This is a genomic window from Pseudomonas putida NBRC 14164, assembly GCF_000412675.1.
Taxonomy (GTDB): domain Bacteria; phylum Pseudomonadota; class Gammaproteobacteria; order Pseudomonadales; family Pseudomonadaceae; genus Aquipseudomonas; species Aquipseudomonas putida.
This window is the reverse complement of sequence record NC_021505.1, coordinates 4,222,022-4,278,752: the sequence shown is the minus strand read 5'-3', so window position 1 is coordinate 4,278,752 and position 56,731 is coordinate 4,222,022. Positions and strand designations below refer to the sequence as shown.

Here is a 56,731-nt window from a genome sequence, read left to right as displayed (position 1 = left end):
ACCGTTGGTCTGGCGGTAGCCCTGGCAATGGGCCTTGGCAGCCGCGAAATTGCCGGGCAGATTCTGGCCGGCATTTACGTGCGTGAACTCTACCAGGTCGGCCAGCAGGTGCGAATTGGAGAGGTCGAAGGGCATATCGAGGAAATCGGCACGGTCAAGACAACGCTGCTGACCGATGATGGCGAACTGGTGTCGCTGGCCAATCGCGAGCTGCTTGAGCAGCGCGTCAATAGCCGCTAACCGCACAAAAGCTGTTAATGTATGCCGCCGCGAAATTCGACCCATGGGGTCGCGCGGCGACATTGACCTGACTGTCGGCCAGATCCGTTTTGAATAAAGTTCATTCGCCGCCCATGCGTTATGACCCCCGCGAGCTCACCGATGAAGAGTTGGTGGCGCGTTCGCATGAGGAGCTGTACCACGTTACCCGCGCCTATGAGGAGCTCATGCGGCGCTACCAGCGGACCCTGTTCAACGTCTGTGCGCGTTATCTGGGGAACGACCGTGACGCGGACGATGTCTGTCAGGAAGTGATGCTCAAGGTGCTGTACGGGCTGAAGAACTTCGAGGGTAAATCCAAGTTCAAGACCTGGCTGTACAGCATCACCTACAACGAGTGCATCACCCAGTACCGCAAGGAGCGCCGTAAACGCCGGCTGATGGATGCCTTGAGTCTGGACCCTATCGAAGAGGCGTCCGAAGACAAGGCCCCGAAGCCGGAAGAAAAAGGCGGGCTGGACAAGTGGCTGGTGCATGTGAACCCGATTGACCGGGAAATTCTGGTGCTGCGTTTTGTCGCAGAGCTTGAATTTCAGGAAATTGCAGACATCATGCACATGGGCCTGAGCGCAACGAAAATGCGCTACAAGCGTGCGCTAGACAAGCTTCGTGAGAAATTTGCCGGCCTTGATGAAACTTAGTGGCGTGCAAATATCTCTAACGAATCGGCGAGTTCTGCTAGACTTGCCGTCGAGTTGTCCCCCTTGTTTGTGGTGGGACTGCTTAACTATCACCAGATGGGGATTTAACGGATGAAATTGAAAAACACCTTGGGCTTGGCCATTGGTTCGCTCGTAGCCGCCACCTCGATTGGCGCTATGGCACAAGGCACAGGCGCTGTGGAAGTCGAAGGCTTCTACAAGAAAGAATTCTTCGACAGCCAGCGTGACTTCAAGAACGACGGCAATCTGTTCGGCGGCTCGATCGGTTACTTCCTGACCGACGACGTTGAACTGCGCCTGGGTTACGACGAAGTTCACAACGCTCGTGGCGAAGACGGCAAGAACATCAAGGGCTCGAACACCGCCCTGGACGCCGTTTACCACTTCAACAACCCGTATGACGCCATCCGTCCGTACGTTTCCGCTGGTTTCTCGCACCAGTCGCTGGGCCAGACCGGCCGTGGCGGTCGTGACCACTCCACCTTCGCCAACGTTGGCGCTGGCGCCAAGTGGTACATCACCGACATGTTCTACGCCCGTGCCGGCGTAGAAGCTCAGTACAACATCGACCAGGGCGACACCGAGTGGGCCCCAAGCGTTGGTGTTGGTCTGAACTTCGGCGGTAGCCCGAAGCAAGCCGAAGCCGCTCCAGCTCCAGTTGCTGAAGTTTGCTCCGACTCCGACAACGACGGCGTTTGCGACAACGTCGACAAGTGCCCAGACACCCCGGCCAACGTTACCGTTGACGCCGACGGCTGCCCGGCTGTTGCCGAAGTCGTTCGTGTTGAGCTGGACGTCAAGTTCGACTTCGACAAGTCGGTCGTCAAGCCTAACAGCTACGGCGACATCAAGAACCTGGCTGACTTCATGAAGCAGTACCCACAAACCACCACCGTGGTTGAAGGTCACACTGACTCCGTGGGTCCAGACGCTTACAACCAGAAGCTGTCCGAGCGTCGTGCCAACGCTGTCAAGCAAGTCCTGACCCAGCAGTACGGCGTAGAATCTACCCGTGTTGACTCGGTAGGCTACGGCGAAACCCGTCCGGTTGCTGACAACGCCACCGAAGAAGGCCGTGCTGTCAACCGTCGCGTTGAAGCTCAGGTAGAAGCTCAGTCCAAGTAATTGGCCTGATGCTTCATGAAAAACCCGGCCTCGGCCGGGTTTTTCTTTGCCTGGGTTTTAACCGGCCTCACAGCCTGCACAGCGCTTGTAGGAGCAGCCTTGTGCTGCGAAGAGGCCGGTAAGGGCAAAGGTATCCTGTCGCTGTAATGGCCTCTTTGCAGGACGAAGCTGCTCCTGCAGTGACGGGTATTCAGCCCGCGATTGAAACAAGCTCCAGAGCCTGCTGTTCCCCAACCACTTCCCCAATCACCAGAATCGCCGGGCTACGCAAGCCAAACATTCGCGCATCTTCAACCATGCCCAGCACATCGCTCCTGCACTCACGCTGCTGCGGCATCGAGGCATTTTCGATCATCGCCACCGGCAAGCCCGGTGCCATGCCCCCCGCCAGCAAGCCCTGGCGTACCTGCTCCAGCCGCGCCACCCCCATGTAAACCACCAGCGTCGTCCCGCCCTGTGCCAGAGCGGTCCAGTTCAGCTCGCTGTCGTCCTGGGTGTGCGCCGTCACCAGCGTCACCCCGCGGCTGACGCCGCGTGAAGTCAGCGAAATGCCGCATTGCGTGGCGCCTGCCAGGCCCGCCGTGATGCCGTTGACCAGCTCCACCTCGATGCCATGTCCCTGCAGCCATAGCGCCTCCTCACCTCCGCGACCAAAAATACACGGGTCGCCACCCTTGAGCCGTACCACGCAACGCCCTTGTCGAGCATGGCGCAACATCAGGCGCTGGATGAACGCCTGTGGTGTGGAGCGGCAGCCGCCGCGCTTGCCCACTGCGATCACCCGGGCCTGGGGGCAATGTTCCAGTACTGCCGGGTTGACCAGGTCGTCGATCATCACCACGGCGGCTTGCTGCAGGGCACGTACCGCCTTGAGGGTGAGCAGTTCAGGGTCGCCAGGGCCGGCACCCACCAGCCAGACTTTTGCATTCATCGGGGTACTCCTCATCGGCAGGGTGCGCTCAGCCTTTTAGCAGGCTGAGCAGCAAAATCAGGTTGAACAGCAGGGACAGCAGCGCCAGCGTGCGCCACACCTTCAGCGGCTCGCGCTCCAGCAATGGCCTTGGCCGGTTGGGCAGCTCCTGGCGGTCGCCGCGTTCAAGCAGCAGCAGCCAGTGTTCGGCCGTTTCGAAGCGTTGCGCCGGGTCGGTGGCTACCGCCTGTTGCAGGTTGTGCTGCAGCCATTCCGGTAGGTCGGGGCGATAGCGAGCGGCGTTGACTGGCTGGCCGAAACGCGGGCGCTGGAAGGCTTCAACCTCGCCATACGGGTAGTGCCCGGTCAGCAGGTGGTACAGCGTCACGCCCACGGCATACAGGTCTTGGCGTGGGCTGGGCGGTTGGCCGTCCAACGCTTCCGGGGCGAGGTACGAGGGTGTGCCGGGCACGTCGTGCAGCGGGTCTTCGGACAGGCCTGGGCAGTAGGCCAGGCCGAAGTCCAGCAGGCGTAGCTGGCCATCGCTGCCCAGGTGCAGGTTGTCTGGCTTGATATCGCGGTGCAGCAGGTTGCGCCGGTGCAGCACGCCGACCGCCTGCAGCAGTTGCCGGGCCATTTCCAGCCACTGTGGCAAGGGCAGCGGGCCGTGTTCGGCCAGCAGCGTTGCAAGGGTCTGGCCGGGGTATTCGCGCATCACGTAGTACAGGTGTTGCCGCTGGCTGGCTGCATGCAGCTCGGGGAAATGTCGGCCAGCGACCCGGCGCAGGAACCATTCTTCCAGCAACAGCCCTTGCGCCGCCTTCGGCTCCTGCTCGCGTGCGCCAGGCAGGGTCTTGAGCAGCCAGGTTTGACCTTGGCCGTCGCGCACCCGGTACAGCAGCGACTGGCGGCTGTGCGACAGCAGCTGTTCGGTAAGCCAGCCATCGATCACCTGGCCTTCGCGCAGGGGGCCGGGTAACGGCCATTGCTGCAGCTGTGCCAGGGTGTCACCGAGGTTGGCCGTGCCCAGTTGCTCGACCTTCACCAGCAAGGCGCTGGCGTTGTCCTGGCTGCCATTGAGGTGCGCGCTGGCAACCAGCGTGTCGACGGCCAGTTGCAGGTCGGGCTGTTCACGCAGCACCGCCTGGATGTGCTGGTCGCCCAGGCTGGCCCAGACTCCGTCGCTGAGTAGCAAGAAGCACTCACCCGGCTGCAGCTCGCCCTCCAGGTAATCCACCAGCAGATGTTGGTCCAGGCCCAGCGCGCGTTTCAGCACATGCTGCATGCCCGGCTGGTCCCACACATGGTCTTCGCTCAGGCACTGCAGGTGCCCGGCGTGCCAGCGGTAAACACGACAGTCGCCGACATGGGCCAGGGTGAATCGTCGGCCCCGCAGTACCAGTGCGCTGAGGGTGGTCAACAATGGCTGGCCGCTGCCTTGAGCGCGCAGCCAGCGGTTCTGTGCCAGCAGCAGGCGGTCGAGTGCCTGGGCCACGCTCCAGGTGGCGGGGGTGGCGTAGTAGTCCAGGGCCAGCGCCTGCAAACTGGCGCGTGCTGCCAGGCCACCATCGGCGCATTGGCTGACGCCGTCGGCAAGCGCGAACAGGTAGCCCTTGCTGGCGGCCAGCTCTGGCGCTGGGGTCACCAGGCGCAGGGCGTCCTGGTTTTCCGCGCGCGGCCCGGTGGCGCTGGCCTGGGCAAAGCTCAGTTGCAGGCTCATCGGCGTGCCTCAGACCCGCGCTGCAGTGATTGCAGCCGAGCCCCAGGTGGTGCGCCAGCGCTGTTTCACGCCATGCAGGCCGAACCACGCCAGCAGGCCCAGGCTGGCGAACAGCCACAGCCCCAGCTGGTAATCGCCGGTGTGCTGCTTGATGGTGCCGAGCCCTGCCGCCAGCAGGAAGCCCCCAATACCGCCGGCCATGCCGATCAGCCCGGTCATTACGCCGATTTCCTGGCGGAAGCGTTGTGGCACCAGTTGGAATACCGCGCCATTACCAGCGCCCAAGCCCAGCATGGCGCTGATGAACAGTGCCAGTGCGGCGGCGGCAGACGGCAGGTTGAAACCGACTGCGGCAATGCAGATGGCGGCCACGCTGTACATGCCCAGCAGGGTGCGGATGCCGCCGAAGCGGTCGGCCAGGGCGCCGCCGAGTGGGCGCATCAGGCTGCCGGCGAACACGCAGGCAGCGGTGTAGTAGCCGGCAGTGACCGGGTTCAGCCCGTACTGGTCGCTGAAGTAGCCGGGCAGGGCGCTGGCCAGGCCAATGAAGCCGCCGAAGGTGACACTGTAGAAGAACATGAACCACCAGCTGTCACGGTCGCCGAGGGCCTTGAGGTAGTCCGCCATTGCTTTGGGCTTGGGGCGCTCTGGGGCGTTGCGTGCCAGCAGGGCGAACACCACCAGCGCCAGCGTCAACGGAATCAGTGCAAAGCCGAACACATTGTTCCAGCCAAAGCCGGCGGCCAGCGCCGGGGCCAGCAGGGCGGCGAACACCGTGCCGGAATTGCCGGCGCCAGCAATGCCCATGGCCTTGCCCTGGTGTTGTGGCGGGTACCACTGCGATGCCAGCGGCAGCGACACGGCGAACGAAGCGCCGGCAAAGCCGAGGAACAAGCCCAGCAGCAGCACCTGTTCATAGCTGTGTACGCCGAAGTGCCAGGCCGCCGCCAGCGCGACGATGACCACCACCTGGCCGATCAGCCCTGCGGTCTTGGGTGACAGGCGGTCGACCAGCACGCCCATGGCAAAGCGCAGGATCGCCCCGGAGAGGATCGGCATGGCTACCATCAGGCCCCGTTGTTGTGCACTGAGTTGCAAGTCACCGGCAATCTGCACCGCCATCGGGCCCAGCAGGTACCAGACCATGAAGCTCAGGTCGAAGTACAGGAACGCAGCGAACAACGTGGGCACATGCCCGGATTTCCAGAAGCTGGTACTCATCGAACACCTCACTCGGCAATGCAACGGAACGAAAAAGACGCCGCTACCCACTCCAGGAAGGTGGAGGGGAGAGCGACGTCTTTGTCGGGATTTAAGTGGGGCAACCGCCGTTGGCTACCGGTGTAAATACATCAGCAAGAGCCGGGCCAATTCGGAATATCGAGCAGAGCGGACTTTGTGGGAGCGGCCTGCGCTGCTAGCCGAGCATCTCGTGCATGGCAATGATCTGCTCTGCCACCTGGATCAGCTTCTGCTGTCGGCTCATGGCCTGGCGGCGCATCAGGGTGTAGGCCTGTTCTTCGTTGCAGTCTTTCATTTTCATCAGTAAACCTTTGGCCTGCTCGATGCGTTTGCGTTCGGCCAGTTGCTGGTCGCGTGCCACCAACTGCGCCTTCAGTGCCTGGTCGCTTTCGAAACGGGCCATGGCCACATCCAGAATCGGCTGCAGCCGGGCAGCATGGATGCCTTCGACAATGTAGGCACTGACCCCCGCCTGGATCGCCTGGCGCATCACCCCAGGGTCATGCTCGTCAGTGAACAGCACGATGGGGCGCGGCTGGTCACGGCTGACCAACACCACCTGTTCCATCACATCACGGTCAGGTGAGTCGGTGTCGATCAGCACTACATCCGGGCGCACCGTTTCGACGCAGGCGGGCAGGTCGATGGTCAAGCCCGGGGCTTCGGTGACCTCGAAGCCCGCCTCTATCAACGCCGCCTTGAGGCGGCCGAGTTTGTGCTGGGTGTCGTCAATCAGCAGGATGCGCAACATGTTGGTCCCCTCACGCGCCGACACGGGCACCGGGCAATTCGCCCAGTGCATGCAGGCTGAAACTGCGGGCGTATCCGTAGGGGTCGCTGCCGTCCCAGCAGCTGCCGTCAATCAGCAGGCTGCTGCGCATCGGCAGCGAAGGGCACGCTACGCCAAGGCTTTGCGCCGCCTCGCTATACAGTGCCAGTTGTTGTACCTGGCGGGCCACGCCGAGGTATTCGGGGTCTTCGCGCAGCAGGCCCCAGCGGCGGAACTGGGTCATGAACCACATGCCGTCAGACAGATACGGCAGGTTGGCCCGGCCATGGTCGAACAGGCGCAGGGCATGCCGGTCTTGCCAGTGGTTGCCCAGGCCATCCTGGTAGTGGCCGAGCAGGCGTGGCTCGATACTCTCCAGCGGCGTGTCCAGGTAGGCGCTGCCGCTGAGCAGTTGCGCGGTGCTGCGGCGGTTTTCCGGGCTTTGCTCGATGAACCGGCTGGCGGCGAGGATTGCCTTGATCAAGGCGCGGGCGCTGTTGGGGTACTGCTCGGAAAAGGCGCGGGCACAGGCCAGGACTTTTTCCGGGTGGTCCGGCCAGATCGACTGGCTGGTGGCGAGGGTGAAGCCTTGGCCCTTGGCAACCGCATCGGCGGCCCAGGGCTCGCCCACGCAAAAGCCGTCGATGCGCCCGGCCTGGATATGTGCGGCCATTTGTGCCGGCGGCACCACCACGCTGTCGACGTCGCGCAGTGGGTGGATGCCCTGGCTGGCCAGCCAGTAATACAGCCACATAGCGTGGGTGCCGGTGGGGAATGTCTGGGCGAAGGTAAGGCGCGCGCCATGCTGGTGCACCAATCGCGCCAGTGCTTCAGGGTTGGTCACGCCTTTGCGCTGCAGGGCCGGGGACAGGTTGATGGCCTGGGCGTTCTGGTTCAGCCCCATGAGCACCGCCATGTCACTGGCCGGTACGCCGCCAATACCAAGATGCACGGCGTAGACCAGGCCATACAGGCAGTGCGCGGCGTCCAGTTCGCCGCTGACCAGCTTGTCGCGCAGCCCCGCCCAAGAGCCCTGGCGCTTGAGGTTGAGGGTAAGGCCGTGTTGCTGGGCGAAGCCCTGGGTGGCCGCGACCACCACCGAGGCGCAGTCGGTCAGGGCCATGTAGCCGATGTTCAGGCTAGGCTTCTCGGGCGCATCGCTGCCGTTGACCCAGGCCAGGGGCGTTGCTCGGGGTGCAGTGTTCACAAGGTTCCTCGCCTGTACTGGTTAGGCTGTGGGCCAAACCGGTGCAACCGATGTGCCAGGCCTGCAGTGGCCCCATGATTTACTGTCCTGTCAGCGCCACGGTGGCTATAATCGCCCCCTCACTCACCCCGAGTCTTGCCCGCCCATGTATACCCTGGCCCGCCAGCTGCTGTTCAAGCTTTCTCCGGAAACTTCCCACGACCTGTCCCTGGACCTGATCGGTGCCGGTGGCCGCCTTGGCCTCAACGGCATGCTGTGCAAGCAGCCTGCGGCCTTGCCGGTTTCGGTCATGGGCTTGAACTTCGCCAACCCGGTGGGCCTGGCTGCCGGCCTGGACAAGAACGGCGCGGCCATCGACGGTTTTGCCCAGCTGGGCTTCGGCTTTGTCGAGATTGGCACCGTCACCCCGCGCCCGCAGCCGGGCAACCCCAAGCCACGGCTGTTCCGCCTGCCGGAGGCCACGGCCATCATCAACCGCATGGGCTTCAACAACCTGGGTGTCGATAACCTGCTCGACCGGGTACGAGCCTCGCGCTACAGCGGTGTGCTGGGCATCAACATCGGCAAGAACTTCGACACCCCGGTCGAGCGTGCCGTCGATGACTACCTGATCTGCCTGGACAAGGTGTACACCGCCGCCAGCTACATCACCGTCAACGTCAGTTCGCCGAACACCCCGGGCCTGCGCAGCCTGCAGTTTGGTGATTCGCTGAAGCAGCTGCTCGATGCCCTGGCCGTGCGCCGTGAGCAACTGGCCGCTACCCATGGCAAGCGCGTGCCGCTGGCCATCAAGATTGCCCCGGACATGAGCGACGAAGAAACCGCACTGGTCGCAGCCGCGCTGATGGAATCGGGTATGGATGCGGTAATTGCCACCAACACCACGCTGGGTCGTGAAGGTGTCGAGGGGCTGCCGTACGGTGGCGAGGCGGGCGGCCTGTCGGGCGCGCCGGTGCTGGAAAAGAGCACCCACATCGTCAAGGTGCTGGCAGGCGAGCTGGGCGGCAAGCTGCCGATCATTGCTGCCGGTGGCATTACCGAAGGCCGCCACGCTGCCGAGAAAATCGCCGCCGGGGCGAGCCTGGTGCAGATCTACTCGGGCTTCATTTATAAAGGCCCGGCACTGATCCGCGAGGCGGTGGACGCTATCGCGGCAATGCCACGGGTTTGATCGACAGGCAAAAAAAGGGCCCCTTCAAGGGGCCCCTGGGCCTTCGCCCGCCGCCCGGATGGGGCGTGCATGGTAAATCGAATTCAGTGTCCTCGATCAGCCAACGGCGTGATTTTCGTTGAGTCTATGGATGCCAGCGGTGCCAGTCATTCCGTCCCAGTTATCACCGCGACCTTCGCGCCAGCCGTTGATCCAGGCTTGGCGAACAGAAGGAAGATTGAAGGGGCAAAGTTCGCGGGATTTGCCGGTGACCCCGTATTGGTAGCCACGTGAATATGCTCTTTCCAACGGATCACGCTTAAGTCTTCTCATAGGGTGTTGCCCTCACTTGTTGACTGTAATGTCCCGTCGGCCTCTCTGAGGCCGGGCAGAGTCTTTCTGCCGGTTTGCGCTCGCTGCCGGCGTGGCGAGCTGAAAGTGCCGCCTCGTTGCGAAGCGGCCTGAGACCAGTTCTAACGAATGCGAGTCACGGTGTGAATGATCGATTTGTCATAAGCACGTAACCTTTCATAGGGTCAGGGGATAAGTAAATAAATGCGACTTAACCTTATTTGAGGTTTAGCCCGCTATGATCAGGGTTTGCTGATCATTGACGTCATTTCGCCAGCGTTGCTCGCGGGTGACAGAAATAATTTGAAATGCGACGAAGGGTCACACAGGCCCCTCCATCGCCAGAATTTTTTGTACTGCCTGATGATCTAAGCTGTCTTTGCCACTTGGCCGAGCGCAGATCGGTCAGGCGGCCCGGCCCTTCGCGGCACGCTTATGTGCCAGAAACGGCCACCCGCACGCCTGCTGGAAAGGCATGCGGGCAAACATCGCGTGGCGATGCGTCGCCTCGTCAGTCAAATAGCCCAAGGCTCTGGAATACTCATGTCGGACCGTTTCGAACTCTACCTCACCTGCCCCAAAGGCCTCGAAAGCCTGCTTGCCGAAGAGGCCAAGGGCCTTGGCCTTGACGAGGTGCGTGAGCACACCTCGGCCATTCGCGGCGCCGCCGACATGGAAACCGCCTACCGCCTGTGCGTATGGTCGCGCCTGGCCAACCGGGTGCTGCTGGTGCTCAAGCGCTTCTCCATGAAGAACGCCGACGACCTGTATGACGGCGTCAACGCGGTTGACTGGGCCGACCACCTGGCAGCCGACGGCACCCTCGCGGTGGAGTTCAGCGGCCATGGCTCGGGCATCGACAACACCCACTTCGGTGCGCTGAAGGTCAAGGATGCGATCGTCGACAAGCTGCGCAACCGCGAAGGCCTGCGCCCGTCGGTGGAAAAGATCGACCCTGACGTGCGTGTGCACCTGCGCCTGGACCGTGGCGAGGCCATTCTTTCCCTCGACCTGTCCGGCCACAGCCTGCACCAGCGCGGCTATCGCCTGCAGCAAGGTGCTGCGCCGCTGAAGGAAAACCTGGCGGCAGCAGTGCTGATCCGCTCGGGCTGGCCGCGCATTGCCGCCGAAGGTGGCGCACTCGCCGACCCGATGTGTGGTGTGGGTACCTTCCTGGTCGAAGCGGCGATGATCGCTGCCGATATCGCGCCCAACCTCAAGCGTGAACGTTGGGGTTTCAGTGCCTGGCTCGGCCACGTGCCGGCGCTGTGGCGCAAGGTACACGATGAGGCGCAGGCCCGGGCGCAGGCCGGCCTGGCCAAGCCACCGCTGTGGATCCGCGGTTACGAAGCCGACCCGCGGCTGATCCAGCCGGGCCGCAACAACGTCGAGCGCGCCGGTCTGGGCGACTGGGTGAAAATCTATCAGGGCGAGGTCAGTACCTTCGAGCCACGCCCGGACCAGAACCAGAAAGGCCTGGTCATCAGCAACCCGCCCTATGGCGAGCGCCTGGGTGACGAAGCCAGCCTGCTGTACCTCTACCAGAACCTGGGCGAGCGCCTGCGCCAGGCCTGCATGGGCTGGGAGGCGGCGGTGTTCACCGGCGCGCCGCAGCTGGGCAAGCGCATGGGTATTCGCAGCCACAAGCAGTACGCGTTCTGGAACGGCGCCTTGCCGTGCAAGCTGCTGCTGTTCAAGGTGCAGCCCGACCAGTTCGTGACCGGTGAGCGCCGCGAAGCGCAGGCTGACAACGCCGAAATCCGTGAGCAAGCGCCGGTAGCCAGTGAGCCGGCGCGCCTGTCGGAAGGCGCGCAGATGTTTGCCAACCGCCTGCAGAAGAACCTCAAGCAACTGGGCAAGTGGGCCCGCCGCGAGCAGGTTGACTGCTACCGCCTGTACGATGCCGACATGCCCGAGTACGCCCTGGCGGTCGACCTGTACCACGACTGGGTGCATGTGCAGGAGTACGCCGCGCCACGTTCGATCGACCCGGAGAAGGCTCAATCGCGCCTGCTCGATGCCCTGGCAGCCATCCCCCAGGCACTGGGTATTTCGCCGCAGCGTGTAGTGCTCAAGCGCCGCGAGCGGCAGAGCGGCACCCGGCAGTACGAGCGCCAGGCCACCGAGGGCCGCTTCCAGGAGGTGAACGAAGGTGGCGTCAAGCTGCTGGTCAACCTCACCGACTACCTCGACACCGGGCTGTTCCTTGACCACCGCCCGATGCGCATGCGTATCCAGCGCGAGGCTGCCGGCAAGCGCTTCCTCAACCTGTTCTGCTACACCGCCACGGCTTCCGTGCATGCGGCCAAGGGCGGCGCACGCAGCACCACCAGCGTCGATTTGTCGAAAACCTACCTCGACTGGGCGCGGCGCAACCTGGCGCTCAATGGCTTTTCCGAGCGCAACCGCCTGGAGCAGGGTGATGTGATGGCATGGCTGGAAGCTAACCGCGACAGCTACGACCTGATCTTCATCGACCCGCCAACCTTCTCCAACTCCAAGCGCATGGAAGGCGTGTTCGATGTGCAGCGTGACCACGTACAGCTGCTGGACCTGGCCATGGCTCGCCTGGCCCCGGATGGCGTGTTGTATTTCTCCAACAACTTCCGCAAGTTCCAGCTCGACGAACACCTGATGGCGCGCTATGCCGTGGAAGAAATCACTGCCCAGACGCTGGACCCGGACTTTGCCCGAAACAACCGGATCCACCGCGCCTGGCGCCTGCAATTGCGTTGAGCCGACGAGGTACATTGCGCGGCTAATGGCCAATAGCTATAAATGTGAGGAGGGCGAGATAATCCGCAGGACGCTGACGTGACGAGATGGGTGTATGTCAAAGTGTGGCGTGCGTGCGCGGTTATTTGGCCTGTGCACAGAAGCGGTGTCCGCCTGGGCGGTGGCGCTGGTGGCTTTGGTGGCGGGCGGCCTGTTGACGGCCGCCTTGGCGCTTGCCGCGCAGACGTTCTACAAGCAGCAGTTGCGCCAGCGTTTCGAGTTGCTGGCCAGCGAGCGCTTCAGCCGCATTGCCGAGCGTTTTGATGAACAGCAGCAGCGCCTGGACGGCCTGCGGCGGTTCTTCAGCTTTTCCAACGAAGTCACCCCGCTCGAATTTGACGGTTACGCCCGGCCATTGCTGCAGCGCACCCTGGCCTACGCTTGGGCGCCGCGTATCGAAGCCGCGCAACGCACCGAGTTCGAGCGCCATGCCAGTGAGCATTCAGGCACGGGCTATGTGATCCGTGACCAGGACGCGCAAGGCCAATGGCGCCCTGCGCCGCTGCGCGACCATTACTTCCCTGTGCTGTATACCCAATCTGGTGAAATGCCAGGGTTGCCCTATGGGCTGGACCTTGCCGGCCAGGCTGCATCCCAGGCTGCCCTGGCACGGGCACTCGGGCCTGGCAGCATGGCGGTGTCCGAACCCCTGGCCATGTACGAGATCCCATCGTACGCGCGTGGCTTGCTGCTGGTGGCGCCGGTGTTTTCCGACGCTAATCCGCATGGCGCAGCAGTAGGTTATGTGACGGCCTTGCTGAGCATGCGCGAGCTGGTCAGTGATGGGCGGCCAGTGGCGGCGGATGACAACCTGGTGGTGCGCATCGTTGATCCGTCCGGGTTGCAGGGGCCGGAAGTGATGTTCGATTCGCTGAACCAGGTCGCCCCCTTGTCGCTGGCCAGCAATCAGCAGTTGCACCTGGCCGATCACCACTTCCAGTTGAGCATCCTGCCGAGCCTGGCGTTCGTGCAGGCCAATCGTTCGTCGGCAGTGCTGGCGGTGGTCCTGCTGGGTGGGTTGTTGAGCCTGCTGCTCAGTGCCTTGCTCTACAGCCTGTTCAGCCAGCGCCAACGCGCCTTGGCCCTGGTCGAGCAGCGCACCGCCGAACTGCGGGTCAGCGAGCAGTCGCTGCGCGGCACTCACAACCAGCTGCGCAGCGTGCTGGATGCGGCGACCCAGGTGGCAATCATCGCTACCAACCTCAAAGGTGTGGTCGGTACCTTCAATGCCGGCGCAGAGCGTATGTTCGGCTACCCGGCCAGCGAGGCGATCGGCCAGTTGCGCCTTGAGAACCTGGTGCTGCCCGAGGAACTGAGCCAGCGCGGCCATGCCCTGAGCCTGCGCTATGGTCGCCCGATTGCCGGTGGCCAGGCCATGTTCGCCGAAACGGTGCAAGCGCATGGCGCTGAACCCGGAGAATGGACCTTGTTGCGCGCCGATGGCAGCCAGTTGGTGGCCAACATGCTGGTTACCGCCATGCTGGATGAACAGGGTTTGTGGGTTGGCTACCTGGCCATCTGCATTGATGTCACCGAGCGGCGTCGGGTACACGAGGCGCTGGCGGCCCGCGACCGGCTGCTGGAAAAGCTCAGTGCCGAGGTGCCGGGGGGCATTTACCAGTATCGCCTGGATGCCAACGGCCATTCGTGCTTTCCCTATGCCAGCCAAGGCCTGTACGACATCTACGAAGTGGACCTGCAGCAATTGCGCGAGGATGCCACGCTGGTGTTCGAGCGCATCCACCCCGATGACCTGGACCGCGTGCGCCGCTCGGTGCGTTACTCGGCCGAGCACCTGGCGCCGTGGCGCGAGGAATACCGGGTGTGCCTGCCGCGTGCCGGCCTGCGCTGGGTCCGTGGCGAAGCGACGCCAGAGGTGGGGGAGCAAGGCTGCACCCTGTGGCATGGCTACCTGACGGATATCTCCGACCTCAAGGGTGTGGAGGAGGAATTGCGTGCGTTGTCGGTCACCGACTCGCTGACTGGCATCCATAACCGCCGCTACTTCCAGGACCGGCTCAAGGCCGAACTGGAGCGCGCCCAGCGCGACGGCCTGGCGTTGGCCGTGATCATGCTCGACATCGATCACTTCAAATGCATCAACGACCGCTTCGGCCATGCCATGGGTGACCGGGTGTTGCGCAGCTTGTGCCAGCGTATTGGCCAGCGCTTGCGGCGTACTGATGTGTTCTGCCGGCTGGGTGGGGAAGAATTCATGGTGTTGTGCCCGGGCAGCGATGCCGAGCAGGCGCGGCTGCTGGCGCTTGAGTTGTGGCAAGGGGTGCGCACGGTGCCGGTGGACGGCGTGGGCCAGGTGACCGCAAGTTTTGGAGTGGCGGGCTGGCGGCCGGGGGAGGGCGCCGATGCCTTGCTGTTGCGGGCTGATGCGGGTGTCTATACAGCCAAGCAGGCCGGGCGGGACCGGGTGGAAGGGGAATCCGCCTGATAGGTGCCAGTTGTGAGTACTGGCCCTTTCGCGGCTAAAGCCGCTCCCACAGGATCTTCACAGCGCTTGAGGCCTGTGCAGTACCTGTGGGAGCGGCTTTTGCCGCGAAAGGGCCGGTACTGGCTGACCAATCAGTTGGCCGCGGTGCTGCCTGCCAGCTTCGGCTGGCGATACAGGTCGAGCAGCACCTGGTCGAGCACCTGCGAGGCACCCCACGGTTTCGGGTCGTTGAGAATCGCTGCCACCGCCCAGGTATGGCCGTTGCTGTCGCGGCTGAAGCCGGCAATCGCCCGCACGGTGTTCAGCGTGCCGGTCTTGATGTGCCCCTCACCGGTCATGGCGGTGCGCTTCAGGCGCTTGCGCATGGTGCCGTCCATGCCTACCAGCGGCATCGAACTCATGAACTCGGCAGCGTAGGGGCTCTTCCAGGCAGCCTGCAGCATCTGGGCCATTTCCCGGGTGCTGACCCGCTCGGCACGCGACAAGCCAGAGCCGTTCTCCATCACCAGGTGCGGCGCGGTAATGCCCTTTTTCGCCAGCCATTGGCGCACTACGCGCTGGGCGGCGCGGGCATCGTCGCCATCGGCATCGGTGCGGAACTGCGCGCCAAGGCTCAGGAACAGCTGCTGGGCCATGGTGTTGTTACTGTATTTGTTGATGTCGCGGATCACTTCCACCAGGTCTGGCGAGAAGGCGCGGGCCAGCAGGCGAGCACTCTTGGGCACGTTCTCGATGCGGTCGCCACCCTGGATGCTGCCGCCCAGCTCGTTCCAGATCGCGCGCACGGCACCGGCGGCGTAGGTTGCGTGGTCGAGCAGCGACAGGTAGGTCTGCGAGTTGCAGCCGTCACCCAGCTGGCCACTGACGGTTACGCTGATGCCATCGGCCTGGGGTACCGGGTTGTAGCGCACATCGCCAGTGCACTGCTTCGAAGCCACCGCCTTGACCTGGTTGTCGATACGGATGCTGGCAATCGGTGGCTCGACCGCGACGGTGACTTTGCCCCCATCGTTGCGGGCAACGAAGCGCAGGGCCTTGAGGTTGACCAGCAGCGAATCGGGCTTGACCAGGAACGGCTTGTTTTCATCGCCGCCGTCATCATTGAACTGCGGCAGGTTGGGTTGCACGAAGTGGCTGCGGTCCAGCACCAGATCACCGGTGATGGTGCGCACGCCATTGGCGCGCAGGTCACGCATCAGCAGCCACAGCTTTTCCATGTTCAGCTTCGGGTCGCCGCCCCCTTTGAGGTACAGGTTGCCATTGAGCACGCCGTTGCTCAGGGTGCCATCGGTATAGAACTCGGTTTTCCACTGGAAGGTGGGGCCAAGCAGTTCGAGGGCAGCGTAGGTAGTGACCAGTTTCATGGTCGAGGCCGGGTTTACCGAAACATCGGCATTGAACACGGTCGGCGTGCCGGGGCCGTCCAGCGGCAGCATTACCAGCGACAGGGCTGTGTCCTGCAGCTTGTTGGCCTTGAGCGCCTGCTGCACTTTGGCGGGCAGGGTGGTATTGACGGCGGCGGCCTGGCTGGGCAATGCGAGTGGCAACAGCAGGCTTGCAAGAATGAAGGGACGAAGCGTTTTGATCATAATGGATAAATACCCTGCGGCGAGGGAAAAGGGCATTGGGGCTGTAAGGGATGATGGCCCCACGACGAAAGAGTACGCATTATGCCCCAAGCGTAGCGACGATGCGCCACGTTCGACGGAAAAGCACCGCCAATAAAAAAGGCCACCCGCAAGGGCAGCCTTTTCAGCGATCAAGCCAGGCAGGTATCACTCAGCCTTGTTGATCGGCTTTTCCGGGTACCAGGCGTCCAGCAGCGGGCTGACTTCGATCTTGGTCAGTTCGCTACGGCCCTTCAGCCAGGTTTCAACGGCAGCGCGCTGTTCTTCGCTGGCCGAGCCGCGTTTGACCGAGCACACCAGGCCGTAATCGTCACCGCCTACATAGTCCAGGCCGTTGGCGTCCATCGCTTCTTCCAGGAACGCATCGAGGAAAGCATCGATTGCCTGGTCATCCAGATCTTCCTTGAATTCCAGGTTCAGCTCGAAGCCCAATTCCTGAAACTCGTCGACACACAGCTTTTTGCGCAGACGACGGGAGCGGTTTGTGGCCATGAAACAATCCTCTTAGGTAATAACGCCGCGCAGTCTACCAGTTAACACGTCTGGCTGCCTGCCTGAGTGCACGCGCCGGTGGCCAGTTCCTTGGCCAGAGCCCGTTCTACACGGCACATGTGCCGCGCCAGTGCCTGGCGCCGCAGGCGCAACAGGTGCGTGGGCAGGCCGCGGGCCTCCAGCGCCTCGCAGGCCTGCATCAGGTCGGGGGCTTCCAGCATGCGGGCCGCACTCAGCACCTTGTGGGCCTGCTCGGCAATGGCGTCGCTGTCATGCTCCGGATGCAGCGCCATCAAGCTGGCCAGGTCGGCCTGCAGGCTTTGCTGCAAGGCCAGCAGGAAGCGCTGGCGGTCGGCGGGGTCATGCCCGACCACTGCAGCCAGGCCGTCCAGATGGTAAAGCTTGCGCCGGGGCTTTTGCTGGCGGCGTGGACGAATGCCCGCCAGGTGCTGGCTGAGGGTGCCCAGGCTGATCGGCTTGAGCAGGCAGTCGTCCATACCGGCGCTCAGGCACCGGCGGCGCACCTCTGGCTGCGCGTTGGCGGTATAGCCGAGAATGGTGCAGCGCAGCCGCTTGCCATGGCGTTCTTCGGCACGGACGGCGGTCGCCAGTTGGTATCCGTTCATGTGCGGCATGTTGCAGTCGAGCACCAGCACATCGAAGTCGCCTGCGCGCCAGGCCGCCAGGCCTTCGCGGCCATCTCGGGCGCTGGCGTGCGGCAGGCCCAGGTAGCCGAGCTGCTGCGCCATCAGTTGCAGATTGGCCGGGTGGTCGTCGATCACCAGTACGTTCAGCCGCGGGTCAGGCACATCGAGGTGCTCGAGGAGCGGCGCTGGGGGTGGGGCGGCGTCAATCCGCTGCAGCGGCATCTTCAGGCGCACCTGGGTGCCAACATCTTCCAGGCTCTTGATGGTCAGGCTGCCGCCCATCATTTCGCACAGGCTGCGGCAGATGGCCAGGCCTAGCCCGGTACCGGCACGGGCGCCCTGGCTGTGCGGGTTGGCCTGGATGAATGGGTTGAACAGGCGTTGCAGGTCGTCGGCGTGGATGCCGATGCCACTGTCGCGTACTTCCAGTTCCAGCACTGCGGGCGTGGTGTTGCCGTCATCCTGCAGACTGACGCCGATACGGACCTGGCCATGCTCGGTGAACTTGATGGCATTGCTCACCAGGTTGGACAACACCTGTTTGAAACGCAGGGGATCGAGCAGTGCGTGGCAGCGTGCGGCGGGTGCAATCCTTACCTCCAGAGCAAGGCCTTTCTGGCGCGCCTGCCCCTCGAAAATACGCCCTACCGATTCGACCAGTGCTGCAAGGTCGACGACCTCCGGTGCCAGGGACAAGTGGCCAGACTCGATGCGCGCGATGTCCAGAATATCGCCGATCAGGCCCAGCAGGTCCTTGGCTGAATGGTGGGCCAGCTGCAGTGCGCTGCGGTCTACCCGGCCCTGGTCGGCGCGCTTGACTGCCAGTTCGAGCATGCCGATGACGGCATTCATCGGGGTGCGGATTTCATGGCTGATGGTGGCCAGGAAGGTGCTCTTGGCGCGGTTGGCATCGTCGGCCTGCTGCTTGGCCTGACGCAGTTCCATGACCAACTGGCGGCGCTCGCTGATGTCGATCCAGCCGCCGATGATGCCCTGCACCTCTCCCAGCGAGTCGCGGTACGGCAGTATCCAGTGATAGATGGTCATTTCGCGGCCCTTGATCCGCAGTGGCCGGTCCATGATCAACGGCGAGCCTGCGGCCATGACTTTCAGGTAGTCGGCCTGGATCTGCCGGGTTTGCTCTTCGTCGGCAAAGAGGCTGCCGTCCAGCTGTTTGCCGATGACTTCATCGGAGCGGGCCTGCACGGCTTCCAGATAGCTGTAATTGCAGCTTTGCAGGCAGGCCTCGCGGTCACGTACGTACATGGGGTGAGGGGTACCGTTGAGCAGGGCGCGCATGAACGCCAGTTGGTCGTTCAGTGCTCGTTCGGCGCGTTGGCGCTGGCGAATCTGCAGGCGCAGGCGGGCGTTCCAGAGCAAGGCCAGCAACAGCAGCGCGACCATGCCCAGCACCACCTGCAGCGCAAGCTGGCTGTAGCCTTTGCCGTTACCATCGTCGTGCTGGCCGAAGCCGCGCCAGCGGTTGTTGATTACCCCCAGCTCTTCTGGCGAAATGCTCAGCAACGCCTTGTCGAGGATCGACATCATCGCCTGTGACGGAGTGCTGGTGGCCATGGCGAAGTTGGCGGGCTCGCTGCCTACCGTGGTGTGGATGACCAGCCCAGGGTTGTTGGCCAAGGCATGGTTTGCGTCGAGCAACGTGGTAATCACTGCGTCCACCGCCCCGCTGTTGAGCAATGCCATGGAATAGAACCCGCTTTCGGTCTCGACCCAGCCGATTGCCGGATAGTGCCGCGAGAGCTTCGCGTTCATGGCGCTATAGCGGGTAATGGCCACGCGATGCCCCTGCAACTGATCGAGGGTGTTCAGGGCCATATCGTCCTTGCGGCCTACCAGCACGAAGGCGCTCTCCAGGTAGGGCCGACTGACTTGCAGGTCATCGTCGGTCACCGCGCCGGTGGCCAGTGCGGCAATCACATCAGCGCGGCCATCCTTGAGGCGGGCGATCATGTCGGCGATGCCGCTGGTACGCTGCACTTCAAAACGCAAGCCGGTGCGCAAGCTGATGAACTCCAGCAGGTCGGCGGTGATGCCGCGAAAATGCCCCGAGCCATCGAAATACGATAGCGGCGCAGCCGTATCATCGATCGTCACGCGCATCACCGGGTGATCTTGCAGCCATTGTTCCTCGGCGTCGGTCAGTTGCAGCTTGCGCTCGGTCAGCAGCAGGTCGCTGCCGGCGCTCCAGCGCTTGAAGATGCTGGCGCGCAGGGCGGGGGGCTGGCTGTCCAGTGTGGCGTTCACCACCTCCAGCAGCAGCGTGTCCTGCTGGCGCAAGGCAAAGCCGAAGCCGATGGCCTCGTGCTTGCCGAAATTGGCCATGCGCAGACGCGGCAGGTGGCCGCGGTTAAGCAGATAGTGGGTGGAGATGGTATCGCCGATGTATACGTCGGCCTGCCCGAACGCCACGGCGTTCAAGGCCTGGCTGGAGGAGCCAAAGGCCAGCAGCTCGGCCATGGGGTAGGTGCTGCGTACCTCCTGCTTGGGCAGGTAATGGTAAAGCATGCCCAGGCGCAGGCCGGCCAGGTCCATGTCGAGCGCCCGGCTTTCGTCTTCGCGTGTTACCAGCACCGGCTGGTCAACGGCATACGGTTGCGACAGCGCCAGGCCGTCGCTGGCCGCTTCGTAGCCATTGGCGCTGCCAAGCAGGTCGATATCACCATGCCTGAGCGCCTCCACCGCCGCCTGCCGACTGGGGAAGCGCAGCACCCGTATGGGTAACTGCAGGGCTGTGCCGATCAGGCTCGCGTACTCGGCGGTGAGGCCCTGGTAGTCGCGGCCGCCACTGGTGATGTCGAACGGCGGGTAGTCTGGCGCCGACGTGCCCAGTACCAGTTCCTGACGGCCTTCGAGCCATTGCCGTTGTTCGGCCGTGAGCATGGGTTGGGTCGGCTTGGCCGATGACCGAGCCAGTAACGTATAGGACGAGGCCCCTTGATAGGTGGCCTGCGCTACGCCGCTGAACAGGAGCAGGGCGAGCAGCAGGCGAGCAATAGGGTGCGGCATGACCACCCTCAGACCAGCGCGTTGCGTTTGGCTATTTCGATCAGGTCAACCAGTGTACTGACCTGAAGTTTGTGCATGAGGCGCTTCTTGTAGGTGCTGACAGTCTTGCTGCTGAGGAACATGCCCTTGGCAATTTCCTTGTTGCTGCGGCCTTGGGCGAAGAGTTGCAGTACCATCAGTTCGCGGTCATTTACCTGGCGGAAAAGTTGCAGCTCGGTATCGGTTGTCTGGTTGTGTTTTATTGCCTGGCTGGGGAAGTAGTTGTAGCCGGCCAGTACCGCCTTGATAGCACTGAGCAGTTCGCTCAGGTCTTCCTGCTTGCACACATAGCCTGCGGCGCCGGAGTGCATGCAACGCACGGCAAACAATGCCGGAGACTGGGCGGTCAATACCAGAACCTTCAATGGCAGGGCCATGGCCTGGAAGCGGGAAAGTACCTCCAGGCCGTCTAGCTTGGGGATGCTGATGTCGAGGATGACCAGGTCGGGCGCGGCTTCACGAATCATCTGCATGGCGTCCACGCCGTTGTCCGACTCGCCGACGATCTTGTAATTCTGGTTTTCCAGCAACATACGGACGGCCAGGCGGATGACAGGATGATCGTCGACAATAAATATGGAATGCATGTTCAACTTCCCTGCGGGCGATTGAGGGGGACAACCGGCACCTTATCGCAGTTGGAAGTCATCGGGCATGCGGGGGAGGGCGATTCGCTCCTTATGGGAAATGGCTTACAAGATAAAACAAAACGGGCTACGAATTTTTTGTGTTTGACCCAATGTCAAAGCGTCTTTGGTAACTTTTCATGGGCTTTTATTCGTACTGTTTAACTTGCTGCCAGTATATGTAGGAAGTTTCCTGCAATACGCGGTGCAGCACCGGCTGAGGGGCCGTGGCTGCACCGGCGTGATTCAGGTGGGGCTGGAGCGCCCGGTCATTTCGCGGGCCATTTCGCTGGCATAGCTGTCGGTCATCCCGGCGATGAAGTCGATCATGCGCAGGAACGCGCTGTGCAGCGAGGCATGCGGGTCCGGGGCATTGTTGCCGATCAGGTCCAGTACCCGGCGGCTCTTGAACGAGGGGGTGCGCCCGCCGTGCTGTTCGAGCGCTGCGCCACAAAAGGTGTTGAGCAGAATCTCCAGGGTGGTGTAGGCGCCGATTTCGTGCAGGGTCTTGCGCTTGTCCTGGAAGATCTTGTTGCGCGCCATGTCCTTGGCCTGCAGCACGCAGCGCTTGGCCGGGCCGTGCATGTGCTCGACCAGGTCGCCTGCCAGGTGTCCGGCCAGCAATGCCTGCTGCTGCTCGACGAACGCATGGGCGGCGGCGTTGGTCAGGTGCTCGATAGCCTTGCCACGCAGAATCGCCAGCTTGCGCCGGCGGGAATCGCGTGGGCCTAGCTGGCGGTAAGTTTCTGGCAGGTCTTCGCCGACCAGGTCAAGCAGCAGCGTTTCGACTTCGGCGTATTCCAGCAACTCCATTTCCAGGCCGTCTTCCAGGTCGATCAGCGCATAGCAGATGTCATCGGCGGCCTCCATCAGGTACACCAGCGGGTGGCGCGCCCAGCGTTGCTCTTCCAGTTGCGGCATGCCGAGCTTGCGGGCGATCTGCTCAAGCAGGGGCAGCTCGCTCTGGTAGCTGCCGAACTTGTGCTTCTTGTAGCCCAGCGCGTCGGCGTGGCGCGCGCTCCAGGGGTACTTCAGGTAAGTGCCGAGGGTGGCGTAGGTCAGCCGCGTACCGCCGTCGAACTGGTGGTACTCCAGCTGGGTGAGTACGCGAAAGCCTTGGGCATTGCCCTCGAAATTCAGGAAATCAGCCCGCTCGTCGTCGCTCATGTCATCCAGCCACCCACGCCCGGCGGCCTGCTGGAACCAGTGGCGGATGGCGTCCTCGCCGGAGTGGCCGAATGGCGGGTTGCCGATGTCGTGGGCCAGGCAGGCTGACTGCACGATCATCCCCAGGTCGCTGGGGGCGCACCAGTCGGGCAGGTTGTCGCGCAGGGTTTCCCCGACGCGCATGCCGAGCGATCGACCTACGCAGCTGACTTCCAGCGAGTGGGTGAGACGCGTGTGGATATGGTCGTTGCTGGTAACCGGGTGCACCTGGGTCTTGCGCCCGAGGCGGCGAAAGGCGCCGGAGAAGATGATGCGGTCATGGTCTTTGTGGAAAGGGCTGCGCCCGAGTTCATCGGCGCTGTAGAGAGCTTTGCCCAGGCGTTCACGGGTGAGCAGGGTGTGCCAGTCCAAGGCGCATTCTCCTGTGGATCGAAGGAAGCAGCATATCCTGTAGGAGCAGCCTTGTGCTGCGAAGAGGCCCGTTTGATCGATACACGTGTGTTACCGGGCCGGCCTCTTCGCAGCACAAGGCCGCTCCTGCAAAGGAATGTGCAGGGCTCAGGGGCGGCGGTTGCCTTGCAGGTACAGGCGCACCAGCGGCAGCAGGCTGCTGCCCAGGCGCACCAGCCGCGCCAGGTTACCGCTGCGCACGCCCTTGCCGGTGAGGAAACCCAGCGCCACCACGGCGCCAATCCCCCACAAAGGCGCATGCTTGATCCCCAGCCCTTCATGCAGCGAGCTGCCCATGCCGCGCACGCGGCGCAGCGGTTCCATCAGTTGGCCGGACTCATGGCGAATTTCCTGGCGGTGCATCTCCATGCGCAGGCGCAGCAGTGCTTTGCGCAGTTCGCGCGGGTTACGGGTGTTTGGCAGTTGTGGCAGGCTCATGGCAACAGGCGCTCCCGGTCCTTGGCGAGTTCGTCGAGGGTGGCCCCGAAGGGCGACGATTCGTCGAACACCGCAGCCTTCAGGCGCAAGCCGCAGTACAGCGCGGCAAGGCCATAGAACACGCACAGGCCGATGATGCCGGCCAGGCGATAACTGTCCCACAGCAGCACCAGCAACAACCCGGACAGGGCCGTCAGCAGCAACAGGGCAAACACCAGGGCCAGGCCTGCGAACAGCAGCAGGCTCAAGGTGCGGCCCTTTTGCTCCTGCAACTCGATGCCGAACAGTTCGATATGGCTGTGCAGCAGCCCCAGCGCTGCGGCGCCCAGGCGCTTGCCCGAGGCGCTGGCGCCGTTGGCGTCATTCTCCATGGGAACCCCTTAGCGCCGGTTGGCCAGCAGGCCGATCAACAGGCCGACACCGGCCGCGATGCCGATTGCCTGCCACGGGTTTTCCTGCACGTACTGCTCGGCGCTGCCCAGCGCGGCTTGGCCGCGTTCGCGGACAGAGTCCTGGGTCAGTTGCAGGGTTTCGCGAGCCTGGGTCAGGCGGTCGTGAATCTGTTCGCGCAATTCGTCGGCCTGGTCGCCGGCCAGGTTGGCAGTGTCGGCCAGCAGCCGCTCGGTGTCGCGTACCAAAGCCTGGAAGTCAGCCATCAGAATTTCTTGTGCAGTCTTTGCCGATTTGCTGGCCATGGGCCTCTCCCTGTCGATGAGTGATGGTAATTCGAGTAATAGCACGCGCGGAAGGTTCAAGTGCCGGTGCTGGTATGGGCCTTGCTAAGGCATTGCCACGTTGCGGGGCGTCGCTGGCAGCTATTGCGCCGATTCAGGGCGCTAGCGCAGCGGGTACCGATAAACCTTAACCCAATCCTCGACAAACCCAAGAAAAAACCACGCAGGCTCCGACCCGGTCACCGAAACAGGGCAGGGGGCTGGCACCGATTCGGTGCAGGGATGCAGGTTCTTGAACTGTCCTGGTGCCTTTTTCAGCAGGTCTGCCTATTTCATGGAAAACATGCACAGCGCGATGGACTCCCTGGTCCACGGTTCCAATACCCTGTTCATTCTCATGGGCGCCATTCTGGTGCTGGCCATGCATGCCGGCTTCGCGTTCCTCGAAGTGGGCACGGTGCGCCACAAGAACCAGGTCAACGCCTTGTCGAAGATCCTCAGCGACTTTGCCATTTCGGCACTGGTGTATTTCTTCATCGGTTACTGGATAGCCTATGGCGTCAATTTCTTCCAGCCGGCAGCGGCGCTGGCGGTCGACCATGGCTATGCGCTGGTCAAGTGCTTCTTTCTGCTGACCTTCGCTGCGGCGATCCCGGCGATCATCTCCGGGGGCATCGCCGAGCGGGCGCGCTTTGTGCCGCAACTGTGTGCCACGGCGTTGATCGTGGCGTTTGTCTACCCCTTCTTCGAGGGCGTGGTATGGAATGGCAACCTGGGGCTGCAAACCTGGTTGCAGGCCCGTTTCGGCGCGCCTTTCCACGATTTTGCAGGGTCGGTGGTGGTGCATGCCATGGGCGGCTGGCTGGCCCTTGCGGCGGTGCTGCTACTGGGCGCGCGCCGTGGGCGCTACCGCGAGGGCCGGTTGGTGGCGTTTGCGCCGTCGAGCATTCCCTTCCTGGCGTTGGGCTCGTGGATTCTGATCATCGGCTGGTTCGGCTTCAACGTGATGAGTGCCCAGACGTTGCAGGGGGTGAGCGGGCTGGTAGCGATCAACTCGCTCATGGCCATGGTCGGTGGCACCCTGTCGGCCTTGCTGGCCGGGCGCAACGACCCAGGCTTTCTGCACAACGGGCCGTTGGCCGGCCTGGTGGCGATTTGCGCCGGCTCCGACCTGATGCACCCGATTGGCGCACTAGCCACCGGCCTGGTGGCCGGCGCGTTGTTCGTCTGGTCCTTCACCGCAGCGCAAAACCGCTGGAAGATCGACGACGTGCTGGGCGTGTGGCCACTGCATGGCCTGTGCGGCGTGTGGGGTGGCATTGCCTGCGGCGTCTTTGGCCAGGCGGCACTGGGTGGCATGGGCGGTGTCAGCCTGATCAGCCAGTTGCTGGGCAGCCTGATGGGCGTTGTGGTGGCATTGGTCGGCGGCTTTGGCGTCTATGGCGCAATCCGCGCGCTGCATGGGCTGCGCTTGAGCCATGAGCAGGAGTTTCAGGGTGCGGACTTGTCGCTGCACCGTATCGGCGCCACCAGCCAGGATTGAGCCAGGTCAGGTGCATGACGGGCGCGACAGACCTAGAATAGGTTTCTCTGCATGTCAAACCGGGACCTGCCCATGCTGCCTGAATGCCAACTGTTCGGCACCCTCGGCTGCCACCTGTGTGAAGTGGCCGAAGCTGTGCTGATGCCTTTCGTCGATCATGGCCTGCTGGTGGAGCTGGTCGACATTGCCGAGAGCGAGCCCTTGTTCGAGCGTTACGGCCTGATCATTCCAGTGTTGCGACGCTGCGACAATGCCGCCGAGCTGCACTGGCCGTTCGATGCCGAACAGGTGGTGGCGTTCCTTGGGCAATGAAGGCCGCAGAGGAGTCGCAACCCTGCTCCATGATCTGTGACGCGAGCTGATGATCAGGTGCCGGCGCACTCTGGCGCCGCTACCTCCCTCATCATCGGAATAGTTCGCCATGTTGATCACCCCACATTTCACGTTCGATGAAATGACCGTATCCCAGCTCGCCGCCAGGGACGGATTCGATAACACCCCGCCCCCTGAAGCCAGGGCCAACCTGCAATTGCTGTGCGGTGCGCTGGAGCAGGTGCGCGCACTGTTCGGCGCGCCGATCATCGTCAGCAGCGGTTTTCGCAGCGAGAAGGTCAACCGGTTGATCGGCGGTGCCACGAACAGCCAGCATGTACAAGGCCTGGCGGCGGACTTCACGGTAATTGAAGTCAGCCCTCGGGAAACCGTGCGCAGGATCAGCGAAAGCGCCGTGCCGTTCGATCAACTCATCCTGGAGTTCGACAGGTGGGTGCATCTGTCGGTGGCCCCGGGCACGCCGCGTCGGCAGGTCTTGACCATGCGCAAAGGCAGTGGCTACCTGGCGGGGCTGCAATGAAGCGCATTGACGGCGGCAAGGGGATGTTCGTATGCTGTATATAAATACAGTATCGAGGTAAAGCCATGCTCAACGTCGAGCAACTCAAGTACAGCGTCAACCGCATGCCCGTGGATCGGGTGGCTGACGCCGTTCTGGAACTGCGCCTCGAAGGCCTGGTGACCGACGACCGCACGCCGTTCGGTAAAGTGCACTTCAATACCTGCTTCGCCGAAATCGAGGCCTTGTTCCAGCGTGCCGGTTACCACCGCGGGCTGGATGTGGTGGGTTACCAAGGGTTGCTCTATGCCCTTTACGACCCAGGCCGTTGGGAACCGGTGCAGGTGCTGCGCTGGCTGAAGGAACGCAGCGAGGCGATAGTCCAGGCTGGTTGAGGGCGCGGGCTTGGGCGATAATGCGCGGCCGTGAACGTTCCGAGCCCTGCCATGACCGCGCCCTTCGACCCCGCCCGCCAGCAAGCCAGCACGGTGTGCCTGCCCCCCGGTAACTGGGCGACGGTGCTTGATTGCCTGTGCGACCATTTCAAGGCCATCGACCGCGCCCAGTGGCTCGACCGTTTTGCCCGTGGCAGGGTGCTGGATGCCGAGGGCCGGGCGGTTGCCGCCGAGTTACCCTACAAGCGTGGCATGCGTTTGCACTACTTCCGCGAAGTGCCGAACGAGCGGCCGATCCCGGTGCAGGAGGTGGTACTGCACGCGGATGAACACCTGGTGGTGGCAGACAAACCGCATTTCCTGCCGGTGACGCCAACCGGTGAATACGTCGAGCAGACCTTGCTGCGCCGCCTGATCCGTCGCCTGGATAACCCGCACCTGGTGCCGCTGCACCGCATTGACCGGCACACCGCCGGGCTTGTGCTGTTTTCTGCCAACCCGCACAGCCGCAGCGCCTACCAGCGGCTGTTCCCTGAACGGCGCATCGACAAGCGCTACCAGGCCATTGCGGCGGCTTTGCCGCAGCATGCATTTCCACTGGTGCACAAAAGCCGCCTGGTGCATGGCGAGCCGTTTTTCCGTATGCACGAAGTGGAAGGGGAGGCCAACAGCGAAACTCTGGCCGAGGTGCTGGAGAAGAACGGTGAGCTGTGGCGCTATGGGCTGTCGCCAGTGACCGGCAAGACCCACCAGTTGCGCGTGCACATGGCAGCCTTGGGGGCGGGAATCTGCAATGACCCGTTCTATCCGCAGCTGCTTGATGCAGCTGATGACTACCAGCGGCCGCTGAAACTGCTGGCGCAGAGCTTGCGTTTCGAGGACCCGTTGAGCGGCGAAGAGCGCTATTTCGAGAGCCGCCTGCGTCTGGACTGGTAACACAGACCGCAGGCATACGCGGCCCTTGTGGGAGCGGGCATGCCCGCGAACACCGGCAGGGCCGGTGCCATCTACCGCGTTGGTTTCTTCGCGGGCATGCCCGCTCCCACAGGTACGTTGCAGGCTTCAAGGGCACTCGGTTGCTGTGGGAGCGGCTTTAGCCGCGAACACCGGCAGGGCCGGTGCCATCTACCGCGTTGGTTTCTTCGCGGGCATGCCCGCTCCCACAGGTACGTCGCAGGCTTCAAGGGCACTCGGTTGCTGTGGGAGCGGCTTTAGCCGCGAACACCGGCAGGGCCGGTGCCATCCACAGCGGTGGAGTGCTTAAGTCGCGAGCATTAGCGGTTGAACCGCTCCACCAGTGAATACTGGCTGCCCGCCGTGCTGGTCAGCTCCTCGCTCAGCAGTGCCGAATGCTGCGCCTGTTCGGCGGTCTGGTCGGCCAGTTCGGCAATGGTGCTGATGTTGCGGCTGATTTCGTCGGCCACTGCAGTCTGCTCTTCGGTAGCGGCGGCAATCTGGGTGGCCATGTCGGTGATGTTGGCCACCGCTTCGCTGATCCCCACCAGTGCCTCGTCAGCCTGCATCACACGGTCGACGCCTTCCTGCGCCTGGCGGTGGCCGGTTTCCATGGTCAGCACGGCGTTGCTGGCGGTTTGTTGCAGCTTGGCAATCAGGCCGTGGATCTGCCCGGTGGATTCGGCAGTGCGCTGGGCCAACTGGCGCACTTCGTCGGCCACCACAGCAAAGCCACGGCCCATTTCACCGGCACGCGCCGCTTCGATGGCCGCATTCAGTGCCAGCAGGTTGGTCTGGTCGGCAATGCCCTTGATCACATCGACGACGCCACCAATCTCGTCGCTGTCCTTGGCCAGTTGGGTGACCGTCTGACCGGTTTCGCCCACCGCTGCCGACAGGCGCTCAATGGCCTCGCGGGTCTCCCCGGCAATCTGCCTGCCCTGGCTGGTCAGGCGGTTGGCTTCTTGGGTGGCATCGGCGGTGCGCTGAACGTGGTTGGCCACTTCCTGTGTGGTGGCGGCCATCTGGTTGACGGCGGCGGCGACCTGCTCGGTCTCCACCCGCTGGCGCTCCAGCCCCGAAGAACTCTTGTGCGCCAGGGCGTCGGACTGGCGCGCCTGGTCGCTGAGGTGTTCGGCACTGTCCTGCAGGCGGGTCAGGCAGGTTTTCATGCGGGCATCCTGGCTGAGCATGGCCATTTCCAGACGCGCCTGTACGCCACGGCTGTCGGTAAACATCTGCGCGATCAGCGGATCGGAGGTGGTCTGCTCGGCCAGGCGCAACAGGCGCTTGAGGCCGCGCTGCTGCCAGCTCAAGCCCAGCAGGCCCAGGGGTACGGATAGCCCGGCAGCCAGGGCAAAGCCCCAGGAATGGCCCAGCCAGTTGCCGATCAGGAAGCCCACCTGGCTGATCAGGATGAAAGGCAACCAGTCCTGCAGCACCGGCAGCCACTTGTCCCTGCGAGGTACAGCTGGCTTGCCCTGGTTGATGCGCTGGTACAGTGCTTCGGCGCGGCGAATCTGCTCAGCGGTTGGCTTGACCCGCACCGACTCGAAACCGACAACCTGGTTGTTGTCGTAAATCGGTGTTACGTAGGCGTTGACCCAGTAGTGGTCGCCGGACTTGCAGCGGTTCTTGACGATGCCCATCCACGGCTGGCCCTGCTTCAGGGTTTGCCACATATGGGCAAACACGGCAGGCGGCACGTCGGGGGAGCGTACCAGGTTATGCGGCGCGCCGGTCAACTCTTCGCGGGTGAAACCACTGATTTCGATGAAGGCATCGTTACAGTACGTGATCACGCCCTTGGCGTTGGTGGTGGAGATCAACCGCTGCTGGGCAGGGAAAGTCCGTTCTCTCTGGGTAATCGGCTGGTTGTTACGCATGGGGTGATAGTCCGCAGGGCTTTGGACAGGTATCGGCAAGCCACTGGTTTTATTGAATGATTATTTAACGTGGCTGCGTTTGGTCCGGCGTTGGAGCTGTGGCGCCTGTGAAATCGAGCGCCGCCCGCGCGGCGCATCGCGGGCGGCGCTCGGTCTCGAGAGCGCCGCAAGTTCGCAGCCGTACCTCCCAGCCTCAGCCGGCGATCATCTGTCGCAACACGTAGTGCAGAATTCCTCCGGCTTTGAAGTACTCCACCTCGTTCAAGGTATCGATACGGCACAGCACCTCGATCTGTTCCTGCTGCCCATCTTCGCGGGTGATGCGCAACGGCAGGCTCATGCCAGGGCGGATCTGTGCACCGCTCAAGCCCAGCACGTCGATCCGCTCCTTGCCGGTCAGCACCAGCTGCTTGCGGTCGTGGCCGGCCTTGAACTGCAGCGGCAGCACGCCCATGCCCACCAGGTTGGAGCGGTGAATGCGCTCGAAGCTTTCCGCCAGCACCGCCTTGACCCCCAGCAGGTTAGTGCCCTTGGCCGCCCAGTCGCGGCTCGAACCGGTGCCATATTCCTGGCCGGCGATCACCACCAGCGGGGTGCCTTCCTGCTGGTAGCGCATGGCCGCATCGTAGATCGACATCTTCTCGCCGCTTGGCACGTGAAGGGTATTGCCACCTTCTTCACCCCCCAGCATTTCGTTGCGGATACGGATGTTGGCGAAGGTGCCGCGCATCATCACTTCATGGTTGCCACGCCGCGAGCCGTAGGAGTTGAAATCGCGTGGCTCCACGCCCTTCTCGCGCAGATAGCGCCCGGCAGGGCTGTCGGCCTTGATGTTGCCGGCAGGGGAGATATGGTCGGTGGTCACCGAGTCGCCCAACAGCGCCAGTACCCGCGCACCGTGGATGTCGGCAATGCGTGGCGGCGGTCCGCCGATGTCGTCGAAGAACGGCGGATGCTGGATATAGGTAGAATCGGCCTGCCACACGTAGGTGGCAGCCTGTGGTACCTCGATGGCCTGCCACTGCGCATCGCCGGTAAACACTTCGGCGTATTCCTTGTGGAACATAGCGGTATTGACCTTGGCCACGGCCGCCGCAATTTCCTGCTGGCTTGGCCAGATATCCTTCAGGTACACCGGTTGGCCGTCGTTGCCCGTACCCAGCGGGTCGCGGGTCAGGTCCAGGCGCACGCTGCCGGCCAGCGCGTAAGCCACTACCAGCGGTGGCGAAGCCAGCCAGTTGGTCTTGACCAGCGGGTGCACGCGGCCTTCGAAGTTGCGGTTGCCCGACAGCACCGAGGCGACGGTGAGGTCGGCGCTGCCGATGGCTTTCTCGATCGCTTCGTCCAGCGGGCCGGAGTTGCCGATGCAGGTGGTGCAGCCATAGCCGACCAGGTCGAAGCCCAGTTGATCGAGGTAAGGGGTGAGCCCCGCTGCCTTGAAGTAGTCGGTGACGACCTTGGAGCCCGGCGCCAGCGAGCTCTTGACCCAGGGTTTGCGTTGCAAGCCTTTTTCCAGGGCCTTTTTCGCCACCAGCCCGGCCGCCATCATCACACTGGGGTTGGAAGTGTTGGTGCAGGAGGTGATCGCGGCAATCACCACGGCGCCATCGCGCAGGGTGTGAGTCTGGCCTCCATGGCTGTAGTCGATCTCGCCAGCCTGGTCGGCGTTGCCCACCGCTACACCGCCGCCACCCTCGCTTTCCAGGCGGCCGACTTCCTTGGCCAGCGGCTTGGGCTGCAGTTCGATGAAATGGTCAAAGGCCTGGCTGACCTGGCCCAGCGCCACGCGGTCCTGCGGCCGCTTGGGCCCGGCCAGGCTTGCTTCGACCTCGTGCATGTCCAGTTCCAGGCTGTCGCTGAACAACGGCTCCTGCCCCGGCAGGCGCCACAGGCCCTGGGCCTTGCAGTACTGCTCGACCAGTTGCACAGTCGCGTCTGGTCGGCCCGACAGGCGCAGGTAGTCCAGGGTCACCTCGTCAACCGGGAAGAAACCGCAGGTGGCGCCATACTCTGGTGCCATGTTGGCGATGGTCGCACGGTCTGCCAGCGGCAGCTCGGCCAGGCCGTCGCCATAGAACTCGACGAACTTGCCCACCACACCTTTCTTGCGCAGCATCTGCGTTACCGTCAGCACCAGGTCGGTGGCGGTGATGCCCTCGCGCAGCTTGCCGGTCAGTTTGAAGCCGATCACCTCGGGGATCAGCATCGACACGGGTTGGCCGAGCATGGCCGCCTCTGCCTCGATGCCACCGACACCCCAGCCGAGCACGCCCAGGCCATTGATCATGGTGGTGTGCGAGTCGGTACCGACCAGGGTGTCGGGGAAGGCGTAGGTGCGGCCATCGGCTTCACGGGTCCACACCGTGCGGCCCAGGTATTCCAGGTTGACCTGGTGGCAGATGCCGGTGCCCGGCGGCACTACGCGGAAGTTGTCGAAGGCGCTCTGGCCCCAGCGCAGGAAGGCATAGCGCTCGCCATTGCGCTGCATTTCGATATCCACGTTCTCGCCGAAGGCCTGCGGCGTGCCGTAATGGTCGACCATTACCGAGTGGTCGATCACCAGGTCCACCGGTGACAAGGGGTTGATCCGCTGCGGGTCGCCGCCGGCCTTGGCCATGGCTGCGCGCATGGCGGCCAGGTCGACCACGGCCGGCACGCCGGTGAAGTCCTGCATCAGCACGCGCGCCGGGCGGTATTGGATCTCGCGGTCGGAGCGCCGCTCGCTTAACCATTGGGCAATGGCGCGCAAGTCATCGCCGGTGACGGTTTGGCCGTCCTCCCAGCGCAGCAGGTTTTCCAGCAGCACCTTCAGCGACATGGGTAGGCGTTGCAGGTCGCCCAACTGGCGGGCGGCCTCGGTAAGGCTGAAGTAGTGATAGGTCTGGTTGCCGACCTTGAGGGTGTTGAGGGTGTTCAGGCTGTCGAGCGAGGGCATTGCCAACTCCTTCTGCGCCGGTGCCCGGCAAATACTCAAGGTCTGCCGGTGTCACCGCTCTGTTTCGATCCGCACGGTACGGACCTGGCTGAGTGGTCAGGTTAGACCGGTTTGCGGCCCCTGACCCTTTTCTGGACCGGCGGGGCGTGTCGCAGGTTCCGAACTTCCTTTATTATCGCCGCCCTGCCGGCGCCTGTTGCGCGCCAGCCGTAGTGGAGTGAGAGATGAATACCCTGTTCATGCATTGCCGGCCCGGTTTCGAGGGCGAGGTGTGCGCCGAAATCAGCGAACATGCCGCCCGTCTGGGTATTGCTGGCTATGCCAAAGGCAAGCCGCACAGTGCCAGCGCCGAGTTTGTCTGTACCGAAGAAGGCGGCGCCGAGCGGCTGATGGGGGCGCTGCGTTTCAACGAGCTGATTTTCCCGCGCCAGTGGGCCCGGGGCGGTTATGTCGAACTGCCGGAAACTGACCGCATCAGTGTGCTGCTGGCGGAGCTGGCCGACTTGCCTGTGTTCGGCAGCCTGTGGCTGGAAGTGCTGGACAGTAACGAAGGCAAGGAATTGTCTACCTTTTGCCGCAAGTTCGAAGTGCCGCTGCGCAAGGCGCTGGAGAAGGCCGGCCGCCTGGTTGACGACGCCAGCCGCCCACGCCTGCTGCTCACCTTCATCAGCGGCCGGCGGGTGTTCGCCGGTGTTGCGCCGGCCAACAACAGTGCCCTGTGGCCCATGGGCATCCCGCGCCTGAAATTCCCCCGCGAGGCACCCAGCCGCTCGACCCTCAAGCTGGAAGAAGCGTGGCATCAGTTCATCCCGCGCGAGCAGTGGGAGCAGCGCCTGGGCGATGACATGACCGGCGTTGATCTGGGCGCTTCGCCGGGTGGCTGGACTTACCAGCTAGTGCGCCGGGGCATGCTGGTGACCGCCATCGACAACGGCCCGATGGCCGAAAGCCTGATGGACACCGGCCTGGTTCAGCACCTGATGGCTGATGGTTTTACCTGGCAGCCGAAGCAGCCGGTGGACTGGATGGTGTGCGACATCGTCGAGAAGCCGGCGCGCACCACCTCGCTGATCGAAACCTGGCTGGGCGAGGGACTGTGCCGCGAGGCAGTGGTCAACCTGAAGCTGCCGATGAAGCAGCGCTATGCCGAAGTACGCCGGCTGCTCGATCGCATGGAGGCGACGTTCAAGGCGCGCAAGATCAGGGTATCGATTGCCTGCAAGCAGCTGTACCACGACCGCGAGGAAGTGACTTGCCACCTGCGCCGGCTCGATCTGAAGCCGCGCTGAGCCCAGCGCGCTGTTCGCGCTCCGCCTGTAGCTCTTGCTTCGGTTTTTGCTTCTAAGCGCGCGGTAGCTCAGGCGACGCAGATTGCGACTTCAGGAGGCCGAGCGCAGGGGCCGGATGATGGGAGCGGACGGCTTTGGTTACTTTGGCCAAGACCGAAGTAACCCGCCGGAAGGGCGCAAAGGTGACTCAGCGCCACCTGCGCGAACGAATGTCTACACTGTGTTGAGGCCCATCTCGCAAGAAGCTAAAAAGCGGATCTGGCTGTTTTGGTTCAGCGAACAGTCCATTTGTGATGGCGACGCTTACTCACCTTTTCGACCTTAGGGCGAGTCACTTTTTGTCAAACGCGACAAAAAAGTAACCAAAAAACGCTGCGCTCCGATCATCCGGCCCCTGCGCTTCGCTCCGGGGTTCCCTCACTCCGGCCTCGCTCCCGGGAGGACCGCGCTGCAGGCCCCATCCTGGGGCCCAGCGCTTGACGGGCATCCATGCCCGTCACCTCCCTCCGCAAGGCCTGCGTTCGGCCTCCTGAAGTCGCGAAGATCAAAAGCAAGATCAAGAGCAAGAGCTGGGCTGGCGGGCAGCTGCGCATTTCTCAAGCGGTGCTTGGACCGCGTCGCGCTATGCGCGACAATGGCGATCATTTTCGGAGCCCCCCATGACCGATTTCACCCCTGACGCCATCCTCGATGCCACCGGCCTGAACTGCCCGGAGCCGGTGATGATGCTGCACCAGCACGTGCGCGACCTGGCCGCCGGCGGCCTGCTCAAGGTGATCGCCACCGACCCGTCGACCCGCCGCGACATCCCCAAGTTCTGCAACTTCCTCGGCCACGAACTGCTGCAGCAGCAAGAAGACGCCGGTACCTTCCTGTACTGGATTCGCAAGAAAGCCGACTGAAGCGCTCTGGAACACGCCCGACGTTGCGCCTACACTGCGTTCCCCAGACAGGAGAGCGCCATGCTGATAGTTGCCGACGAGAACATTCCGCTGCTCGATGCCTTTTTCCAGGGTTTCGGTGAAATCCGCCGTTACCCCGGCCGAAGTCTCGATGCCGCCAGCGTCAAGGACGCCGATATCCTGCTGGTGCGCTCGGTAACCAAAGTCGACCGCCAGTTGCTCGAAGGCAGCCGCGTACGCTTTGTCGGCACCTGCACCATCGGTACCGATCACCTGGACCTGGACTACTTTGCCGAAGCCGGCATTCGCTGGAGCAGTGCGCCGGGCTGCAATGCCCGCGGTGTGGTCGACTACGTGCTGGGCAGCCTGTTGACCCTGGCCGAGCTGGATGGCGCGGTACTGCCCGAGCGGGTGTATGGCGTGGTGGGCGCGGGTGAAGTGGGTGGCCGCCTGGTGCGGGTGCTGCACGGCCTGGGCTGGAAGGTGCTGGTGTGCGATCCGCTACGCCAGGCCGCCGAGGGCGGCAACTACGTCAGCCTGGAAACCATCGTGCAACAGTGCGATGTGATCAGCCTGCATACCCCGTTGCAGCGCGATGGCGAGCACCCGACCTGGCACCTGTTCGGCCAGGCGCAGCTGGCGCAGTTGCGTCCGGGTGCCTGGCTGATCAACGCCAGCCGTGGTCCGGTGGTGGACAACGCCGCCCTGCGCGAGCTGCTGCTGGACCGTGAAGACGTGCATGCAGTGCTGGACGTGTGGGAGGGCGAGCCACAGGTCGACCTGCAACTGGCCGACCTGTGCACATTGGCCTCACCGCACATTGCCGGCTACAGCCTCGACGGCCGCCAGCGTGGCACGGCGCAGATCTACCAGGCGCTGTGCCGGTTCCTGGGTGTGGACGAGCAGGTGCAACTGGCCGACTTGCTGCCCCGACCGCCGCTGGCGCAAATCGAACTGGATGCCAGCACCGACCCGGCCTGGGCCTTGGCGACCCTGTGCCGCGCCGTGTACGACCCACGCCGCGACGATGCCGACTTCCGCCGCAGCCTGAGTGACGACCCGCAGCAGCAGCGTGCGGCGTTCGACCAGTTGCGCAAGCAATACCCGCCGCGGCGCGAGATTGAAGGGTTGGCGGTGCGCTTGCGTGGGGAGTCGCCGCAGTTGGCGCAGCTGGTGAGTGCCTTGGGGGCGGAGTTGGTCTAAGCAAGTTTTGGAGTTATCTGCGGTTGTGGGAGCGGCCTTGTGTCGCGAAAGGGCCGCAAAGCGGCCCCAGGATTTCAGCAGCGCGGCACGGGTTGCCGGGGCTGCTTTGCAGCCCTCTCGCGACGCAAGGCCGCTCCCACAAGGGCCCAAGCAAACCTGCGGGCAATAAAAACCCGGCGCAGGCGCCGGGTTGCAAAAAATTCGCCGATCAACCTTTGTGTACGCGCTCGACCCTGCTTTCTTCCAGGGCCTTGCAGGCCTGCTGGATCATCTGCTCGGTAATTGGCACTTCGCGCCCCTTGCCGTCGATGATCGAACCGCATGCCTCGGGTGGCGGGGTGGTCTGAGGCTTCTGGTGGTCACTGCCATGCTGCAAGCTCATGCACTGTCTCCTCTTCAGGTTCAAGTTCAGGGTAGCCCTGCGCCGTGACTGGCCTGTGACAGCTTCTGTGTCACGGCAGCAACAGTCCAACAGAAACCCTGTGAAAGCTCCATCATCTGTTTAGACCGATGCGTTATAGCAACCTGCATGCATTCCCCCTGCCGGATGAGTGGTAGTCTGCGGTTTCCCCGCCATCGTAGCCGCCGCCATGCCCGATTCGGTTTCCCCTCGCCAACGCCGAGCCTTGCGCCTGGCTTGGCAGTTCGTTCGTCCGTACCGTCGACAGGTGCTGCTGGCCTTGTTGGCCCTGGTGGTTACTGCCGGCATCACGCTGTCCATGGGGCAGGGCATCCGCCTGCTGGTAGACCAGGGCTTCATGACCCGTTCGGCGCACCAGCTCAACCAGACCATCGGCCTGTTCCTGCTGCTGGTGCTGGCCCTGGCGGTGGGCACCTTCAGCCGTTTCTACCTGGTGTCGTGGATCGGCGAGCGTTGCGTGGCCGATATCCGCCGTGCCGTGTTCGACCACCTGATCGGGCTGCACCCCGGCTTTTTCGAAGACAACCGCAGTTCCGAGATCCAGTCGCGGCTGACCGCCGACACCACCTTGCTGCAATCGGTCATCGGCTCATCGCTGTCGATGTTCCTGCGCAACGCGCTGATGGTCATTGGTGGTGTGGTGCTGTTGTTCATCACCAACCCCAAGCTCACCAGCATCGTGGCGGTCGCCTTGCCGCTGGTGCTGGCACCGATCCTGCTGTTTGGTCGCAGGGTGCGCAGCCTGTCGCGCCAGAGCCTGGATCGGGTGGCCGATGTGGGCAGCTACGTGGCCGAGACCCTGGGGCAGATCAAGACGGTACAGGCCTACAACCACCAGGCGCATGACCGCGAACGGTTCGCCGACACGGTCGAAGCCGCCTTTGGCGTGGCCCGCAAGCGGATTGCCCAGCGTGCCTGGCTGATTACCCTGGTGATCGTGCTGGTGCTGGGGGCAGTGGGGGTGATGCTGTGGGTCGGCGGCATGGATGTGATCGCCGGGCGTATCTCCGCAGGCGAACTGGCGGCGTTCGTGTTCTACAGCCTGATCGTCGGTAGCGCGTTCGGCACCCTCAGTGAGGTGATCGGCGAGCTGCAACGTGCAGCGGGTGCGGCCGAGCGCATTGCCGAGCTTTTGGCGGCGCGCAGTGCGATCCTGCCACCCACCGTGGCGCAGGCGCTACCGCAGCAGCGGGCCAGTGGACGTATCGAGTTGCAGCAATTGGTGTTCGCCTACCCGTCACGGCCCTCGGTGGCAGCGGTCGATGGCCTGAGCCTGGTTATCGAGCCCGGGCAGACCGTGGCCTTGGTGGGCCCCTCGGGGGCGGGCAAGTCGACCCTGTTCGATTTGTTGCTGCGCTTTTACGACCCACAGCAAGGGCGCATCCTGCTCGATGGCCTGCCGGTGACTGAGCTGGACCCCGACCAGTTGCGCCGCCAGTTCGCCCTGGTGGCGCAAAACCCCTCACTGTTTCGCGGAACGGTGGAGGCCAATATCCGTTATGGCCGGCCCGATGCGACCCTGGCCGAAGTCGAAGCAGCGGCGCACGGTGCCCATGCCGACGAATTCATCCGGCAGCTACCGCAAGGCTACCAGACGCCCTTGGGCGAGGGTGGCATCGGCCTTTCTGGCGGGCAACGCCAGCGCCTGGCGATTGCCCGGGCGTTGCTGGTGGATGCACCGATCCTGCTGCTGGACGAGGCCACCAGCGCGCTCGACGCGCAGAGCGAACACTTGATCCAGCAGGCGTTGCCCAGCCTGATGGCCGGGCGTACCACGCTGGTGATCGCCCATCGGCTGGCCACGGTGCAGCATGCCGAGCGCATTGCGGTCATCGACAAGGGCCGGGTGGTGGCGGTGGGTACCCACCGCCAGCTGGTCGAGGAAAGCCCGCTGTATGCGCGGCTGGCGGCCTTGCAATTCACCAGCGGCTAATGCGTCGCGAGTTTGTAACAATTTTGTAGCAATTGCCTGAGAGTATCTGGCTCAACTGTTGCGTAAGTGCTCGACCTGGCTGCCATTGCTTGATGGCAGCTTTTTTTTGGCCTGCCAACAAGGACATGGAATGTCTTACCTGGTGTTGCGGATGCGCGCCATTCCTTTCCTTCCGGTTTCGAGATCCACGATGTTGCGTAAATCCCTCAGAGTGCAAATTCTCTCGCTGCTCGGCGGCAGCCTGGTGGCGATGCTGTTGATCGCCCTGGTGTGTTTCCAGTTTTTGTCGTCCAGCGTGCGCGGTTATGCCGAGTTGGTGGACGGGCCGCTGCGGGCTTCGCAATTGATTGATGAAGCTAACCTGCAGTTCAAGATCCAGGTGCAGGAATGGAAGAACGTGCTGCTGCGCGGGCGCCAGCCGGCTGAGATGGAGAAGTACTGGCAGCAGTTTCAGGCCCGCGAACAGCAGGTGCAACAATTGCTCGGGCAACTGATCGACAGCAGCGACGACAGGCTCAAGCCGCCGTTGCAGCAACTGCGTGACAGCCACCAGCAGCTGGGCCAGGCCTATGCGCAGGGCCGTCAGGCCTTCCTCGCCGCCGGTGGCGACCCGGTAGCCGGCGACCTGGCGGTGAAGGGTGTAGACCGCGCCGCCAGTGAGCAGATGAGCGAACTGGTGGAGCAACTGCGTGCCGATGCCCGCCAGCGTGCGGCCAGCATCAACGCCAGTGCCGAACGCACGGTATGGCTGGGCTTGCTGGTGATGCTGGCCTCGGCGGTACTGGTGGGGCTGCTCAGCCTGTGGCTGGTCAACCGCAGCCTGATCGAGCCGATCCGCCAGTTGATCGAGTACGTCGCGCAGCTTAGCCAGGGCCGTTTTGCCGCCCGCGTGGACAGCCGCCGCGAGGACGAGCTGGGGCGCCTGGCGCGGGCGGCCAACACCTTGCGCGACTTTCTCGCCGACACCGTCGGCCGGCTGAAGGACAATGCCCAGGAGCTGGAAGGTGCCAGTGGCCAGTTGCGCAGCATTGCCGGCGACATGGCCCGCGGCACCCATGACCAGTTCCAGCGCACCGACCAGGTGGCCACGGCCATGCACGAGATGTCCGCCACCGCCCAGGAAGTGGCCCGCCATGCCGCTGAAGCTGCCCGCGCAGCGGATGACGCCGACCACAGTGCCCAGGCGGGTGAGCAGGTGATGCAGCAGACCATCGATATCATTGGCGTGGTCAACCGCGAAATCGCCGGCACGGCGGCGGTAATCCGCGACCTGGAACACGACAGCACGCGCATCGGCAAAGTGCTCGAAGTGATCCGCGGTATTGCCGAGCAAACCAACCTGCTGGCGCTGAACGCGGCCATCGAAGCGGCCCGTGCCGGCGAGGCCGGGCGTGGCTTTGCGGTGGTGGCCGATGAGGTGCGCAGCCTGGCCCAGCGCACGGCAGCCTCGATTGCCGAGATTCACCAGATCATCGAAGCGGTGCAGTCAGGTGCGGTTGAAGCGGTCAAGGCCATCGAAAGCGGCCAGCAGCGAAGCGAAGAGGGGGCCGAGCAGGTGCAGCAGGCCGGGCAGATGCTGCAGCGCATCACCCAGGCGGTAGAGGCGATCCGCGACATGAACCGGCAGATCGCCACGGCGGCAGAAGAACAGACCAGCGTGGCCGAAGACATCTCGCGCAACCTGATCGAAATCACCCGCATTGCCACGGCCAACCAGGAGTCGGTGCAGCACACCGAGCAGGCGGGCCACCGCCTGCATGGGTTGTCCGGGCAGCTGGGCGAAGTAACCTCGCGCCTGAGCGCCTGACACTTTTTCAGGGGCAACAAAAAGCCCGCGCAAGGCGGGCTTTTTGAAGGATCTGGTCGGAGAGACAGGATTCGAACCTGCGGCCTTCTCGTCCCGAACGAGACGCGCTACCTGGCTGCGCTACACTCCGATGAACAAAATCCTACTGCATCCCGTTTTTGCCCACAAGCCCTTGTTGTTGTAAGGGCCTTTGCCAAAACAGGTGCTTGATCAGAGCTCTTTGACGGTGCGGATCTGGTCTTTGTTCAGGCGCGTGCGCTTACCGTCGAGTTGCTCGAATTCGTAGAAACCGGAGTCTTCGTCGAAGGAGGGTTTATCCGTTGCCTGGATCTCCCGGCCATCGTTCAGGGTGATGACGGTAGGGGTCGAGCAGCCAGCGAGGGCGCCCAGGCCCAAGGCGAGCAGGAAGGCGGGTAGGGTCCGTTTGATCATCGTGTTTCTCCAAGTGCGATGGTGCTAGATGACATTTATGACGCAGGACATTAGTGCAAGTTCACTCCAAGTGCAGCATAGCGACAAATCTGTCTTCTTGATCCAGGGCAAGGCTGATGGCGCAACGCCGGGCAAAGGTACGCTGTGATATAACTGCGGCCATCTCATCCTGTTGTGACGGACACCCATGAAAGCCAAGGCAGATACCCCCTTCGTGGCGCTGAACATCGCCGTGCTGACGGTCAGCGACACCCGCACCTTCGACACCGACACCTCTGGCCAGCTGTTCGTCGACCGCCTGAGCGCAGCGGGCCACCGCCTGGCCGAGCGCGTGCTGCTGAAAGACGACCTGTACAAGATCCGCGCCCAGGTCGCCACCTGGATCGCCGATGACAGCGTGCAAGTGGTGCTGATTACTGGTGGTACCGGTTTTACCGGCCGCGACAGCACGCCCGAAGCGGTGGCCTGCCTGCTGGACAAGCAGGTAGACGGTTTTGGTGAGCTGTTCCGGCAGATTTCCGTGGCCGACATCGGCACCTCCACCGTGCAGTCACGCGCCCTGGCCGGGCTGGCCAACGGCACCTTGGTGTGCTGCCTGCCGGGCTCGACCAATGCGGTGCGCACCGGCTGGGACGGCATCCTGGCCGAGCAGCTCGATGCACGCCATCGCCCCTGCAACTTCGTTGCGCACCTGAAGCAGGCAGCGGCCTGTGACAGCCGTGGCTGAAGCTAGCCAGGCCCGGCCACTGATGCCGGTGGAGCAAGCCCTGGAGCAACTGCTGGCGCTGGCCGAAGCGGCGCCGATCCGTGACACCGAGAACCTGCCGTTGGCCGAGGCCGAGGGCCGCGTGCTGGCCACCGATCTGGTGGCCTCGCTCGACCTGCCGCCCTGGCCGAACAGTGCCATGGACGGCTATGCCTTGCGCAAGGCCGACTGGCAGGGGGAGCCACTGCCGGTCAGCCAGCGGATCTTCGCCGGCCATGCGCCGCAGCCCCTGCAGCCGGGCACCTGCGCGCGCATCTTCACCGGGGCGCCAGTGCCTGAAGGCGCCGATTGCGTCGAGATGCAGGAAAACACCGAAGTGGCCGAAGACGGTCGGGTGCGCTTTCTCGAACCCTTGCATGCCGATCAGAACATCCGCCCTCAAGGCCAGGAGACCCGCAAGGGCGAGCAGGTGATGAGCGCCGGCACCCGGCTGGGGCCGATCGAACTGGGCCTGGCGGCGACCCTGGGCCACGGCCGACTGGACGTGGTGCGCAAAGTGCGGGTGGCGGTGCTGTCCACGGGTGACGAACTGGTCGAGCCCGGCCTGCCGCTGGGGCCTGGGCAAATCTACAACAGCAACCGCCGGCTGCTGGTCAGCTGGTTGCAGCGGCTGGGCTGCGACGTGGTCGATGCAGGCATCCTGCCGGATGATTTGGCGCTTACGCGCGCCTGTTTGGCCTCGCTGGGCGACGTTGATCTGATCTTGTCTACCGGTGGTGTCTCGGTGGGCGAGGCCGATTACCTGGGGGCGGCCCTACGCGAGGCGGGCGAGCTGGCCTTGTGGAAGCTGGCGATCAAGCCGGGCAAGCCACTCACCTTCGGCCACTTCCAGGGCGTACCAGTGATCGGCCTGCCGGGTAACCCGGCCTCTACCTTGGTTACCTTTGGCCTGCTGACCCGGCCCTATCTGTTACGTCGCCAGGGCGTGGGCGATGTCACGCCGCTGCGCTTCGACATGCCGGCAGGCTTTGACTGGCCCAAGGCCGGCACGCGGCGCGAGTACCTGCGTGCACGCATCGAGCAGGGCCAGGTGCGTATCTACAAGAACCAGAGCTCCGGCGTGCTGCGCAGCGCGGCGTGGGCCGAGGGTTTGGTGGAAGTGCGAGAGGGCAGCACGCCGAAACAGGGTGACAGCGTGCCGTTCATCCCCTTCAGCGAGCTACTTGGCTGAGCGGCCCAGCCAGGCACTGCCCAGCGGCGCGGCCTCGGCCGGCGCTGCCTGGGCCAGGCGCATGTGCACGTTCTCCAGTTGCTGGGCGGCCACGCTCCAGTCGTGGCGCTGGCGGGCGAACTGGCGGCCGGCAGCGCTCAACTGGCTCATGCGCCAGGGCTGGTTGAGCAGTTGGGTGATCAACAGGGCCAGCTGGTCGCCGTCATCGCTGCCCAGATAGTGCTCGCCGTTGTTTGCGGTCAGGCCCGATACGCCTTTGCCGGTGGTGATCACCGGTAGGCCGGCGGCCATTGCCTCCAGGATTTTTACCTTGGAGCCCCCGGCATAGCGCAGCGGCGCGAAGAACAGCGCCGAACGCTTTTGCAGTTCACGCAGGTCCGGGCGGTAGCCGAACCATTCGATGCGCGGGTCGTTCCAGTGCAGTTTCCAGCTGGCCGGCAGGGCATGCCCGGCTATTGCCAGGCGCACAGCCGGGTTGCTCATCCACACCTGCGGCATGATGTCTTCCAGCGCCCACTCGATGGCCTCAAGGTTGGCGCCATATTCGAAGTTGCCGACGAACAGCAGGCGCTGGCTGTGTAACGCGGGCTCCACGTGCTGGTAGAAGTCACAATCCACACCGTTGACCACCACATTCACCGGTCGCCCGCTGATCTGCGCGATCAGCTCGGCGTCGTGGGCGCTGACTGCCACCAGCTCGGTGGGCTGGCACAGCACCCGCTGTTCCCAGCGCCGGTAGCGCCAGCGGTCGAAGGCGTTGAGTGGGCGCAGCCACAGGGGCAGCCGGTCGTGGCAGGCACCGCCCATCACCGACTCGAGCGTGTGTTCGCTGAGCATGTAGGGCAACCCGCGGGCCTGCAGGGCCTTCTCGAACGGTTGAAAACTGTAGCTGTGCTCGATCTGGATCACGTCCCAGGGTTCGTCCAGCAATTGCTCGAAACGGTGCCGCAGGCACGGGGACAGGCCGTTGATGATGGCCCGCATGGGGTAGTCGATGATGGGCGAAGCCAATAGGTTCAGCGGGCTGTGCAGCGGCCGACGGGGCATTACGATCAGGCGTTCGAGCAGTGGCTCCAGGGCTTCGCGGGCTGTATCGCTGAGGGGGATTTTCGACTGCGCCAACAGGGTAATGCGGTGGCCCTGTTGTGCCAGTGCGCGCATCAGGTGGTATTGCCGGGTCTTGCTGCCGCTGGTGGTCGGCCAGGGTAGGTAGGGCAGTGTCCAGAGAATGCGCATGACCCGGAATCCTCGTGAAAGGTCGCGGATGAAAAGACGCGCCCATCGACAGTGTGGGGAACACCACTGCCGGGGCGCGTCCATGGCTAGGGTTTCGGGCCCGGCAAACAGAAGTCAAAAGGCTGACTTCCCAGGTAGCTTTGTTTGCCTAGGTCAAAAACTTGTCAAAAGTTCATTTTCTGAGCATAGCGCGCATTGTCGGGTGTGGGAAAAAGACCACGTTGGCTTGGGTATTTTTTTGTGGGCATGCAACGATCGGTGAGCGGGCATGGTCGAGATCTGGGTCGGTCAACTTCACGGAGAAGCGCGATGCAAGGGCGCAAGGCAATGCTGATCCTGCACGGCAAGCAGGCGATGAACGAAGCGCTACGCAGCGCCGTTTGCGACCTGCGCGATACCGGCTGGGTGCTGGATGTGCGTGTCACCTGGGAGGCGGGTGACGCGCAGCGCCTGGTCGGCGAGGCGCTGGCGGCGGGCTACAGCCATATCGTCGCAGGCGGTGGCGACGGCACTTTACGGGATGTGGCCGAGGCCATGGGCCTGGCAAATGCCGAGGCCAGCCTGGCGCTGTTGCCGCTGGGCACGGCCAACGATTTCGCCAAAGCCGCCGGCATACCCCTGGAGCCTGCTGACGCACTGGCGCTGCTGAATACGCCGGCGCAGGCTATCGACCTGGGCCAGGCCGGCGACCAGTTGTTCCTCAACATGGCCACGGGTGGGTTTGGTAGCCAGGTCACCGCCAACACCTCCGAAGACCTGAAGAAGGTGCTGGGTGCCGCGGCCTACCTGTTCACCGGGTTGTCGCGCTTCAGCGAGCTGCAGGCAGCCACTGTGGAACTGCAAGGCCCTGACTTCCAGTGGCAAGGGAGCCTGCTGGCGCTGGGGATCGGCAATGGTCGCCAGGCGGGGGGCGGGCAAGTGCTGTGCCCTGAGGCGGTGGTGAATGACGGTCTGCTGGACATCGCCATCCTGCCAGCGCCGCAAGAGGTAGTCGGGGCACTGCGCGACCTGTTGGCCGGTGACGGGCTTTTCGTCCGCGCCAGGTTGCCCTGGGTGGAGATCAAGAGCGCGCAGGGCCTGGACATCAACCTCGATGGCGAGCCGTTGCAGGCCGGCAACCTGCGCTTTCAGGCCAGGCCTGGCGCGTTACACCTGCACCTGCCGGCCGGGTCGCCGCTGCTTAGTCATCCAGGCTGATGATTTTCTCGCGTACAGCGAACAGCACCAGGCCGGCCACATCATGAATCTGCAGGCGCTTCATGATTTGCGAGCGGTGGGTTTCCACGGTCTTGATCGACAGGCCCAGGCCCGCAGCGATTTCCCGGGTGGACTTGCCGCGCACGATCAGGCGCAGGATTTCCAGTTGTCGCGCAGTGAGGTTATGCCGCTCGCCAGCCGCTTGGTTGCCCTGCCTGGTGTGCCGTAGGGCCTGGTTGATGACGGTGTGGGCAATGGCCGGGCTGAGGTAGCGCTCGCCGTTGCGCACTGCGCTCAGGGCCTGCTCCAGCTCGGTGGCGCTGGTGTCCTTGAGCAGGTAGCCGAGGGCGCCGCTTTCCAGAGCCCGCATGATCAGGTCAGGGTCGGTATGCATCGACAGGATCAGCACCTTGCATGTACTTGCGCTTGCCCGCAGTTGGGTGAGGGCGTCCAGGCCGCTGGTCGACCGCATGGAGATGTCCAGCAAGACGATGTCGGGCGCCAGCGCGCGCACCTGTTCGAGCAGTTGGCTGCCGTCGTCGGCTTCACCGATCACGTCATAGCCGGGGATGTCGCAGACCAGTGCGCGCACACCGGCGCGGATCAGCGAGTGGTCGTCAACCAGCAGCAGTCTACAGGTCATGGGTGGCCTTGCTCCCGGCGCGTTGCTGGGTACGCGCAGGCCACGGGAACACCGCCTCGATACGCGTGCCCAAGCCGAGCTGGCTGGTGATGTCGAGGCTACCCTGCAAGGCGGTGACCCGCTCCTGCATGCCAGCCAGGCCGCGCTGGCCTGCGTCGGCCGGGTGCCGTACCGGGACGAAGCCACGGCCATCGTCGTGGATCGACAACGCCAGCCCCTCGGGGGTGCGCTGCAGCTGAATGATCAGGTTATCTGCCTGGGCGTGGCGCAGCATGTTGGTCACGGCCTCCTGGCTAATGCGAAACACCGCCATGGCCACAGCTTCGTCGATGCCGCCCAGGCGCTGGTTGCACGCCAGGCTCCAGTGCACACTGCTGCTGGCCAGGGTACGCACCAGGTGCGCGCGCAGGCTGGCTTCCAGGCCCAGGCTGGCCAATTGCCGAGGGTTGAGCAGGGCGGACACGTCGCGTACGTTGCCCAAGGTGTCATCCAGCGTGCTTCGCAGGGTGTTGCAGTGGCCTTGCAGCTCGTCGGGCATGCGCCTTTGTAGCCACTGCAGCTGCAGCTTGGCGGCGGTGAGCAGCTGGCCGATGTCGTCGTGCAGTTCCCGGCCCAAGTGCTGGCGCTCGTCTTCCTGGACCTTGAGCATGCGCTCGGCCAGTTCTGCCGGGCGCAGGCTGATCGACTTGGCGCTCAGGCCCAGGTAGACGATGGTGCCCAGCGTAGCGACCAGTTGCAGCACCAGCAGGCTGGCCGGGGCTGCCTGGTTGGCCAGGTACAGCATCAGGTTGGCAACCAGCGAGGCCACGCATAACGCGGCCGTCACCCAACGCAGCAGGGCAACACGGGAGCAGCAACGCAAAGAAGTCGTCAAGCGTGGAAGCATAGGTAGGGAAGCCACTGAAGTATTGCTGATGGAGGCCTTGCACAATGCTGCTCAGAGGCTTTGGCGCAGTACTTTCGATATTTTTTCGAGCACGTGATCGTTCAACCTTTATTCAGGTTGCAAGCGTTTGTGGGGGCGTATATTACCACTTCGCACTGTATCGGTCGCGGCTGGGTAATGCCTTGAAACGCCTGCGGGTCGGGCACTGGCGAGTGGCAAAGTGCCACCCATCGATCGCGCATTACGCACTTGTAGTGCAACTAGCGCGTTAGAGATTCATCTTGGGCCCCGAAAACTTGGTTAACTTCCCTAGTTCGATCTTTGTGGGGCATGAACGAACGCGCTTAGTTGCACTTCGTGTCAGGTTAATACGGTGGGTTCCACCGGCCTGTGCCTGTGCCGCGTGCCACTGGAGCGTGCGGGTGGAGGCACACGCTGCCGTGCTCGTCGCAGGAGGTACAGGCTTGCGCAAACGGTTGCTTCACGACCTTGGCCAGGTCGCTCAGCAGCACCAGTTGCTCGCCGATGTCCAGGTTCAGCCGCCCGGTACGGGTATCGACCAGTTCCAGTTGCCAGGCCAGCAAGGTAAGGCAGGCCCCTAGCGCGGGCAGGGCTTCACGTTGCAGGCAGCCGCGGTGACAGGCGGGGGCAAGCAACTGATGCAGGGCATTGGTGTAATGGGCGACTTCACGCAGGCCCAGGCGTGTAGCCTGCCTGGCAAGGCTCTCGAGGGTGTTGTCCAGGCAGCGGCAGGCATCTGGATCATTGTCGATCAGTTCCAGATGCTGCAGACACTCCTGGGCCTGGGTCAGCAATACCTGGGCATCCAGCAGATAACCCTGCAGGGCGTCATCGAACGATAAGGCAGTGTCCATGATCAGGTCCCCGCGCGTGGTGCAGGCGCAAGGGGCGGGCACGCCGAAACGATAGCTAGCAAAAGCCTGACTCCATTCATGCATTGAGAATGGCGTCACATTAATGGCTAAAGGATATCGCGAACATCAGGTTGCACCCGATTGCAGGTAGGGGTTTCCCTGATATCGAGCTCAGGTGGGGAACTTTTGTCGCCCTGCTGATTTGCCGTGTAATGCCCGCAGTAAAGCATGATGGTAAAGTGATATCAATTGCCTTCACGGCATTTTCCCGCAAGGGTCAAGGTGCGCGTGAAGCCGCCGATACAGGGTGGATGCTTACACTTTTTTGACTCAAGCCTGGGGGTTTTCCAATGGCTGGCATTCTCGACACAGTAGACCAACGCACGCAACTGGTGGGTGAGAACCGCCTGGAAATTCTGATGTTTCGTCTGGCCGGCCGCCAGTTGTTCGCGATCAACGTGTTCAAGGTGCAGGAAGTGCTGCAACTGCCCAAGTTGACCCTGATGCCCCAGCGCCACGCCTTCGTCTGCGGGGTGGTCAACCTGCGCGGCCAGACCTTGCCAGTGATCGACCTGTCCCAGGCGATCGGCATGCGCCCGCTGCAGCCGGGGCCGGACAGCACCATCATCGTCACCGAGTACAACCGGTCGGTGCAGGCCTTCCTGGTGGGTGGTGTCGACCGTATCGTCAACATGAACTGGGAGTCGATCATGCCGCCGCCTGCCAGCGCCGGTCGCCAGCACTACCTGACCGCCATCACCAAGGTGGATGAAAAGCTGGTGGAGGTGATCGACGTGGAGAAGGTGCTGGCTGAGATTGTGCCGTACAACGCCCGGGTCTCCGGCGAGAAGCTTGCCGACCCGGTGCTGGCCCGTGCCCGCGGGCGCGAGGTGCTGCTGGTGGACGACTCCAGTGTGGCTCTGGCGCAATTGCGTGACACCCTGTCCCAGTTGGGGGTGAAGCTGCACGTGGCCAGTGACGGCCTGAAGGCGCTGCGCATGCTCAAGGGCTGGGCCGATGCGGGCGAGGACGTGTGCGAAAAGCTGCTGATGGTGTTCACTGACGCCGAAATGCCGGAAATGGACGGCTACCGGCTGACCACCGAGATTCGCAGCGATGCCCGTTTGCGCCAGCTCTACGTCGTGCTGCACACCTCGCTGTCGGGCAGCTTCAATGAATCCATGGTGAAGAAGGTGGGTTGCGACAACTTCCTGTCCAAGTTCCAGCCTGATCGCCTGGTCGATGTGGTCAAGCAACGCCTGCTGCTGGATGCTGCCACTGCGTGATCGCCGGGCCAGCCAGGTATAAGCTTGGCTTTTGGCATGACGCGAGGCGGCAGGGATGTTTCTCAGTGAGTTGTATCGATACCCGGTGAAGTCGGGCCAGGCGCAAAGCCTGCAGGCATCACGGGTGGGGCTGTTGGGGTTGCAGGGTGACCGGCGCTGGATGGTCGTGGAGGAAGAAAATGGACGCTTCCTGACCCAGCGGGCCTGGCCGCAACTTGGCCAGCTGCAGGCGTGCGATGACGACAACGGTGAGTTGTTGCTGCAGGCGCCTGGGCGGGTGCCGTTGCGGGTGCCTGTGCCCGCTGCCGATGATGCGCTGCGCGGCGTGACGATCTGGCGCGACACCCTGCGCGTGCCCGACGCTGGCGACGCAGCAGCGGCCTGGTTGAGCGCGTTGCTGGGCAAGGCCGTGCGGCTGGTGCATTGCCCGGAGCAGCGCGCGCGTTACCTGCCCAATGGTTACGGCCTCAACAGTGATCGTGCGGCGTTTCCCGATGGCTTCCCTTTGCTGCTGATTGGCCAGGGCTCGCTCGACGAGCTCAACCGGCGTATTGGCCGGCCCATGGAAATGCTGCGCTTTCGACCGAACCTGGTGGTGCAAGGGGCAGAACCGTTTGCCGAGGATGGCTGGAAGCGGATTCGCATTGGCAGCTTGGATTTTCGCGTGCTCAAGCCCAGTGTGCGGTGCATCTTCACAACAATTGATCCAGCAACAGGGGAGCGCGGTGCCGACCGCGAGCCGATGGTCACGCTCAAGACCTTTCGCGAGAAGGAGGGGGATGTGCTGTTCGGGCAGAACCTGGCGGTGGATGGCAGTGGGTGGCTTGAACCAGGAATGCAGGTGGAAGTTCTGGAGTGAATGTGCTGCCTGAACCGGCCCATCGCCGGCAAGCCAGCTCCCACAGGTTCATCACAGGTTCGAAGACTTGTGCGCTACCTGTGGGGGCTGGCTTGCCGGCGATGGGCCGGTTCAGGTTCAGCAGGCCCTACATGTCATCGAAATACCGCTCATGCCAATCCACCAGCGGCTGCGGCGAATTCAGCTTCTGCCCGTAGATCACCGAATACGACAGCACGTTCTGCACATACTGGCGTGTTTCGTCGAACGGGATCGATTCAACCCACACATCGAAGCTCAGGTGCTTGGCGCCTTTCAGCCACTGCCGCACGCGGCCGGGCCCGGCGTTGTAGGCCGCCGAGGCCAGCACCCGGTTGCCGTTGAACTGGCTGTGCACCTGGCTCAGGTAGGCCGCGCCCAGCTGGATGTTCTTGTCCGGGTTCAGTACCTGCGCCGGTGATGCCAGCGGGATGCTGAACTTGCGCGCGGTCTCTTTGGCCGTGGCCGGCATCAGCTGCATCAGGCCGCTGGCACCCACCGGCGAGCGCGCATCCTCCATGAATGCACTTTCCTGGCGGGTGATGGCGAATACCCAGCTCGAATGCAGGCCGCGGACCTTGGCTTCGCGCACCAGGGTGTCGCGGTGGGCCATCGGGAAGCGGATGTCCAGGTCGTCCCAGTATTGCGCCTGGCTGATGGTGCGGATGGCCGGGAAGTACCAGCGCAGGTCGTAGCCCAGGCGTGCCTGGGCAACCATTTCGTCGCGGGTGAAGTGGCGGCTGACGTGGTACCACTCGCGGCGGCCCTCGACGATCTGGCCGCGGGCGTGGAATTCCAGTGCACGCTGGATGCCGGGCGTGTTGCGCACCTTCTTGACCAGTTGCGGGCTTAGCAGCAGCGGCTTGTTGTTCAGCTGGTATGGCGTCTGTGCCCGGTCGGCAGCGAGGAAGCCATAGAAGTCGCGCTCACGTGCCACGGTCTTGTACAGCAGCGGGATCTGCGGGTTGTTCGGCTGGGCCAGCTCCAGGCTGCGTGCCTGCCAGTATTTCCAACGGCTGCTGCTGGCCAGGTCCTGGGGCAGGCGCCTGGTCAGCTCGTAGGCGTCTTCCCAGCGGCCCAGGCGCAGCAGCAGGCGCAGGCGCCATTCGCTGACGGTGTTGTCGCGCAGTTCGGGGTCGTAGCGGGTCATCAGGTCGAGCGCGCGCGGGTCGTAGCGGCGTGCCAGGGTCAGGCCGATTTCGCGGGCGATGGCCACCTTCTCGTCGCGAGAGAAGTGCATGCGCTGGGCATAATCGTCGAGCAGTGCCATGGCCCGCTCCGGGTCCTGCCGGGCCAGGCGGCGCAGGCCGAGGCTGACGACATCGGACATGGCTTCGTTGACCGGGGTAAAGCGCGACGGCTGGTTGAGCAGCTCTGGCTTTTGCGCCACGTCGACCAGAAGGCGCCCCTGAGGGGCGAGGGTGGTCAGGGTCTTGACCAGGTTGTTGGCCAAAGCGTAGTTGCGCGTCTGGGCCGCCAGCTTGGTGCGTTCCCAGCGCTTGGCCTCGGTCAGCTGGCCTTCGGCCGCCCACATGCCGAACAGTGTGTCGCAGGCGGCAGGTTGCGACTTTCCGACGTTCCACAATTTGTCAGCTGTGGCATAGCCCTCGGCGCGCAGGCCATGGCTGAGCTGATACTGGCCGTTGAGGCAGTCCAGTTCGGTGAAATTGAGCTTGGGGTCGTAGTATTTGACGAAGGTGTCCCATTCGCCGCGTTCGGCCAGCCAGCGTAGCCAGCGCAGTTTCATCCAGTTGGCCTGGGGCAGGTCGCCATGCTTGGCGAGAAAGCCTTCGATCTCCTGGTTGCTGGCGCTTTTGAGGCGGGCGGTAAGCTCGTCGTAGGCCAGGTATGGTGTCAGCGGGTAGTCGCTCAGGGCTTGCGCATAGCGCAAGTACGGGCCTTTGTCGCCTTTGGCCAGCGCACGCTTGGCCTCGTCGTAGTACTGGCGCTGCTGGGTGAGGTCGGTGGCCTGCGCCGCGCAGGTGGCAGCGGTGAGCAGCAGGCATGATGCAATGTGTAACAGGCGGCTGCGCATGATACGTCCGGGCAGTAGAACCATGGGGAAGTGACGGCGGAGCCAGCACTGTTGGAAGCAATTGCCTTAGCTTAGCTGTTTGCCGGCGGCGGGTGAAAGCACTGTGCTTGTATCGGGATATTAACTTCGACCAGATGTCGCAAAGCGCTCGTAGGGTGGCCAAGCGGATGCCGTCGAGGGCCAAGTCAGGTAGAATGCGCGCCCGATTTATGGAGACCAACATGACCCTGCTCAAATTCAGCGATGTGTCCCTCGCATTCGGCGCCATGCCGCTGCTGGACAAAGTGTCCTGGCAGATCGCTCGTGGTGAGCGGGTGTGCATCATCGGCCGCAACGGTACTGGCAAATCCAGCATGCTGCGCCTGGTCAAGGGCGAGCAGAAGGGCGACGACGGTGAAGTCTGGCGTGCCCCGGGCCTGAAGATCGGCGAGCTGCCGCAGGAACTGCCGGTGGCCGACGATCGCACGGTGTTCGATGTGGTGGCCGCAGGCCTGGATGGCGTCGGTGAGTTGCTGGCACAGTTCCATCACCTGAGCATGAATATCCAGAACGACGAAGACCTGGAAAAGCTCATGCACGTCCAGCACGAGCTGGAAGCCCGTGATGGCTGGCGCCTGCAGCAAGTGGTGGAAAGCACCCTCAGCCGCCTGCAGTTGCCGGCGGACAAGACCCTGGCTGAGCTGTCCGGTGGCTGGCGGCGCCGTGTGCTGCTGGCCCAGGCGCTGGTGTCCGAGCCCGACCTGCTGCTGCTCGACGAGCCTACCAACCACCTGGACATCGGTGCCATTGCCTGGCTCGAAGAGGCCCTGCGCAGCTTTAACGGCGCGGTCCTGTTCATCACCCACGACCGGTCCTTCCTGCAGAACCTGGCCACCCGCATCCTTGAACTGGACCGTGGCGGCCTGATCGACTGGAACGGTGACTACGCCAGCTTCCTGGTGCACAAGGAGGCCGCACTGGCCGCCGAAGAAACCGCCAACGCGCTGTTCGACAAGCGCCTGGCCCAGGAAGAAGTGTGGATCCGCCAAGGCATCAAGGCCCGCCGCACCCGTAACGAAGGCCGGGTGCGTGCGCTGAAAGCCTTGCGCGTGGAGCGTGGTGAGCGCCGCGAACGCCAGGGCAAGGCCAACATCCAGATCGAGTCGGCAGAAAAATCCGGCAAGCAAGTGATGGTGCTGGAAAACGTCAGCTTCCATCACGCTGGCGGGCCAATGCTGGTCAAGGACTTCTCCATGGTCCTGCAGCGCCAGGACCGTATCGGCCTGCTGGGCGCCAACGGCACCGGCAAGACCACCTTGCTCAAGCTGATGCTCGGCGGCCTGGAACCCACGTCGGGCAAGGTCGAGAGCGGCACCAAGCTGGAAGTCGCCTACTTCGACCAGATGCGCCACCAGCTCGAGCTGGAAAAGACCGTGATCGACAACCTGGCCGAAGGCCGTGACTTCATCGAGATCGACGGCCAGAACCGCCACGTGCTGAGCTACCTGGGCGACTTCCTGTTCAGCCCGCAGCGTGCCCGCACGCCGGTCAAGGCATTGTCGGGTGGCGAGCGTGCGCGCCTGTTGCTGGCCAAGCTGTTCAGCAAGCCGGCCAACCTGCTGGTGCTCGACGAACCGACCAACGACCTGGACGTTGAAACCCTCGAACTGCTCGAAGAAGTGCTGTCCAACTACAAGGGCACCGTGCTGATGGTCAGCCACGACCGGGCCTTCCTCGACAACGTCGTCACCAGTACCCTGGTGTTCGAAGGCGAGGGCAAGGTGCGTGAGTACGTCGGCGGCTACGAGGACTGGATTCGCCAGGGTGGCTCACCGAAGCTGCTGGGCGTGACCGAGAGCAAGGGCGGCAAGTCGGCGCTCAACAGCGCAGTGGTGGAGAAAGTCGAGGACAAGCCCGCGCCAGTTGCTGCGCCGGTGGCGGAAGAAGCTTCGAAGAAGAAGCTCAGCTACAAGCTGCAGCGTGAGCTGGAGATGCTGCCGGGGCAGATCGACCAGGTTGAGCAGCGCATGGCTGAGGCTCAGGAAGAAGTGAATGCGGCTGGCTTCTACCAGCGGCCGATTACTGAAACTTCCGCAGTGCTGGCCAAGATCGAGAAGCTCCAAGGTGAGCTGGATGCGCTGGTAGAGCGCTGGGCCGAGCTGGAAGGCTGATAGCGTCAGCCTGGACTGGCCCTATCGCCGGCAAGCCAGCTCCCACAGGTACACCACAGGTTTCAAGCCTTGTGGTATCCCTGTGGGAGCTGGCTTGCCGGCGATAGGGCCGGGGCAGGTTAAGTCATTCCTTCTTCTGCAACCGCACCGCCAGTACATCGCACGGCGCACCGTGCAGCACGTCATTGGCCGTGGAACCCAGCAGCAACGCCAGGCCATGGCGGCCATGGCTGCCGACCACGATCAGGTCGCACTTCTGGTCCTTGGCCAGTTGGTGGATTTCCTGACGCGGCTGGCCGTAGGTCAGGTGTGAGTCGCCACGGTTGATCTCAGGGTATTTGTTGAACAGGCGGTCCATGCGCTCCTTGGCCTGGTCGAACTGTTGCTGTTGCAACTGCGACAGGTCCATGGGCACGTCACCGCCGAATGCCATGGCCATCGGCTCGACGATGTGAACCAGGGACACCTTGGCGCCTGAGGGCTCGGCGAGCTTCATGGCACGCTTGATCACCGGGTCGCATTCTTCGGTCAGGTCGACGGCGACCAACAAATGTTCATATTGCATGAGCGGTACTCCTGGCAATCGCGATAGAAGAAGTATGGTCGCTTTCGGGCGGGTCTTCCGTGAAAAATGGCTAACCAGCTCATTTGCAACGCTTTATGGGAACTACTGATATGACGGTATTGCTGGTGGTGTCAATCCTTGCGCTGATTCTCAGCCCGCTTTCCTGGCTGCGCGGCTCGCGCAAGCAGAGCGAGCAGATGAAGCTGCGCCTGGAGGCCCGGCGAATGGGGCTGGGTATGCAGCTGGCGCCGCAGCAATGGCCGCACTGGCTCGAAAAGGAGCCGCCAAGCCCTTGCCCGCAGTATCATCGGGCACGGCGTCGGGGGCATGAAGACAGCTTCAGCTTCTGGCAGATCAGCCCGGGGGTGTGGTGGAACCAGTGGCGTGAGCCCTGCGAAGATCCACGCTTCATTGAGCCTCTGGCGCGCTTGCCGGCGAGCGTCTACAAGGTCGAAGCCGATGCGCGGATGATCGCCCTGTACTGGACTGAACGGGGTGATACGGCTGTGTTGCAGGATGTTGCCTACGTCCTCGAAACCCTGGCTTGAACCCCGGGGCTACCTCCTAATGGTACGGCGTAGGCGTTCAGGGCTTTAAACGACAAAGCGGCGGCTTGGCAGAACCCTGAAGGGGTGGGGTGCCAAGTCGCCGCTTTGCGTTCTGCTGCGCAGAAAAGGCCAGGCAGGCCGGGTATTCATTCAAGCAGGTGGCAGTGTAGCCGCCTTGGGTTTCCGCGCAAGTCGAAAGTCGCAGCGTTATTCAATCGGCCGTGGTCAATCGCTGACATGAATGGTCGGCGATCACTGTCATCATGTTTTGTACCCAGACGATACAAAGTGACCGGAAAGTCGCGTTTTCGCCATGCTCGTGAGCATTTGACAACGCCGATCTTTTCGGAGAATGTGTGCACACCCAAATCAAACGGGCGTATGAATTGAGCGTTTGTATGTCATGACGCCAAGCCATACTTCCGACTAGCGCGCTGACGGGTGTGCCTGGGGCAGGGCAGCTAGGCCTGCTTCTGCTGCAGCGATCGGCGTGTACAGTTCAGCTTCCATATCGTGGAGATCAGTTGATGATTTACGAAGGTAAAGCCATCACGGTTAAGGCTCTTGAAAGTGGCATCGTCGAGCTCAAGTTCGACCTCAAGGGTGAGTCCGTCAACAAGTTCAACCGCCTGACCCTGAACGAGCTTCGCCAGGCCGTCGATGCCATCAAGGCCGACGCCTCGGTCAAGGGCGTTATCGTCAGCAGTGGCAAGGACGTGTTCATCGTCGGCGCCGACATCACCGAGTTCGTCGACAACTTCAAGCTGCCCGAGGCCGAACTGGTCGCCGGCAACCTGGAAGCCAACCGCATCTTCAGCGCCTTCGAAGACCTCGAAGTGCCGACCGTTGCGGCCATCAACGGCATCGCCCTGGGCGGCGGCCTGGAGATGTGCCTGGCCGCCGACTACCGGGTCATGTCCACCAGCGCCAAGATCGGCCTGCCAGAAGTCAAGCTGGGCATCTACCCCGGCTTTGGCGGCACCGTACGCCTGCCGCGCCTGATCGGTTCGGACAACGCTGTCGAGTGGATCGCTTCCGGCAAGGAAAACCGTGCCGAAGACGCCCTGAAAGTGGGTGCCGTCGACGCCGTGGTCGCCCCTGAATTGCTGCAGGCCGGTGCCCTGGACCTGATCAAGCGCGCCATCAGTGGCGAGCTGGACTACAAGGCCAAGCGCCAGCCCAAGCTGGAAAAGCTCAAGCTCAATGCCATCGAGCAGATGATGGCCTTCGAGACCGCCAAGGGCTTCGTTGCCGGCCAGGCCGGCCCGAACTACCCGGCCCCGGTCGAAGCCATCAAGACCATCCAGAAAGCCGCCAACTTCGGCCGCGACAAGGCCTTGGAAGTCGAAGCCGCAGGCTTTGCCAAGCTGGCCAAGACGTCGGTTGCCGAAAGCCTGATCGGTCTGTTCCTGAATGACCAGGAACTCAAGCGCAAGGCCAAGGCGCATGACGAGATCGCCCATGACGTGAAGCAGGCCGCCGTGCTCGGCGCCGGCATCATGGGTGGCGGCATCGCTTACCAGTCGGCGGTCAAAGGCACCCCGATCCTGATGAAGGATATCCGCGAGGAAGCCATTCAGCTGGGCCTGAACGAAGCCTCCAAGCTGCTCGGCAACCGCGTCGACAAGGGTCGCCTGACCCCGGCCAAGATGGCCGAGGCGCTCAACGCCATTCGCCCGACCCTGTCCTATGGCGATTTCGCCAATGTCGACATCGTCGTCGAAGCCGTGGTAGAGAACCCGAAAGTGAAGCAGGCCGTGCTGGCCGAGGTGGAAGGCCAGGTGAAAGAGGATGCGATCCTTGCGTCCAACACCTCGACCATCTCCATCAACCTGCTGGCAAAAGCGCTCAAGCGCCCGGAAAACTTCGTCGGCATGCACTTCTTCAACCCGGTGCACATGATGCCGCTGGTGGAAGTGATCCGTGGCGAGAAGTCCAGTGAAGTGGCGGTCGCCACCACCGTGGCCTACGCCAAGAAAATGGGCAAGAACCCGATCGTGGTCAACGATTGCCCGGGCTTTTTGGTCAACCGCGTGCTGTTCCCGTATTTTGGCGGCTTTGCCAAGCTGGTCAGTGCCGGTGTCGACTTCGTGCGCATCGACAAGGTCATGGAAAAATTCGGCTGGCCGATGGGCCCAGC

The 56,731-nt window shown here is 63.3% G+C and carries 48 protein-coding genes, 1 tRNA gene and 1 pseudogene (2 of these 50 cut by a window edge); 25 read left to right on the top strand and 25 right to left on the bottom strand.

From position 1 onward, the window contains the following. The 3 genes from PP4_RS18920 to PP4_RS18910 form a co-directional block, all read left to right on the top strand. Positions 1 to 240, top strand: partial view of a mechanosensitive ion channel family protein gene (locus PP4_RS18920; protein ID WP_016500792.1) — the final stretch only. The gene continues 585 nt to the left of window position 1, outside the view; 240 of the gene's 825 nt are visible here — the last part of the coding sequence; its start codon lies beyond the left edge, outside the window; its stop codon occupies positions 238 to 240. Positions 241 to 353: 113 nt separating this feature from the next. Then, complete coding sequence (gene sigX / locus PP4_RS18915) at positions 354 to 920, top strand: RNA polymerase sigma factor SigX (RefSeq protein ID WP_016500791.1); 567 nt, start codon at positions 354 to 356, stop codon at positions 918 to 920. Positions 921 to 1,031: 111 nt separating this feature from the next. Then, positions 1,032 to 2,066, top strand: coding sequence for an OmpA family protein (locus tag PP4_RS18910; RefSeq protein WP_016500790.1), 1,035 nt, complete (start codon positions 1,032 to 1,034; stop codon positions 2,064 to 2,066). 190 nt (positions 2,067 to 2,256) lie between these two features. Here the strand turns inward: PP4_RS18910 and cobA are convergent, their stop codons facing one another. From cobA to PP4_RS18885, 5 genes are all read right to left on the bottom strand, one after another. Further along, positions 2,257 to 2,997: a uroporphyrinogen-III C-methyltransferase gene (gene cobA, locus PP4_RS18905; RefSeq protein ID WP_016500789.1), complete on the bottom strand. Its 741-nt coding sequence runs from the start codon at positions 2,995 to 2,997 to the stop codon at positions 2,257 to 2,259. A 28-nt stretch (positions 2,998 to 3,025) separates the two neighbouring features. Next, a complete protein-coding gene (locus PP4_RS18900) occupies positions 3,026 to 4,696 on the bottom strand; it encodes a bifunctional protein-serine/threonine kinase/phosphatase (protein WP_016500788.1) in 1,671 nt (556 codons plus the stop codon). A 9-nt stretch (positions 4,697 to 4,705) separates the two neighbouring features. Further along, positions 4,706 to 5,917 carry a nitrate/nitrite transporter gene (locus PP4_RS18895; RefSeq protein ID WP_016500787.1) on the bottom strand — a complete coding sequence of 404 codons (1,212 nt, stop codon included), beginning with the start codon at positions 5,915 to 5,917 and terminating at the stop codon, positions 4,706 to 4,708. Positions 5,918 to 6,113: 196 nt separating this feature from the next. Further along, positions 6,114 to 6,689 (bottom strand): ANTAR domain-containing response regulator, encoded by a 576-nt coding sequence (locus tag PP4_RS18890; RefSeq protein WP_016500786.1) that lies wholly within the window; start codon positions 6,687 to 6,689, stop codon positions 6,114 to 6,116. 10 nt (positions 6,690 to 6,699) lie between these two features. Continuing rightward, a complete protein-coding gene (locus tag PP4_RS18885) occupies positions 6,700 to 7,914 on the bottom strand; it encodes a CmpA/NrtA family ABC transporter substrate-binding protein (RefSeq protein WP_016500785.1) in 1,215 nt (404 codons plus the stop codon). 145 nt (positions 7,915 to 8,059) lie between these two features. Here PP4_RS18885 and PP4_RS18880 point away from each other — a divergent pair, with 145 nt between their 5' ends. Next, on the top strand, positions 8,060 to 9,085 hold the full coding sequence (locus tag PP4_RS18880) for a quinone-dependent dihydroorotate dehydrogenase (protein ID WP_016500784.1): 1,026 nt from the start codon (positions 8,060 to 8,062) through the stop codon (positions 9,083 to 9,085). A gap of 96 nt (positions 9,086 to 9,181) precedes the next feature. On the opposite strand, the gene rmf is transcribed toward PP4_RS18880, so the two are convergent. Continuing rightward, on the bottom strand, positions 9,182 to 9,397 hold the full coding sequence (rmf, locus tag PP4_RS28150; protein WP_003248687.1) for a ribosome modulation factor: 216 nt from the start codon (positions 9,395 to 9,397) through the stop codon (positions 9,182 to 9,184). Between the two features lie 561 nt (positions 9,398 to 9,958). Between rmf and rlmKL the strand changes: the two genes are divergently transcribed. Both rlmKL and PP4_RS18870 read left to right on the top strand, forming a co-directional pair. Beyond that, positions 9,959 to 12,151, top strand: coding sequence for a bifunctional 23S rRNA (guanine(2069)-N(7))-methyltransferase RlmK/23S rRNA (guanine(2445)-N(2))-methyltransferase RlmL (gene rlmKL / locus PP4_RS18875; protein ID WP_016500782.1), 2,193 nt, complete (start codon positions 9,959 to 9,961; stop codon positions 12,149 to 12,151). A 94-nt stretch (positions 12,152 to 12,245) separates the two neighbouring features. Beyond that, positions 12,246 to 14,636 (top strand): sensor domain-containing diguanylate cyclase, encoded by a 2,391-nt coding sequence (locus PP4_RS18870; protein ID WP_016500781.1) that lies wholly within the window; start codon positions 12,246 to 12,248, stop codon positions 14,634 to 14,636. Between the two features lie 131 nt (positions 14,637 to 14,767). On the opposite strand, the gene dacB is transcribed toward PP4_RS18870, so the two are convergent. The 8 genes from dacB to PP4_RS18830 form a co-directional block, all read right to left on the bottom strand. After that, a complete protein-coding gene (gene dacB, locus PP4_RS18865; RefSeq protein WP_016500780.1) occupies positions 14,768 to 16,225 on the bottom strand; it encodes a D-alanyl-D-alanine carboxypeptidase/D-alanyl-D-alanine endopeptidase in 1,458 nt (485 codons plus the stop codon). Between the two features lie 186 nt (positions 16,226 to 16,411). Beyond that, complete coding sequence (locus PP4_RS18860) at positions 16,412 to 16,756, bottom strand: YggL 50S ribosome-binding family protein (protein WP_016500779.1); 345 nt, start codon at positions 16,754 to 16,756, stop codon at positions 16,412 to 16,414. A gap of 41 nt (positions 16,757 to 16,797) precedes the next feature. Next, the gene (locus PP4_RS18855; RefSeq protein WP_016500778.1) at positions 16,798 to 20,430 is read right to left on the bottom strand and encodes an ATP-binding protein; all 3,633 of its coding nucleotides are present in this window, start codon (positions 20,428 to 20,430) and stop codon (positions 16,798 to 16,800) included. An 8-nt stretch (positions 20,431 to 20,438) separates the two neighbouring features. Further along, positions 20,439 to 21,056, bottom strand: a complete 618-nt coding sequence (locus tag PP4_RS18850; protein WP_016500777.1) for a response regulator transcription factor — start codon at positions 21,054 to 21,056, stop codon at positions 20,439 to 20,441. Positions 21,057 to 21,341: 285 nt separating this feature from the next. Further along, on the bottom strand, positions 21,342 to 22,673 hold the full coding sequence (locus PP4_RS18845; protein ID WP_016500776.1) for a deoxyguanosinetriphosphate triphosphohydrolase: 1,332 nt from the start codon (positions 22,671 to 22,673) through the stop codon (positions 21,342 to 21,344). A 147-nt stretch (positions 22,674 to 22,820) separates the two neighbouring features. Then, the gene (locus PP4_RS18840; RefSeq protein ID WP_016500775.1) at positions 22,821 to 23,150 is read right to left on the bottom strand and encodes a hypothetical protein; all 330 of its coding nucleotides are present in this window, start codon (positions 23,148 to 23,150) and stop codon (positions 22,821 to 22,823) included. Next, the gene (locus PP4_RS18835; protein WP_016500774.1) at positions 23,147 to 23,521 is read right to left on the bottom strand and encodes a phage holin family protein; all 375 of its coding nucleotides are present in this window, start codon (positions 23,519 to 23,521) and stop codon (positions 23,147 to 23,149) included. Before PP4_RS18835 ends, PP4_RS18840 begins: the two co-directional genes overlap by 4 nt. Before the next feature lie 9 nt (positions 23,522 to 23,530). Beyond that, positions 23,531 to 23,845: a DUF883 family protein gene (locus PP4_RS18830; protein ID WP_016500773.1), complete on the bottom strand. Its 315-nt coding sequence runs from the start codon at positions 23,843 to 23,845 to the stop codon at positions 23,531 to 23,533. A 313-nt stretch (positions 23,846 to 24,158) separates the two neighbouring features. Between PP4_RS18830 and PP4_RS18825 the strand changes: the two genes are divergently transcribed. The 5 genes from PP4_RS18825 (at position 24,159) to PP4_RS18805 (ending at position 27,530) form a co-directional block, all read left to right on the top strand. Continuing rightward, a complete protein-coding gene (locus PP4_RS18825; RefSeq protein ID WP_016500772.1) occupies positions 24,159 to 25,367 on the top strand; it encodes an ammonium transporter in 1,209 nt (402 codons plus the stop codon). 72 nt (positions 25,368 to 25,439) lie between these two features. After that, positions 25,440 to 25,679 carry a glutaredoxin family protein gene (locus PP4_RS18820; RefSeq protein WP_019473185.1) on the top strand — a complete coding sequence of 80 codons (240 nt, stop codon included), beginning with the start codon at positions 25,440 to 25,442 and terminating at the stop codon, positions 25,677 to 25,679. A gap of 109 nt (positions 25,680 to 25,788) precedes the next feature. After that, complete coding sequence (locus tag PP4_RS18815) at positions 25,789 to 26,220, top strand: D-Ala-D-Ala carboxypeptidase family metallohydrolase (protein ID WP_016500770.1); 432 nt, start codon at positions 25,789 to 25,791, stop codon at positions 26,218 to 26,220. 65 nt (positions 26,221 to 26,285) lie between these two features. Beyond that, complete coding sequence (locus tag PP4_RS18810; protein WP_016485613.1) at positions 26,286 to 26,594, top strand: hypothetical protein; 309 nt, start codon at positions 26,286 to 26,288, stop codon at positions 26,592 to 26,594. A 51-nt stretch (positions 26,595 to 26,645) separates the two neighbouring features. Next, positions 26,646 to 27,530: a pseudouridine synthase gene (locus PP4_RS18805; RefSeq protein WP_016500769.1), complete on the top strand. Its 885-nt coding sequence runs from the start codon at positions 26,646 to 26,648 to the stop codon at positions 27,528 to 27,530. 338 nt (positions 27,531 to 27,868) lie between these two features. Here the strand turns inward: PP4_RS18805 and PP4_RS18800 are convergent, their stop codons facing one another. Together PP4_RS18800 and acnA are read right to left on the bottom strand one after the other, a co-directional pair. Then, complete coding sequence (locus PP4_RS18800) at positions 27,869 to 29,434, bottom strand: methyl-accepting chemotaxis protein (protein WP_016500768.1); 1,566 nt, start codon at positions 29,432 to 29,434, stop codon at positions 27,869 to 27,871. A gap of 193 nt (positions 29,435 to 29,627) precedes the next feature. Beyond that, entirely contained in the window at positions 29,628 to 32,369 is a 2,742-nt protein-coding gene (gene acnA / locus PP4_RS18795) for an aconitate hydratase AcnA (protein WP_016500767.1), read from the bottom strand. Positions 32,370 to 32,593: 224 nt separating this feature from the next. Here acnA and rlmM point away from each other — a divergent pair, with 224 nt between their 5' ends. The 3 genes from rlmM (at position 32,594) to pdxB (ending at position 35,763) form a co-directional block, all read left to right on the top strand. Beyond that, entirely contained in the window at positions 32,594 to 33,658 is a 1,065-nt protein-coding gene (gene rlmM / locus PP4_RS18790; protein WP_016500765.1) for a 23S rRNA (cytidine(2498)-2'-O)-methyltransferase RlmM, read from the top strand. 659 nt (positions 33,659 to 34,317) lie between these two features. Further along, the gene (gene tusA / locus PP4_RS18785) at positions 34,318 to 34,560 is read left to right on the top strand and encodes a sulfurtransferase TusA (protein ID WP_016500764.1); all 243 of its coding nucleotides are present in this window, start codon (positions 34,318 to 34,320) and stop codon (positions 34,558 to 34,560) included. 60 nt (positions 34,561 to 34,620) lie between these two features. Continuing rightward, on the top strand, positions 34,621 to 35,763 hold the full coding sequence (pdxB, locus tag PP4_RS18780; protein ID WP_016500763.1) for a 4-phosphoerythronate dehydrogenase PdxB: 1,143 nt from the start codon (positions 34,621 to 34,623) through the stop codon (positions 35,761 to 35,763). A 208-nt stretch (positions 35,764 to 35,971) separates the two neighbouring features. Here pdxB and PP4_RS29390 read toward each other — a convergent pair whose 3' ends face one another. After that, complete coding sequence (locus PP4_RS29390) at positions 35,972 to 36,145, bottom strand: PA1571 family protein (protein ID WP_016500762.1); 174 nt, start codon at positions 36,143 to 36,145, stop codon at positions 35,972 to 35,974. 208 nt (positions 36,146 to 36,353) lie between these two features. Between PP4_RS29390 and PP4_RS18775 the strand changes: the two genes are divergently transcribed. The 3 genes and pseudogenes from PP4_RS18775 (at position 36,354) to PP4_RS29885 (ending at position 39,924) form a co-directional block, all read left to right on the top strand. Beyond that, entirely contained in the window at positions 36,354 to 38,117 is a 1,764-nt protein-coding gene (locus tag PP4_RS18775) for an ABC transporter transmembrane domain-containing protein (RefSeq protein ID WP_041167816.1), read from the top strand. Between the two features lie 130 nt (positions 38,118 to 38,247). After that, positions 38,248 to 38,991, top strand: a pseudogene (locus PP4_RS29890) (methyl-accepting chemotaxis protein); the annotation flags it as partial. Positions 38,992 to 39,156: 165 nt separating this feature from the next. Then, the gene (locus PP4_RS29885) at positions 39,157 to 39,924 is read left to right on the top strand and encodes a methyl-accepting chemotaxis protein (RefSeq protein WP_373873692.1); all 768 of its coding nucleotides are present in this window, start codon (positions 39,157 to 39,159) and stop codon (positions 39,922 to 39,924) included. 53 nt (positions 39,925 to 39,977) lie between these two features. On the opposite strand, the gene PP4_RS18765 is transcribed toward PP4_RS29885, so the two are convergent. Beyond that, a tRNA-Pro gene (locus PP4_RS18765) sits at positions 39,978 to 40,054 on the bottom strand. Between the two features lie 80 nt (positions 40,055 to 40,134). Then, entirely contained in the window at positions 40,135 to 40,356 is a 222-nt protein-coding gene (locus PP4_RS18760) for a YgdI/YgdR family lipoprotein (RefSeq protein WP_016485624.1), read from the bottom strand. A gap of 187 nt (positions 40,357 to 40,543) precedes the next feature. Here PP4_RS18760 and moaB point away from each other — a divergent pair, with 187 nt between their 5' ends. Then, entirely contained in the window at positions 40,544 to 41,083 is a 540-nt protein-coding gene (gene moaB, locus PP4_RS18755) for a molybdenum cofactor biosynthesis protein B (protein WP_016500759.1), read from the top strand. Further along, a complete protein-coding gene (locus PP4_RS18750) occupies positions 41,067 to 42,293 on the top strand; it encodes a molybdopterin molybdotransferase MoeA (RefSeq protein WP_016500758.1) in 1,227 nt (408 codons plus the stop codon). Before moaB ends, PP4_RS18750 begins: the two co-directional genes overlap by 17 nt. Here PP4_RS18750 and PP4_RS18745 read toward each other — a convergent pair. Further along, positions 42,282 to 43,529, bottom strand: coding sequence for a glycosyltransferase family 4 protein (locus PP4_RS18745; RefSeq protein WP_016500757.1), 1,248 nt, complete (start codon positions 43,527 to 43,529; stop codon positions 42,282 to 42,284). The genes PP4_RS18750 and PP4_RS18745 overlap by 12 nt on opposite strands. Positions 43,530 to 43,838: 309 nt before the next feature. Here PP4_RS18745 and yegS point away from each other — a divergent pair, with 309 nt between their 5' ends. Continuing rightward, a complete protein-coding gene (yegS, locus tag PP4_RS18740; protein WP_016500756.1) occupies positions 43,839 to 44,726 on the top strand; it encodes a lipid kinase YegS in 888 nt (295 codons plus the stop codon). Here yegS and PP4_RS18735 read toward each other — a convergent pair. The 3 genes from PP4_RS18735 to PP4_RS18725 form a co-directional block, all read right to left on the bottom strand. Next, positions 44,710 to 45,369: a response regulator gene (locus PP4_RS18735; RefSeq protein ID WP_016500755.1), complete on the bottom strand. Its 660-nt coding sequence runs from the start codon at positions 45,367 to 45,369 to the stop codon at positions 44,710 to 44,712. The two genes, yegS and PP4_RS18735, sit on opposite strands and share 17 nt — an antisense overlap. Next, on the bottom strand, positions 45,359 to 46,255 hold the full coding sequence (locus PP4_RS18730; protein WP_041167815.1) for a sensor histidine kinase: 897 nt from the start codon (positions 46,253 to 46,255) through the stop codon (positions 45,359 to 45,361). Before PP4_RS18730 ends, PP4_RS18735 begins: the two co-directional genes overlap by 11 nt. A gap of 365 nt (positions 46,256 to 46,620) precedes the next feature. Further along, positions 46,621 to 47,130, bottom strand: a complete 510-nt coding sequence (locus PP4_RS18725) for a hypothetical protein (RefSeq protein ID WP_041168104.1) — start codon at positions 47,128 to 47,130, stop codon at positions 46,621 to 46,623. Positions 47,131 to 47,480: 350 nt separating this feature from the next. On the opposite strand from PP4_RS18725, the gene PP4_RS18720 reads away from it, so the two are divergent. Next, positions 47,481 to 48,416 carry a chemotaxis protein CheV gene (locus tag PP4_RS18720; protein ID WP_016500752.1) on the top strand — a complete coding sequence of 312 codons (936 nt, stop codon included), beginning with the start codon at positions 47,481 to 47,483 and terminating at the stop codon, positions 48,414 to 48,416. A 55-nt stretch (positions 48,417 to 48,471) separates the two neighbouring features. Then, a complete protein-coding gene (locus tag PP4_RS18715) occupies positions 48,472 to 49,275 on the top strand; it encodes an MOSC domain-containing protein (RefSeq protein ID WP_016500751.1) in 804 nt (267 codons plus the stop codon). A 127-nt stretch (positions 49,276 to 49,402) separates the two neighbouring features. Here the strand turns inward: PP4_RS18715 and PP4_RS18710 are convergent, their stop codons facing one another. Further along, entirely contained in the window at positions 49,403 to 51,328 is a 1,926-nt protein-coding gene (locus PP4_RS18710; RefSeq protein WP_016500750.1) for a transglycosylase SLT domain-containing protein, read from the bottom strand. Between the two features lie 221 nt (positions 51,329 to 51,549). Between PP4_RS18710 and PP4_RS18705 the strand changes: the two genes are divergently transcribed. Then, positions 51,550 to 53,478 carry an ATP-binding cassette domain-containing protein gene (locus PP4_RS18705; RefSeq protein WP_016500749.1) on the top strand — a complete coding sequence of 643 codons (1,929 nt, stop codon included), beginning with the start codon at positions 51,550 to 51,552 and terminating at the stop codon, positions 53,476 to 53,478. A gap of 124 nt (positions 53,479 to 53,602) precedes the next feature. Here the strand turns inward: PP4_RS18705 and PP4_RS18700 are convergent, their stop codons facing one another. Then, positions 53,603 to 54,043, bottom strand: a complete 441-nt coding sequence (locus tag PP4_RS18700) for a universal stress protein (RefSeq protein WP_016500748.1) — start codon at positions 54,041 to 54,043, stop codon at positions 53,603 to 53,605. Positions 54,044 to 54,153: 110 nt separating this feature from the next. On the opposite strand from PP4_RS18700, the gene PP4_RS18695 reads away from it, so the two are divergent. Then, positions 54,154 to 54,591 (top strand): hypothetical protein, encoded by a 438-nt coding sequence (locus PP4_RS18695; RefSeq protein ID WP_016500747.1) that lies wholly within the window; start codon positions 54,154 to 54,156, stop codon positions 54,589 to 54,591. A gap of 527 nt (positions 54,592 to 55,118) precedes the next feature. After that, positions 55,119 to 56,731, top strand: the 5' portion of a protein-coding gene (fadB, locus tag PP4_RS18690) for a fatty acid oxidation complex subunit alpha FadB (RefSeq protein WP_016500746.1). Its footprint extends 535 nt past the window's final position; 1,613 of the gene's 2,148 nt are visible here — the first part of the coding sequence; it begins with the start codon at positions 55,119 to 55,121; its stop codon lies beyond the right edge, outside the window.

Bases quoted from the DNA above. Each gene is read 5' to 3' on its own strand.
- PP4_RS18820 (WP_019473185.1), top strand. From the start codon at position 25,440: ATGCTGCCTGAATGCCAACTGTTCGGCACCCTCGGCTGCCACCTGTGT.
- PP4_RS18830 (WP_016500773.1), bottom strand. From the start codon at position 23,845: ATGGCCAGCAAATCGGCAAAGACTGCACAAGAAATTCTGATGGCTGAC.
- PP4_RS18825 (WP_016500772.1), top strand. From the start codon at position 24,159: ATGGAAAACATGCACAGCGCGATGGACTCCCTGGTCCACGGTTCCAAT.
- PP4_RS18840 (WP_016500775.1), bottom strand. From the start codon at position 23,150: ATGAGCCTGCCACAACTGCCAAACACCCGTAACCCGCGCGAACTGCGC.
- PP4_RS18745 (WP_016500757.1), bottom strand. From the start codon at position 43,529: ATGCGCATTCTCTGGACACTGCCCTACCTACCCTGGCCGACCACCAGC.
- rmf (WP_003248687.1), bottom strand. From the start codon at position 9,397: ATGAGAAGACTTAAGCGTGATCCGTTGGAAAGAGCATATTCACGTGGC.
- sigX (WP_016500791.1), top strand. From the start codon at position 354: ATGCGTTATGACCCCCGCGAGCTCACCGATGAAGAGTTGGTGGCGCGT.
- PP4_RS18880 (WP_016500784.1), top strand. From the start codon at position 8,060: ATGTATACCCTGGCCCGCCAGCTGCTGTTCAAGCTTTCTCCGGAAACT.
- PP4_RS18720 (WP_016500752.1), top strand. From the start codon at position 47,481: ATGGCTGGCATTCTCGACACAGTAGACCAACGCACGCAACTGGTGGGT.
- PP4_RS18800 (WP_016500768.1), bottom strand. From the start codon at position 29,434: ATGCGTAACAACCAGCCGATTACCCAGAGAGAACGGACTTTCCCTGCC.
- PP4_RS18870 (WP_016500781.1), top strand. From the start codon at position 12,246: ATGTCAAAGTGTGGCGTGCGTGCGCGGTTATTTGGCCTGTGCACAGAA.
- PP4_RS18760 (WP_016485624.1), bottom strand. From the start codon at position 40,356: ATGATCAAACGGACCCTACCCGCCTTCCTGCTCGCCTTGGGCCTGGGC.
- PP4_RS18710 (WP_016500750.1), bottom strand. From the start codon at position 51,328: ATGCGCAGCCGCCTGTTACACATTGCATCATGCCTGCTGCTCACCGCT.
- rlmM (WP_016500765.1), top strand. From the start codon at position 32,594: ATGAATACCCTGTTCATGCATTGCCGGCCCGGTTTCGAGGGCGAGGTG.
- PP4_RS18725 (WP_041168104.1), bottom strand. From the start codon at position 47,130: ATGGACACTGCCTTATCGTTCGATGACGCCCTGCAGGGTTATCTGCTG.
- PP4_RS18850 (WP_016500777.1), bottom strand. From the start codon at position 21,056: ATGCATTCCATATTTATTGTCGACGATCATCCTGTCATCCGCCTGGCC.
- moaB (WP_016500759.1), top strand. From the start codon at position 40,544: ATGAAAGCCAAGGCAGATACCCCCTTCGTGGCGCTGAACATCGCCGTG.
- PP4_RS18860 (WP_016500779.1), bottom strand. From the start codon at position 16,756: ATGGCCACAAACCGCTCCCGTCGTCTGCGCAAAAAGCTGTGTGTCGAC.
- pdxB (WP_016500763.1), top strand. From the start codon at position 34,621: ATGCTGATAGTTGCCGACGAGAACATTCCGCTGCTCGATGCCTTTTTC.
- PP4_RS18695 (WP_016500747.1), top strand. From the start codon at position 54,154: ATGACGGTATTGCTGGTGGTGTCAATCCTTGCGCTGATTCTCAGCCCG.
- PP4_RS18730 (WP_041167815.1), bottom strand. From the start codon at position 46,255: ATGCTTCCACGCTTGACGACTTCTTTGCGTTGCTGCTCCCGTGTTGCC.
- PP4_RS29885 (WP_373873692.1), top strand. From the start codon at position 39,157: ATGGCCCGCGGCACCCATGACCAGTTCCAGCGCACCGACCAGGTGGCC.
- PP4_RS18815 (WP_016500770.1), top strand. From the start codon at position 25,789: ATGTTGATCACCCCACATTTCACGTTCGATGAAATGACCGTATCCCAG.
- acnA (WP_016500767.1), bottom strand. From the start codon at position 32,369: ATGCCCTCGCTCGACAGCCTGAACACCCTCAACACCCTCAAGGTCGGC.
- PP4_RS18810 (WP_016485613.1), top strand. From the start codon at position 26,286: ATGCTCAACGTCGAGCAACTCAAGTACAGCGTCAACCGCATGCCCGTG.
- PP4_RS18700 (WP_016500748.1), bottom strand. From the start codon at position 54,043: ATGCAATATGAACATTTGTTGGTCGCCGTCGACCTGACCGAAGAATGC.
- rlmKL (WP_016500782.1), top strand. From the start codon at position 9,959: ATGTCGGACCGTTTCGAACTCTACCTCACCTGCCCCAAAGGCCTCGAA.
- PP4_RS18705 (WP_016500749.1), top strand. From the start codon at position 51,550: ATGACCCTGCTCAAATTCAGCGATGTGTCCCTCGCATTCGGCGCCATG.
- PP4_RS18895 (WP_016500787.1), bottom strand. From the start codon at position 5,917: ATGAGTACCAGCTTCTGGAAATCCGGGCATGTGCCCACGTTGTTCGCT.
- PP4_RS18805 (WP_016500769.1), top strand. From the start codon at position 26,646: ATGACCGCGCCCTTCGACCCCGCCCGCCAGCAAGCCAGCACGGTGTGC.
- cobA (WP_016500789.1), bottom strand. From the start codon at position 2,997: ATGAATGCAAAAGTCTGGCTGGTGGGTGCCGGCCCTGGCGACCCTGAA.
- yegS (WP_016500756.1), top strand. From the start codon at position 43,839: ATGCAAGGGCGCAAGGCAATGCTGATCCTGCACGGCAAGCAGGCGATG.
- PP4_RS18715 (WP_016500751.1), top strand. From the start codon at position 48,472: ATGTTTCTCAGTGAGTTGTATCGATACCCGGTGAAGTCGGGCCAGGCG.
- PP4_RS18735 (WP_016500755.1), bottom strand. From the start codon at position 45,369: ATGACCTGTAGACTGCTGCTGGTTGACGACCACTCGCTGATCCGCGCC.
- PP4_RS18775 (WP_041167816.1), top strand. From the start codon at position 36,354: ATGCCCGATTCGGTTTCCCCTCGCCAACGCCGAGCCTTGCGCCTGGCT.
- PP4_RS18890 (WP_016500786.1), bottom strand. From the start codon at position 6,689: ATGTTGCGCATCCTGCTGATTGACGACACCCAGCACAAACTCGGCCGC.
- dacB (WP_016500780.1), bottom strand. From the start codon at position 16,225: ATGATCAAAACGCTTCGTCCCTTCATTCTTGCAAGCCTGCTGTTGCCA.
- PP4_RS18855 (WP_016500778.1), bottom strand. From the start codon at position 20,430: ATGCCGCACCCTATTGCTCGCCTGCTGCTCGCCCTGCTCCTGTTCAGC.
- PP4_RS18835 (WP_016500774.1), bottom strand. From the start codon at position 23,521: ATGGAGAATGACGCCAACGGCGCCAGCGCCTCGGGCAAGCGCCTGGGC.
- PP4_RS29390 (WP_016500762.1), bottom strand. From the start codon at position 36,145: ATGAGCTTGCAGCATGGCAGTGACCACCAGAAGCCTCAGACCACCCCG.
- tusA (WP_016500764.1), top strand. From the start codon at position 34,318: ATGACCGATTTCACCCCTGACGCCATCCTCGATGCCACCGGCCTGAAC.
- PP4_RS18910 (WP_016500790.1), top strand. From the start codon at position 1,032: ATGAAATTGAAAAACACCTTGGGCTTGGCCATTGGTTCGCTCGTAGCC.
- PP4_RS18900 (WP_016500788.1), bottom strand. From the start codon at position 4,696: ATGAGCCTGCAACTGAGCTTTGCCCAGGCCAGCGCCACCGGGCCGCGC.